Below are 57,671 nucleotides of genomic sequence, written 5' to 3'. Positions count from 1 at the left end.
AACCGTAGGTTTAGCCGCCAGTGGCTGCGGGAGTGCCGCCACTGGTGCACTGGCCTCTACAGCGTGCAGGGCTGGAGCGGGTTGAACTATGCCGCCATTGAGTAAGCGAAGCTGTTGTGACATGATCTCTAACTGCCGTGCAATCAAGCCTTGCAGTGCTTCAGGAGCCGCAACCGATACCGCCCCCCCGAGTTCGCCCGCATGAACCGATGCAGGTACTACCGTGGGTTCTGCACATGGCATAACGGGCATAGCACCGCGATTTTCATTGACCGGAGCAACGGGTTCCGTCACCTGGGCATGCTCCACGACATAGTGGAGCACCGCATCCAACGTATTTAACTCTTCAAACAGTGAGCGCATAGGGATCGCGACCCCGTAATGATCTTTAATGGTATTGATTGCATCCAACAGAACCAACGAATCCGCGCCCATTTCCAGAAAAGGCAGATCGTCATCCAAATCCTCAGGCAGTGCCCCAAGATACCCGGCTATAATCGCTTTTATTTCGCTCCGTAATTGGTGGTGTTGTGACATAACGTCCTCATGTGAAGATGATGGCTGCATTAACTTTTCATCCGCCAACCAGTAGGTTTTTTTACAAAATTGGATGGCTGGCAGCGTCAACGCCTCACGGCCCATTGCGAGGTACAGCTTGTACCACTCGATGTCATGCCCGTGTTGCCACAATGAGCCAAGCAGCGTCAGCAGTGATTGATATTCATGTCGATGGTCAGCCGCGACCAATACGTGTTGCCCACGGTCTGTCACAACAACAAATTTGCCCAGCGAACTGTCTGCACTCAGATCCACAAACGTATATTTCTCTTCTTCAAACAGTGCCCAAATTCCTTGCAAAAAGTGAACCGGTTGCCGAATTTGCTGGGCCCAGTAGTCAGCCGTCGTATATTGGCGTACCTTGCCGTCAAGGTTGCTGTAGAAAGGCAGATTCCCTTTTTTAAAATCAACGTGTTGCGTTAGCCAGAGTTGATACTCTGACAAGATGGGGTCCATCAAGTGAGAATGGAATGCGTTGGCGGTTTTAATGCGCCGGGCATGACCGCCCAGCCCAGAAATGTCTTTCAGACAGGCTTCAATCGCCGCAGTACTCCCTGTAATGGTTGTCAGCGTCGGCGTATTAAACGCAGCAATGGCAACCTCTCCTGCCCATGGGGCAATGTAGCGACGAACCTCATCTTCACCGCTGAACACCACGGCCATCGCGCCATGTTGGGTCAGACTGGCCATCAAGTGGGCGCGTTGGTGAACCATTGCCAGCCCGTGCTCCAACGATATTTGACCGGCAACAACCGCGGCGCAATATTCACCCAGGCTATGACCAATCACGGCCGCTGGGCGTAACCCGAGCTGCATCAAACTCTCTGCTATGGCATAGCTGCACACAAACAGGGACAACTGACAAGTTTTAGCACAGCGCTGCCAGCTGTCGTCTTGGGCATGTAGCGCCTGGCGGATATCGATTTGATAACGTTGTAAAACCGTATCAGCCAGTTGGTCAAAGCACTTGCGGTAATATGGCAGATGCTGATACAAGGCTGCCCCCATGCCAATTTGTTGCGTTCCCTGCCCAGGGAATAACCAGACCTGAGGCTGCGCTTTGCCCGCTTTGCTACCGCTGATTTGCATCAGGTTCTCGGCCAATTGCTGGCGGTTGGCCCCAAAGGCAAACCCACGGTAAAGTGGGTGGTCATAACGGGTATTGACCAGACGGCACCACGCCGAGACGTCAGCATCACGTTGCAACTGCAAGCTGCGGTATACACCGTCACGCTGGGCGTTAAAACCCTGTTCTTCATGCGAGGCCACCAGCAGTAACGTTAACGGTAACGCTTCCTCTTCACCTTTTGCCGCCTGCGGACAGTCACGCAGGATCACGTGACCATTGGTTCCCCCAAAGCCAAAACTACTAACGCCTGCATAGCGTTGGCCCTCAGCCGACTCCCATGTACAACTGCGGTTCCCCGCTACCGAAACTCGGCGGCTAATGGCGGCAATATGAGGATTGATTTGTTTGAAATTTAAATGAGGTACACGCTGTTGGTAGTGCAGCATCAAGGCCACTTTTACAACCCCAAGCACGCCCGCGGCTACTTCCAGATGACCAATGTTCGTCTTGATCGACCCCACCTGCACCGCTGCGGGTTGATGGCGTTGCGCGAACACCGCCTCCAGCGCTTGAAATTCAATCAGGTCGCCCAATGCCGTACCGGTACCGTGTGCTTCCACATAATCGATATGGTTGCTATTGATGCCCGCCTCGGCCTGCGCCCGTGCGATAACCGCCTGTTGTGATAGGCCATTCGGTGCAGTGATCCCATTGCTACGACCATCCTGATTGATGGCACTCGCTACCAGAGTGGCATAAACCCGGTCACCATCGGTCAGTGCTTGTGCCAGTGGTTTTAAAATGACGATGCCACATCCTTCACCGCGCACATATCCGTCGGCCCGTGCGTCGAAGGTTTTACACTGACCATCTGGTGCCAACATATGCGCCTGCGTAAAGACGGTCTGTAAATGCGGTGTCAGAGCCAAGTTCACGCCGCCAGCGATAGCCAGCGTACTACGCCCCGAACGCAGGCTTTGTATCGCCGCGTCAATCGCGACCAGAGAAGAGGAACAGGCCGTATCAATTGCGACACTTGGCCCTTTGAAATCATAAATATAGGAAATGCGGTTAGCCGCAATGCTGTGCGCATTACCCAACCCACTATAGGCAGAAACCCGATCGCCCGAGAGCAAAGCATAATCACTGGCGCTGATACCGATAAACACCCCGGTATCACTTCCCCGCAAGGCGGAAGCCTTTAACCCCGCATCAGTTAATGCCTGCTGCACGGTTTCTAACAACAAGCGATGTTGCGGATCAATATACTCAGCCTCACGCGGCGAAATCCCAAAATAGCCAGCGTCAAACTCACTTACGGTGTCAAAGAAACTGCCTTTACAATTAAAACCGCTTAACGCCGAACCCGCCCAACGGTGAGCGGGAATATCTCCGGTCGTACTTTGTCCTTGTTGTAGCAACGACCATAACGCCTGAACGCCGCTGTGCCCCGGCAATTCAACCCCGATTCCTATCACCGCGATAGCATCGTCAGTGATAGCCACCGTAGCCGCGGCTTTTTGCTCCGCAGGCTGCAACAGTGCCATGGCCAGTTTATTGATGGTCGGATAATCGTAAATCAACGATGGAGAAAGCTCACGGCCCAGATGCTGTTCCAATTCACCTATCACACCAACGGCCTGCAACGAGTTCAGCCCAAATGTCGTGAACGCATCATCCCAATGCTGTTGGTTAACGGTCCTGTTAACCGCAGTACTGATAATACCTGCAATAAATGACGCTAGCGCTGGCACACTGTGAAACATACCACCATCTGTACAGGCCGGTTGTGGTTGAACCGCTCGGCTGCTCCATTGCACAACTAATGCATCCTGTTGGTACATTGCCTTGGCACGAGTTCGTTGCAGTTTGCCACTGGTCGTGCGTGGAATCGCCCGTCGACCAACCCATACCCACTCACCCAGTGTTATGCCATGCCGGTCTGCCACTGCTGCATTCAGGCGGTCGTTTAACGCTGCTGTATCAACAGACTCTTTGGCGCGTTCCGGGATTTCCAGCAAGGCAACGGCCTGCTCTGTCTGCGCAATGTCACTGGCAAAAACACAGACAGTGGCATCGGTCAGCAGAGCATCAGCGTTCTGGATCGTTTCCTCAATATCCGTTGGGTAATGATTCTGACCATTGACAATCAAGAGTTCTTTCACACGCCCAGTAACGTACAGCGATCCTCGCTGTTGGAACCCCAAATCACCACTGCGCAACCAGTGTGCCGATTCATTCTCGATCTGAGCATGGAAAGTAGCTTCTGTCGCAGCAGCATTATTCCAGTAACCGCTCGCAATGCTGGGCCCACGCAACCAGATTTCTCCCGTTTGTCCAGCCTCAAGCGTACGCAGGCTAACGGGGTTGACAATGCGCACCTCGGTATTTGGCAACGCCTGACCACAGCTGACAACACCAGGATCTTTTTCATCTTCATTGGTCACGACCATTCCCTGGCCTTTATCCATGCCGGTAACGATCAACGTGGTTTCCGCCATGCCATAGCAGGGTAAAAATGCCTTAGCGCGAAAGCCAGTATGGGCAAAATGCTCACCAAACTGGCGCAATGTAGCAGGACGAATAGGCTCAGCCCCGCAAAACGCCACATCCCAGAGGGAGAGATCTAAACCTTCAGCCTGTTGCTGGCTAATTTTACGCACGCAAAGATCGTACGCGAAATTGGGACCCCCCGATGTAGTCGCACGATATTCTGAGATCTGTTTTAACCAGTTAAGCGGGTTTTTCATCAGCATCATCGGTGACATCACCCGGCATGGAAACGCCCCATACACGGGCTGTAACAGTCCACCGATAAGCCCCATGTCGTGGAAATGCGGCAGCCATATCATGCCGCGGCTTTCACTGTGATGACCAAAATAGTGGTGAATAGCCTGTGAGTTTGCCCACAGATTGCCGTGGGTAACCATCACTCCCTTTGGCGTACCCGTGGAGCCTGAGGTGTATTGTAAAAATGCCAGATCGGTGTCAGTCATCTGCGCAGGATTAAATACCCCAGCAAAATGGCGTTCAAGACAATGAAGGCGATATCCCGCAGGCAGTGATATCGCTTCCAGTTTATCAAAAGTAAAAATAAGTGGAGGTGACGGTAAAGTCAGTTGTATTAACGTTTCGGTTCCTTTCCCGGTTGTTACAATAAATTCTGTTTTCGCATTGCGTAAAACGCCAATAAAACGCTCCCACGCATTTCCTGAGGATTTCGCTGGCATAGGGACCGGGACAGCAATCATCCCTGCATAAAGGCAGCCAAAAAACGCCCCAATAAAATCTTCACCGTCCGGATAAAGTAAAATAACCCTATCACCGCGCTGACCATATTGCTGAAGTGCACTCGCTAATGATGCTGCGCACTGGTGCAATTGCCCATAGCTTTGATTTTGTATCTCCCTAGAACTTCGTAAAAACTCAAATGCCGTCTTGTCGGTATGTTGAACAGCAAGTTCTGGCAATAGTTGGTTGAAGGAGTTAAATCCCCTGTTAAACAACTGGTGGGACGGCATAATGATTAGCTCTTTATTCTTTATATATGAAAAGTTAAATTAGCCTGAAATTATTTTGCAGCACGACCCGCCAGCAGATCGTTGCAGAAGTCATTCCATACTTTCAGCCACAGGTCTACTCGCTGTTCCATTTCATCAAAGCGATCTTCGGTAATCGCCTGACAGAATAAGATCCAAGCATCCTCAGAATGACCGTCTTCAATTGATTCACCGGTTTCGGTCTCTACGTGAATACTGTGATAACCGGTAGACACATCAATATCTGTCGCTACACCCACGCTTTTCGCCCAAGGAGTAGCAAAGTCGTGGAACACTGTTTCAGCAACGGCTAATAGTGCCACCAACTGAGGGTAGTCACCGTAGGCATTTTCAAATGTCGCGCGGCATGCCACTGAACTGGACATCGGAAACCAGGTTTTCACCTCATTCTCACTCATCCCCAATTGCTCGATGGTGTTGAAGAACTGCACATAGTGAGCCAGTTCTGGTTGCCCGTTATAGCCACTGTCAGAGCCTGTTCCTGGGTGGAAACCTAACTCATCTAACAGGTTAATTTGCAGCAAAAAACGAGCTGCCATTTTTGCCCGCGCACCCAAACGCCCTTCCAGCTGTTTTGCTGAGCTCAACGCTTCGATCACCGCATCGGTAAATACTTGGGCGAAGGCGTGATAAAACTCCAGATGGAATATCCTCATCTGGCTGATGTCGAACTCACCTCTATTCATCTTTAACAAAATTGGGTTTCTCATCAGCGGGTGCGCTTCAATGCGATCGATTAATCGCTTTGCAAACTGATGATTACGCTGATATTGGTTATTTTCGACGGTTGCAACAATAGCATCCCTGCCGAGTTGACGCGCACTCAGTAATTTTTCCATGATTAAAATCTCAATATAAAGACTACGATTAATAGATTACAGGGCTGACACCCTGCCCACAGCCATTACAACTAATGCAAACATCCCACAGCTAAAAGGAATAACCTGAACATACTTGAACGGTAAATAAAAACACGAGGCAATCAATAATACAGGGATCCCGATAGAAAGAATCATCATGCAGATTGTTGCATAATACTTGTAAATATAAGGAACCTGTAAATCGTCAATGTTCATACCGTATAACATAGAAATCAACGGCAACATGATAAAAGCAATATGAGCTAGCCTGAGCATCCTACGATTTAAGTCTGTATAGCTCTCATGACCTTTAGGTGCACGGAATGGCCCTTTAAAAGCATACATTCCTATTAACCCACCCATCATAATCCCGACAACAATACCACCCCAACCAAAGGCAATCAGTATTTCTCTGAGATTAGCCACTGTATTTCTCCTGATTATTATTAATACATAAAGAAGATACTTATGATATAATAAGCACCTTTATAAAAATCCGTCTTGAAAAAATAATTATATAATCTTGGAGATATATAATTAGAAATCTGCAAATTGTTTTAGAATAATGAATCGGTTGTTCGAATCGTGGCATAGTAATACCGTTCATGTCAATCTTAACCTCATTTACATCGTGTTACCCAATAAAGATATACCCTATGGATTTCAAGATGCATCGCGACGGCAAGGGAGTGAATCCCCGGGAGCATAGATAACGATGTGACCGGGGTGAGCGAGTGCAGCCAACAAAGAGGCAGCTTGAAAGATAACGGGGATAGATGACGTTCAATTCCCCGCGTGACGTTGCCGAATCATAGGCTGCGACCTTTCTTTAATTTGTTGGTTGCGCTGCTGGTAATCGGCAACGACTTGATCTCCAGGCCGAAACCCCTGCGGCAATTGCCCCGCAGCCTGCGCTTCCATATGTGACGTGGCGTCAATTTTGCAATCCATTTCCCTTGCACGGTAATACGCACCTGCATCTGCCGCCATCGATAATTTGGCATGGCTGGCCATTGCATCAACATCAAAATAGTCTTGGGTGATTTTTCTGATTAACGAACCTTCCAACACCGCCTCTTTTATCTCTGCGGCGGCCTGCGCGGCCGACAAGGAGTATCTCAGTCAGGAGCTCGCTGACGATTTAGCCAAACCGGTATCGCTTTCATCACGAAAAAGCGCCGAAACATGAAAGCGTGTATGCAAGCTGAGTGGAATAAGATAATGTTATCAAAGCGTTTTATCATCGAAACAATTAATGGACAATTAAAAACCATTTCTCAAATAGAGCATTCGCGCCACCGAAGTATAAAAGGATTTATGTTGACCATTTTAGGCGGTTTGATTGCTTACTGCCTTAAATGGAAGAAACCATCACTGAAAGTTTTCTACTCAGAAGACGATTTTTCAGTGACGGTTTAAACAGAATTCGGGTTATTTACAATGGTACCAATAAAGATACGAAGGTAAAAATTCAATTTTTGTTCAAATTCTCCTAATAATCCATTTGAGCAATAGAATTAATCATTGAGTTAATTTATAAGATAAAAAATATAATCATCTGATAATTGCAAATTTATATTAGTTATATATAGCCAAGCAATGCAGCTTTAGCTATTGCCTGGAATTTATTCTTACAATCCAGTTTTTTAACGATATTCATTAGGTGAAAATCAACTGTACTTTTAGTGACACAAATGGTTGATGCAATTTCAATTGATGTCATCCCATCTGCGGTATACCTTAATACTTCTAATTCTCTATGTGAAAATGAGGTATTATCGATATAGAACGATTGTAAATACTTTGTGTGTGATGTTAAGTATCTTATTATCCTAATATATACTCCTAAAATTTCTCCACTACATTTATACATTGTCTCGTTATCAATAGGCCCATCTTTTCCCGCAACAGAAAATATTCCATAACTTCCTGAAAATGCAGGAAGACCAAAGGTGATCCCAGAACGAAATCCATATTTCTGATTCACATACCAAAGCTCTTGCCCATTAGATTTGGAAAAAAAATCCAAGTCCCATATTTTTGAAAAAGAAGGCGGCACAGGTCGAAAATTTAGAACTGGATCAATCATCCAATACTTTTTTTCTATGTAAACGGCTCTCCAAGATTCATGATAATTATTAAAGAAATACACGTCTCGGTTAGAGATAGGAAAGCGCGCTTTTAATAAAAGGGAGAACAAACTAAACCCCGAAATTTTGTTAATAAGCTCACAAATTTCAGCCACAAAATGTGCATCTACGTCTAATTTATGAAAATTATAGGGTAAGGTATATGGTCGATAAATATTCATTCAACGTCCTCTTAAAAATTAAGAATATTGATAGTGAACCCTAATATTTATTATAGTATCAAAATTTACACTTAATAAAGAAAATAATTATTTACTGTTATACAGAAGCAAGATTTGATAAGCCACAATGTATTTTTCGTAAACAAAAGAAATTATATCAATAAGATTGAAATTTTAATAATCAGGTAAAGTAATATATATAAAAATATATTATAGCCACATTAAGAATTTTAAACTGCTCTCAATAAAATATAAATGATTATTTAATATCTTAATATAAAATTTTTATGTTTTGTTTTTTGACAAAATAAATTAACTAAAATATTGAACTATATGAAGCAATACCTAATAAATATATGAGTAATTTTCCCATATAAACTATGCTTTATACCAGTAGCTGTTTCAACTTTAATAGTTAATTATATAAAAAGAAAGTTATTATAATAATAATGAGCAAGCAAAATAACCTTTCGATTCCCAATAAATAATTTAAATATGTAAGAGGTGTTATGATGAGTGAAGTCATTCAGGGTAAAGATGATATTGCTATAACCAAGAACTCTATTACAGCTGATGTAACCTTTGTTATTGATATTGATTCAATTATTGAATATCTTCGTACTAATAATCTTAAAAGTTCTCTGGACCCTAAAGATCCAACAATTATCCGTCAGCATGTATATATAGCTAATTATACTCCAGAGTTCGGATTGAAAGTGGCGAGTTCATCTGGTGCCCGTGTCACTGTTCCCATTAATGCAAATATTAGATGGAGGGCTACAACGGTATCTAATAATTTCGACTATACGATTATATTGTATAAATTCAAAAAGCTTAGTATAGGAGACGATGTCATCTCTGTCCCATCACAAATATGGTCACAGAACCCTATGGGCAAAAAAGTTCCAATGGTCCCTTCAGGTATTAATGCAAATGAGGATGAACCTAAGATAATTTTTGTTGAATCTCAAGATAGTTATTTCCAAGCAACAGCTCATAAACCAGGTGTAGAACAATATACATGGTTCTTTGCCGCTTATGACGGTAAAAAGCTCCTAGGTTATTATCGATATGATCCATATGTTGAAGTAACTAATAGCTAAGCATTTGTATATTGTCATTTTCTACTGGGAAATTACCAAAATAATTTTCCAGTATTTTTATTTTTCAATTTATTTAAATGTCTGTAACAAACACTAATTTATATTATAATATTATTTCCTTATAAATAAAATCTTATAACACCCAAGTAAACTCTATTCCTCTCCATAAATTCAACAATCTTCCGACAATTATTCTGTCATCAATTCAGAGGATATTCTTTCTATTATCTATTTCTTTAGCTAAAATAACTTACAGGAACTATTACATCTGACATTATCGTCTATCAAGCTAAATAACAGTGAATTAAAATTTAGCTTATTATTACTTACTTAGATTAAGCTTTAATTTCTTTAAAAATCTTCCTAGCACAGCCTTATCTATTATTAAAAAAACACCACCCGTTACTTATTCCACTTAAGTTAATTCATTAATAAGCCGTAAAATAAGTGCTCTTATTAACTAATTATTATCCTAATAACCAACTAATTAAAATTTCTGATAGAAAATCGAGATATAAAAGAAACGTCATCCACTAATCAGAGCAAGATATAACCCGGAGTGTGCTTTAATAACGAATAAATTAGCCAATATGTATGTCATTACTATCAGGCTATCACCCTATATTTATGTTTTATGGAATAAAATATCATCCTTATCGGTGAATTAATGATAAAAAGAATATCTATTCTCATATTAGGTTGTATTTCCTTTCAGATAATCGCCTCACCAGCAGAGATAAATGATGATCTGCCAATGACTGAAGCGAGAAGAACTCTGCAAGATAGTTCTAGGGAAATTAACCAACTGATAGAACAACGCCGCTATCAGCAATTAAAGCAGCAGGCTAATACTGTTCCTGAGTCAACGCCTGCGTCGGTATTGCCGGAATCTAAGCAATGTCTGCCGTTAACCGGCGTTTACCTTAAAGGGATATCTCTGCTCTCAATTCGGGATTTAAGTACGCTCAGCGCTTTGTCCCCGGCGTGTATCAGCAGTCATGATATCAATCGGCTCAGCCACGAACTGACTCAGCTTTATATCAGTAAAGGCTATATCACCGCCCGTATTCAGTTTATTGCGCCTAATACCGATGGAGAGTTAGGGCTAAACGTTATCGAAGGGTTTATTGAAAAAATCGAAGGCGGTAATCGCTGGGTGAATAGTAGGATGCTATTTCCCGGTCTGGAAAAACAACCACTCAATATCACACAACTCGATCAGGGTTTAGATCAGGCTAACCGGCTACAGTCCAATAAAACCACCCTGGATATTTTACCGGGAGCGGTGAATGGCGGTTCGGTGATTAAACTGCATAATCAGCGCAATAAGCCTTGGTTATTGAATATCAAAACTGATAATTATGGGCAAAAGAGTACTGGGAAATGGTTGGTCCGCACCAATGCCAGTTTTGACAGTCCATTTGGTTTATCCGATTTCATCAGTCTGAATGCCAGTAGTACGTTAGATAGCCCATCAAACCGATATAGCCGTGCTTATACTCTGCTTTATTCAGTGCCCTATGGCGCAGCAACATTCAGTGGGTTCGGTAGTTATTCCCAATATGCCAGCCATCCCCATTTACAAATGAGAACGATAAAGATTTATGGTGATACTCAGCAAATCGGCATGCGTTCCGATTTTGCCTTCTATCGTAATCAATCTCAGATTAATAGTGTCAGCGGGCAATTAACTTACAAGAATTACAATAATTACATCAACGATGCCAAGATTGGTGTCAGTAGCCAAACATTGAGTGTCTTTGAACTCGGTGTTAATCATTTACATATCATTCCAACCGGATTAATCACGCTCAATCTGAGTGTTGAACAGGGTTTGTCTTGGTTTGGAGCACAAACCGGAACCGCTTATCTCGATAAGCAGTTCACCAAAGGCAAATTGATGGTCAATCTACATCAGCGTTTTATGCTGTTCAACTCGCCTTATCAGCTCAATAACCTGTTTTATGGGCAATACAACCGCCGCGGTCTGCCCGGCGTCGAATGGCTGAATATCACTGATCGGAATGCAGTCCGGGGATTTAGCAAAAATACGCTATCCGGGGATAACGGCTGGTATCTGCAAAATACACTGTCCCGGACGTTTCCCCTCGCCAACAGCACATTATCAATGCGTATCGGTATTGATATTGGCCGGGTTCAAGGATATCGCAGCCCACAAGGCTGGCAAAGCAGCGCCGGAATCAGTTCTGGCGCCACGCTGAGATACCAGAGCATGGTATTCGATCTAGAAACCAGTCGAGGAAAGTTACTTTCCAATCGCCAAGCATCTGATGAGCCCATTCAGGTGCTAGTCCGTTTTTCTTACACCTTTTGATGGTCTTTAAGCAGTACCTAACGTTGTACACACAATAATATAACTAAATAGATAGAGATTAATGTATGAAAAATAAAAAATTCAGGTTATCCCCTACCGGCAAGCTCGCCGCTTCTATGGCAATCATTCTTGTCTCTTGTTCTACCAGTTTTGCCAGTGAAATCGTTGGCGGCGGCGACCCAGCACACCATCCCGATATTTTCGCTGCCGAAGGTAAAGCAACGGTTGTGAATATCGTGACGCCCTCCTCTTCCGGGCTGTCACATAACCAATATCTGGATTACAACGTTGGCCAGATGGGCGTCGTTCTAAATAATGGGCTAGAGGAAGGGCAATCACAATTGGCGGGGCAGCTTACCGCTAACCCTAATTTGAATGGTCAAGCGGCTAGCCTGATTCTGAATGAAGTTATCAGCAGGAACCCTTCCCTGTTATTAGGTCAGCAGGAGGTGTTTGGTATAGCAGCAGATTATGTACTGGCAAACCCGAACGGCATCACCTGTAATGGATGTGGTTTTATCAATACTAACCGTGCTTCTCTGGTTGTGGGTAATCCATTGGTAGAACAAGGTAATTTGCAAGGTTTCAGTACGTTTAACAATCAGAATAGCCTGAAAATTAAATCGGATGGTTTAATCGCCAATGCGATCCTTGATCTTATCGCCCCGAAAATTGATAACCGGGGCCCAGTCACCGCTCAAAAAGAGATTAATGCAATCAGTGGTGAAAATAAAACCTCAGCCACAGGAGAACTCATTGATTCTCAGCAAGCGTTAACCGGTGTGCTAGACAGCTATTATCTGGGGAGTATGCAAGCCGGGCGTATCCGTCTACTCAATACCGCAAAAGGCAGTGGAGTTAATTTACAAGGTACTCTTACTGCCAGTAATGAGATTATTGTTGATTCCCACGGCAATCTCAATTTAGAAGCAGCACATCTACGAGGTGGGAATGTTGATCTCTTGGGTAATGATATTGAGGTAAAAGGTAAAGTCAGCGAATCATCATATAGCCGTGATGGTAGCAATAATTACCAAAGCTATTTCAGCGGTTCTTATACCAATGATAGTAAAAGCAGTCAGTCACTCACTCGTACTAAGCTTGAAGGCAAAAATATTTCATTAGTCGCCAATAGTAATAACCGGATTACAGCCACGGATATCGTAGGTGATGATGTGAATCTGAGTGGTGCTAATCTCACTTTAGATGGGCAACAATTAAAGCAATCCACTAAAAATATTAATAACCAACAGGGTTATTCCTGGCGCCATGAGGTCACTCAGGAAAGTGAAAAACTGCATCAGGCAGGAAACAATATCCAAACCAAAGGAAATGCGAGCTTAAATGCGACGAAAGGTGACGTTAAGATCCTTGGCAGCAAAATAGATGCTAAAGGTGAGCTAGCGGTTACAGCGAAAAAAGGTATTCAAATTGCCGGTCTGACTGAGACAGAAAAAAGCTCGGAAACAGGTCACAAAAAAAATCACACGGCTAAATTGCAGACCGGAAGTTGGGAAGAGAGTAAACAGACCGAGCGTTTGATCGCCAGTGAATTACAAGCAGGAACTAATCTTAATATTAAGGCAGGAACTCAAGCTGAAATTCTTGGGGCGAAAGTCCATGCAGGTCAAAATCTGACATTAGAAGCCGGTAAACAACTGCAAATCGATGTTCAGAAAACGGCTGATAACCGGGCTGTACGTGATGATAAAAAATACTGGGGAGGTGTCGGCGGCGGCGGGAATAAAGACAACAGTGAGTTGAAAGAAACCAACCATGCATCTGAATTGACAGCCAATGGGCGTTTATTGCTGTCAGGCTATGAGGGTATCGCCATTACCGGCAGCAAAGTGAAGGCGGTCCAAGGGGCTTTTGTAAATGCTAATAGTGGCGAATTAACCATCGATAATGCGGTCAGTCATATCAATCACAAAGTTGATGAGCGAACAGGCACTGTACTCAACATCACTAGCGGTTCAAAAAGAACCAATAGCCAGCAACAGAAATCTCACGGCAGCGAGTTGGTTTCTGAAGCAGATCTCAAATTACTCAGTGATGAAGATATCAATATTATTGGCAGCCAGGTGCAAAGTACCGGCGCACTTAGCCTGAACACATCCGGTAATATCAAGGTACTCTCTTATGGCGAACAAAAACAGGTTGATAGACAAAGCACCTATCTAGAGCCGCAAGTCCACTTCCAACCAAAGGGGGATAAACAGTATCGTGCCGGAATAGGTATTGAGCATACCAGTAACAGTCAAAAAAATCAGACGATAACACAGCAAGCTTCCACGTTGAGTGGAGATAGCATGACTATCGATGCTGATAAAGATGTCACCCTGCGTGGTTCTAATCTGGTGACGACTACAGGTGATACTAAGATCACCGGCGCGAATGTTCATCTGTTAGCTGCGGATAATAAAAAATCCGAAGAGAAATCTCAGAGTAAAACGTACGTTGGGGGTTACCTTACCGGAGGAGTTGATAAATTTGGTTCTGGTATTCATGGTAACTATGAAGGTAACAATAACAATCATACCAGTACGACTGCCGTTGTTTCCGGTTCTCAAATCGCAGGTAATTTGAACATTAAAACCAACGGCGAATTGGTTCAGGAAGGGGCGAACCATAAAGTCAATGGCACTTATACTGCTGAGGCAGGTAAGGTAAGCAATCTGGCCGTATCGAATACGGAATCAAATACCAATCGCAAACTACAGGCTGGCACGGATATTGGCGTCAATGTCGATTATAGCGCTGTTACTCGACCAATTGAGAAAGTGGTTAAAGAACCCGCTAAGTCTGCGCTGGATAGCACTTTAACCAAAAAAGGCACACCTAATTTCGGCGCGGATATTGCCGCCAACGGCAGTAGCATCCAGACCACAGATAAAAAGTCCGAAGCAGTTGTGACCTCTGTTCAGGCCAGCAATATTGTTATCAGAACCAATGGCGAACTGTATGATCAGGGTACTCAATATCGTGCTGATAAAGGTAACGTTACACTGACTGCCGGTAGCCATAACAGTAAAGCAGCACAGAATCACCACGAAAGCAGCCACAGTGAAACCCGCGGCAATGCTGACCTACGTGTTTATACCACCACCGGTGAAGATATCTCCGGTAATGGTAAAGGCAAAGGCGGCACACAAAGCAGCCATACCGCGACAACCGAAGCAGTAACCAGCCGGATTACCGCCGCGGATGACATTAATATCCGTGTCGAAAGGGACGCTGAATATCAAGGCACATCTCTGAATACTGGCGCTGGCAAAGCCAATATAGATGCTAAAGGTGATATCCGTTTTGATAATGCCACCAATAGCACGACGAAAACAGCAACCGGTTATAACGGAGAAGCATCTGCTAAAGGGGGAAACTCGCCAGAGGGCAAGAATGTTCATATCGGTCTTGGCGGCGGTTACAACACAGATAGCAAAAATAGTACCACAGCTCAGGTAAGTGAAATTGGCGGTAAGCGAGGTGTCAACCTGAGTGCGGGCAATAACTTGACGTTGCAAGGTGTTCAAGTGACCGGTAAGCAAATCGACTTGAACGCTAAACAAGGTAATGTTGAACTGGTATCTGCTCAGGACCGCGTTAACAACGATAGCTGGGAATTTAACCTGAAAGGCAATGGGGGGAATACAAGCTCGATCAAGAAAGCGGAAGATGACAGTACAACCACCACCACAAAACAGAGCCTTGGCGGGGAAGTCAAAGTAGGGATTGATCGCCTGCAAGCAACAACCCAACGTAATAGCCATATTAAAGGTGAAAATGTCGTGATCAACAGCGGCGGTGATACGACAGTTGCCGGAACACGAATAGAGGCGGATCAGGTAAAAGGCAGTATTGGTGGTGATCTACGAGTTGAAAGCCGTAAGGATACTGAACATGGGTTAAATGCCGGTGTTGATGCTGGCATTAACTACACGAAAGAATCCAAAGTGAAAAGTGACGATATCCCTAAAGACGAAGCAACTAAGGATGATTCGCCTAAAGACGATGTGTCGAAAGATGAGATATTGAAAGATGATCCATCTAAAAACCCAACCGAAGAGCCACAACCGAAAGGATGGCAGGACAGATTAACCTCTGCATTTAATAGTCTTAATAATATTAAAGGGATTAATGGGGTTACAGGAAAACTCAAAGGTAATGTTGATATTAAAGATCGGGAAAATATCGGCGAACAATCAGTTACTTCCGGTAATCAAGGGGTTAATTTAGATGTAAAAGGAAATACCCATCTGATTGGCGGGCAGATTGGTAGCGAGAAAGGCAATGTCATTCTTAATACCCAAAATGTGGAACAACAATCTGTTACTAGCTATGATAATAGTAAAGGCGGTAACGTTGCATTACCTGATTCTGTGAGCGGAATAGTTAAAGCAGTTCAGGAAGGTGTATTGTCCGGCAAAATACCTTTGGTGAAAACTTATAGTAATGAAACCGAAAGTAGTACGATTAATGGCGAAATAATCAATCGTAAACCTGATTAATTTGTTCTTTTATAAAAGATCCTTCAAATGAGGGATCTTTTTATTTTCATTCATATCGAATATCTTAATAATTTTCATTGACCATATTAATGGTTTTTTATAATGTTAAAAAATCAACAAATGACTTGGGAATATAATGATGTTTAGAATTTACAAGCAAACTTTAGAACATAAGAACTACTATAAATGCCTATTCCAATAGGCGTAATTGTTGCAAGCAGTTTGAACACGGACAGCGCGGAAAAACCGGAGCGTACACGTAGTACGTGAGGATTTTGAGCACTGCCCAGGTTCAAAATGGCAAATAAAATAGCCTTATTGGGATAGGCAGTCAGTCACAGATTAGAATAAAAGGAGCATTTAGGAAAGAAATTATTTGTTCAAATATATTCATTGCATATATTATTTTTATGACCGTATTTAATCTCAATAATCCATTATTTAGATATGTGGATTACGTTATGATAATAATTCTAGTTACTACGTTAATAAGCATATCTGTTAATATTAGCAGAGCATTTAATATATTGATAAGCGAATATAAACCAGAGGATATTAATTACTCTAACGAAAAGATAAAAACCTCACACAAAATATTAATTTCAATTATCTTAATAGCTATTTCAATGTTAATGTGGATATCAATCTCATATTTACCCAGCATTATTATATATAATTTTTCGTTAAAAGTGTTTTTATTTATGATTATCAGCATATCAATATACCTAATCATGAAAATGTTTAATCAGAGAGTACTCACTACGCATGAATAAGGAATAATGACCAAATTAATTATTTGTTGTAAAATAAAAACATAATAATTTCTTATTCAGAAAGAATTATTCCACCCAATATGGATATCAACTCAATACAAGTGCGCCTTATACTTTGAATTGTCAAATAATAAGCCGCCACAATGAAAGCGGCTTTTAAATAAATCCAGCATCAATATTTTTTTATTTCCTTTGAAATTTGATAAATATTTTCTATACCGATAGAACATTCATCATCTGAAGCTAAAGTCGTTGTTATGAAACTGAGTTTATCCCTAGATTTATTGGTAAATATTATATGATACATTTGCCTATAAATCGGCTGAGATAAATAAATATCATCAAACTCATGTTTATCACTCAGTACTTTATCCCTTTCAGCTTTAGCTATTTCACGTTGTAGAATAATAGCTATTTCACTTTTATTTAATTTCTCAGAAAGAATTAATGAAAGATTAAGTTTTATCCGTGACTATCGTCCGGAAAATCTCTCCTCGTTAGGCTGATGGCATATCACTGTGACAAGTGCCCCAGATTTGACAACGGAATAATATCGTAGAAGTATGGCATGATGAGATGGCTCATATTCATACAAGGTAACTATTTGAGGCTATACATGCCAAAGCGTGCAAAAAAACAGGAAACAACCCAACATCAGCAGGAAAGGTTATCCAGAACACCTTTGGAGAAAGGCATTCACCACGGTAAAAAAGCGATTTCTCTGACGGTCAGAGTAGGAAATTATATCCGCAATATTCCTATTATCGCCCACTTTATCCGTGCAACGCTGCGTTTTAATGATCGGATGGGTAATCAGTTTGGCGCCGCAATAACGTATTTTTCCTTTTTATCACTTATTCCAATCCTGATGCTCTCTTTCGCCATTGCCGGTTTTATTCTGGCCTCTAATCCCGATTTGCTGGCAAAACTGATTAATGGTATCGCCAACAGTATTAGTGATCCGACTCTTGCCAATACACTGAAAAATAGTGTCGATACGGCAATTAAACAACGTACTACCGTGGGATTGACCGGTTTGGCAATTGCGCTGTATTCCGGTGTGAATTGGGTCAGTAATTTACGTCAGGCCATTCTTGCCCAATTCCACCCTGTCTGGATGCGAAATCAGGAAGATAACGAGAAGATCTATTTTAAATATCTTCGTGATGCTATTTCTCTAATTGGGCTATTATTAGCACTGGTAATCACGCTATCACTGACCTCTATCGCAGGCTCCGCCCAAGCAACCATTGTTAAGATGTTAGGATTAGATGGCATTGAATGGCTGCGTCCATCCTGGTTCCTGATTGGATTGGCCATTTCTATTTCAGCCAATTATCTGCTTTTCCTATGGCTATTCTGGGTATTGCCTCGCCACCAGCCAGAACGTAAAGCATTATTGAGAGGGACATTAATGGCAGCAATAGGCTTTGAAGTGATCAAATATATTATGACCATGACGTTACCACGTCTCGCCAATTCCCCTTCTGGCGCCGCATTTGGCTCTGTTATCGGCCTGATGACATTTTTTTATCTTTTTGCCCGCCTAACGCTGTTCTGCGCTGCCTGGATAGCCACTGCGGATAATAATTATAAAAATACCGAATAAATGTGCCCTGGCAGAGCGATCTGCTAATAATAACCCAATGAATAAGGAGCTATTTATGCCGTTTGTTAATATCAGAATTACCCGTGAAGGTGCTACAGCAGAACAAAAGAAACAATTAATTGAAGGTGCTACTCAGTTACTGGTCGATGTATTGGGAAAAAATCCGGCGACAACTTTTGTCATTATTGATGAAGTCGATACTGATAATTGGGGAATCGGCGGTAAGAATGTGACTGAAATTAGAGCTGAAGCTAAAAAGTAGTCTCCAATGATGAAGGGCGGTATTACCCGCCCTTTTACCTCTTTAAGACGCTTTTGCATCAGGCTTAGATATCGGTGGTTGTGCCGGAATGTCAACTTTATCCTTATGTGGCGTCAGCGACATAATCTGATTAAAGCTGTTTCTTAACTGGTCGACATCCATCTCCGCTTCCCCTTTCGGTTGAATCAGAATAAATGCAACCTCTTGCGAAAGGATCTGCTTCAACTCACGATTAAGCATTTCAGGAGTCAATGAAGCTAAAAATGCTTGTCTCAAACGCTGATATTGTTCAGGAGCGATATCCACCACATTGCTCTGTTGGGACAAAAGGCGCTGATTAATCAGAATATCCGTGCTGGTATGAGCATACATGGCAAACAACTGGCTGAGTTGTGCTTGTTTTTGCGCATATAGCTCATCAAACTGCCCCTTCGGCAATCCTTTATCGCGTAGTGTGACCAATTCAGCCGCCAGATACTCCATTGCGGGTTTTAAATTACCAGCTGCCGTGTTGAGATTCAGGGCACAACTCGCACGATGATACTGGACTTTACAATCCAGCCCCAATTTCAACGCTTTATCATTTTTTCTTTCCAACCCAAGTTGCAGATAGCGATAAATTGCCTCGCGGGCAATATCACTAATCCAATAGTGATTAAGCACATGTGAATCATTAATCGGCTGCCAATTGAGATCCCAAATCAAGGATAAAGTATCTTCTTTCTTTTTATCGCTGATAATCCCTATGGTCTCCGGTTTCATCGGCGATAACGCTGCAATGGTGGCCGGAGTATGACGTTTACCTTTCAATGATGAAAACGCTTGGCTGATATTCTCCGGCAAAGTACGGCTATCCACATGGCCCGCAACGTATAACGTCATCATGTCAGGGGTATACCATTGCCGGTAAAACTGCTTAAGCTTCTCCAAATCAATAGGCTGAGGCGCGTTTTGCGCCGGATCATGCCCTAACAGCGTTGAACCTTTCAAACGTCTACGCCACACAGGATCTTGTATATCTGGAGGATAGGTTGCAACGGATGTATCAGCCATTTTCATGGCATGTTGTAGAGTCTCAGGTGTAAATACCGCTTTGCCCGCTGCATCAGCCAACCAGTTCAATGCATCTTTTAGTAGTTCAGACCGATTATGTGGCAAGCTCAAGCTATAGAGTGTGAAATCATATGAAACAATAGCTGGAGGCAGCGGGTATTTTGGATCAATAGCACTGTCCCATAACTGCTCTAATTTGGTAGAAGATAAGCTTTTGCTACTAAAGAGCACGACTTTCGGAATCAACCAGGTATAACCCGTTTGTTGGGTTTTCTCCGCCAGTGACCCTGTTTTCACGACCAGGCGCAACTGTATTCTGTCGTTAGGACGTTGTGGCGTCTGCAAAATTTGCCAGTTAAAACCGTTTTCCAATTTACCTTGTTTCCAGGCAGGGTCAGGCTGCAAGGCTTCTGCCTGCGTCTGGCCCGCAACTGCCAGCATTATCCCACCAATAAAATAACGAATTTTCGTACCCTGCATGTGAACCCCTATAAATGTCTATCCTTGGTTTTAGCCTTCGAAGGTTTAACCATTGATGACAGAATATGTTCCCTTCGACCAATAATAACGGTAGAAAAAGCAAAAACCTGAATTTTAGCAGGCGAAATCCTGTCAGGATTATAACTGAGGATTAGACCTCAAACCGCCATGAATGGTTTCATGATGACGGAGGTTTATGTTTATTAAATTGACGATTATATCCCCTGATCAGCATACCCAGTTCATCATCCTGATGGTATTTAGGGCAAGCCATTGGCTCTGATGGTTGATCGTTATTAAGATCCCGCGCAATGTCTCGTAATGGGCGCACAACAATCCGGTTGATACACCAGCTTATCGACACCGTAAGGATAAGGGCCAGTAATAAATAAGTTGTCAGCATCAGCGCCAACGTATTAATGACAAAACGATATACTCGGTTGGAATCCACTTGCAAAATCAGATGCCCTAGCGGTTTAGCATCTGTCGATACTGAACCATAAACATGAAGAGGAATACTCACTTCCACAGGGATCCCAAAAACACGTTTAGCCAGTTCGGGGATCGAGCGATGGGTAGCAAAGCTCAATCGTATCACCCGGATATCCTCCGGTAACACCACATCCGCACGTCCTAAAATACCTACAGTGCGCAGCCCTATCAGCAACTCTTTTGCTTTACTGAGATCGGAATTAAGTAGTGCTTCCGTTAAAGGTGCCTGTACCTGAGCTGCCGCATTATTAAGCTGGCTGACATAATCATCTTTACGTTGCTGTATAAAATGACACAATTGGATCGTAATAAAAATAGCAATGGTCACCAGCGTGACGCCGGTCACTGCGGCCATCTGTTTAATGGTTAACGAACGTTTGACGCGCAATTTCATTTTTACTTAAACCAATGCCTGTGGATATCGCAGTTATAACACGTGATCAATGGAATTGAGTATACTTGATTTTATCGCTAGCGATCCTGTTTCACTTATCCAAGTCGTTATTTTTCTGAAATAATTGCCTTTGGTGGCTATCAGAAATATAAGTAAATATTTAAATGGTGATAATGGCTAACCCATTATCACCAAAGATGTTTTATTGAATAATTGCCAACCAATTATTCCACCGCAACATTTTCATCCTGATCAACCGCAAAACAGGCAATCAGTTGATCACTATATTGATTCAATTTTGGCTGAAACTGAGTACAAATGCTAAGTGCCCGGCGACAACGAGCGGCAAATGCACAACCGGGCGGTGGATTCATTGGGCTTGGTAATTCGCCGGTCAATTTTATCCGTTCACGGCGTAATTCAGGATTCAGCCTTGGCGTTGCTGATAATAATGCCTGTGTATAGGGGTGACGTGGATGACTGAAAATCATCTCCTTACGGCCTTTTTCCACACAACGACCGAGGTACATCACCATCACTTCATCAGCGATATGTTCAACCACAGACAAGTCATGGGAAATAAAGACATAAGAGAGTCCCAACTCTTGTTGTAAGTCCATCATCAGGTTCAACACCTGCGCCCGCACCGAGACATCCAACGCAGAAACCGGTTCATCCGCAATCACCACATCCGGGTCCAACATTAGGCCACGAGCAATCGCAATCCGTTGGCGTTGACCACCGGAGAACATGTGCGGATAACGGCTGTAGTGTTCGGTTTTTAGCCCCACTTTTTCCATCATCTGCAACACTTTCTCTTTACGTTCCTGTGCGTTCAACTTGGTATTGATCCGCAGAGGTTCTTCCAGGATCTGCCCAACTTTCTTACGCGGATTAAGTGAACCATAAGGATTCTGAAACACAATCTGGATTTTCTGACGACGTAGCTTTTCAGAATCTTTATTGGGTACCAGCAGATCTTGCCCCTGATAATAAAGCTCCCCGTCGGTTGGCTTTTCAATCATCGTCAGCAATCGCCCCAGCGTGGATTTACCACACCCCGATTCACCAACAACTGCCAGCGTTTTTCCCTTTTCCAATTCGAAAGAGACCCCATCCAACGCTTTTACCGTTCTAGCAGGTGAAAAGAGCCCCCCTTTAATCGGATAATATTTTTTCAGATCTGTCGCTTTTAATAACGGCACAGTGGATACTTGCTGCGCCGGATAAAGGTACTCACTCATACTGTCGGCCTCCCCGCATCATCCAACGGTATATGGCATTTCACCTGACGTTCTCCCACCGTTCTTAATTCCGGTTCCACCTGACGACAATGGTCATTTGCATATGGACAACGTGGATTCAGTAAACACCCGATAGGCCGGTCATATTTCCCCGGCACAACACCCGGTAAAGAAGCAAGACGGGATTTATCCGTAGCAAATTCAGGTAATGCCCGGAGCAACGCCTGAGTATACGGATGACGTGGTGCCCGGAAGATTTCCGATGCCTTGGCGGATTCCACCACCTGCCCGGCATACATCACGATAATATGATGAGCGGCTTCTGCAACCAATGCCAGGTCATGGGTGATTAATATTAGCGCCATATTTTCCCGTTGTTGCAACTCCAACAACAGTTCAATAACCTGCGCCTGAATGGTGACATCTAAAGCGGTTGTCGGTTCATCAGCAATCAGTAATTTTGGCCGGCAAGCAATCGCCATTGCGATCATGACCCGTTGGCTCATACCACCCGATAATTGGTGCGGATACACATCCAGACGCGATGCAGGATCCGGGATACCGACCAAAGTCAATAGATCAATCGCCCGCTGGCGGCGAGTACGACGATTGCCGCCTTGATGCACTTTCAGCGCTTCCATAATCTGAAACCCAACGGTATAACAGGGATTCAAACTGGTCATCGGATCTTGGAAGATCATTGCCACTTCCGCACCAACCAGTTGGCGACGTTCTTGTTCGGAAATTTTGGTCAGATCACGCTGGTTAAATTCCAGCTTGTCAGCCATCACTCTACCCGGATAATCAATCAATCCCATTACAGCCAATGAACTGACCGATTTACCTGAACCAGATTCTCCAACAATCCCGACAACCTGCCCTTGCTCCACCCGGTAACTGATGCGATCAACAGCGCGGAATGGTGCCTCTTCGTCTCCGAAGTGAACCGATAATTTTTCTACATTTAACAGTGCCATTTCGCCACCTCACTACTGCTTGAGTTTAGGATCAAGTGCATCACGCAAACCGTCGCCCATCAGGTTAAACGCCAACACTGTCAGCAGAATCGCCACCCCCGGGAACGTCACTACCCACCAGGCACTTTGTGCAAACTGCAATACATCAGACAGCATTGTTCCCCATTCCGGCGTGGGTGGCTGCGCCCCCATCCCCAGAAAACCCAAAGCAGCCATATCAAGAATGGCATTAGAAAAACCCAGAGAAGCCTGCACAATCAGCGGCGCCAGACAGTTAGGCAGAATATTGATAAACATCTGGCGCATGGAACCCGCTCCCGCCACCTGTGAAGCCGTCACATAGTCACGGTTAACTTCTACCAACACCGCAGCACGAGTTAAACGGATGTAATGTGGCAGAGACACAAAGGTCAACGCCAGTGAAGCATTGACAATGGATGGCCCAAATATCGCCACCAGCACCAAAGCCAGCAACAGGCTTGGCAATGCCAGCATAATATCAACGATACGCATGATGATGATATCCACCACACCACCGAAATAACCCGCCAGCACTCCCAGAACAACCCCCATCAACAGGGATAGCACCACCACCAGACAACCTACCAGCAATGAAAGCCGAGCGCCGTACATCAGACGTGAAAGTAAATCACGCCCAACATCATCAGTACCCAGAATAAACTGCCAACTTCCCCCTTCCTGCCATGCCGGCGGCGTCAGCAAAGAATCGCGGAACTGTTCAGCCGCACCGTGTGGGGCAAGCACCCCAGCCAACAGAGCAACCAACAACATCAGCACAATATAAACCAGACCGACAACAGCCCCTTTATTGCGCTTAAAGTAATACCAGAACTCCTGCATCGGCGTCATAATCTTCGGCGCACTGTTTGCAGGCTCAATCACTTGAGACATAATGTGCTCCCTATTTCTTATGTCGGATACGCGGGTTAACGATGCCATATAACAAGTCAACTATCAGGTTAACCAAGATGATCATGATCGCCACCAGTAATACGCCTCCCTGAACCACCGGATAATCCCGGCGTTGAAGGGCATCGATCAGCCAGCGTCCAAGCCCCGGCCAAGAGAAAATAGTTTCAGTCAGGATCGCCCCCGCCAGCATAATGCCCACCTGCAAGCCGATAACGGTTACAACCGGCAGCAATGCATTGCGAAGCGCATGGACCACAATCACACGAATACGACTCAAACCTTTAGCGCGTGCAGTACGGATATAATCTTCACCTAGTACTTCCAACATAGAAGATCGGGTCATACGGACAATCACCGCCAGTGGAATCGTCCCCAAGACAACGGCAGGCAAAATGATATGCATCACCGCATCTTTAAAATCACCGGTTTCACCCCAGAATAGTGTGTCGATTAGCATAAAACCTGTTAGTGGATAACTGTCATCAAGGAAAACACTGTCGCTTATCCGACCAGATACTGGTGTCAGATCCAACTGAACAGAAACCAGCATGATCAACATGATCCCCCACCAGAAGATCGGCATAGAGTATCCGGTTAGAGAAAGGCCTACCGAAGTATGATCAAAAACAGAACCCCGCTTTACTGCCGCCAGGACACCAACGGGAATACCGACAGCAATAGCGAACAACATAGCGCATATCCCCAGTTCAAGAGTTGCCTTGAAACGGGGAACAAACTCTTCCCACACAGAGATACGACTTTTCATGGAGATACCAAGATCACCATGTAACACATTACTTACATAATGAAAGTATTGCTGCCAAAGTGGTTTATCCAACCCCATTTCGGCCATTAGCTGGGCATAGCGCTCAGCCGATATTCCACGTTCCCCGGCCATAATGGTCACCGGATCGCCGGGGATCATATGGACAAAAGCAAAAGTCAGTAAAGTAATGCCAATAAACGTTGGGATTACCAACCCCAGACGTCGGAGTATGAACTGCAACATATCCCGAACTCTCTTTTTTAAATGCCGGTTACAGCTCTCAGGCCGTTTGGCTTGATAAGGGGGAGGACTTTCCCCCTTTGGCTCACAATTTAATAAACGCCTTAAGTAAGAACAGGATTATTCGAGAGACACGTTGCTGAAAATATGTCTGCCTAGAGGATCAACGACATAACCTTTAACTTCTTTACGAGTGGGTTCATACACCGTGGAATGAGCCACAATCAGGGCCGGAACCTGTTCGTGCATCACAACTTGAGCCTGTTTATAAAGCTCAACACGTTTAGCATGCTCAGCAACGATTCGGGCTGGCTGAATAACATCTTCAAACGGTTTGTAACACCATTTAGAGTAGTTGGAACCTAGTTCTTTGGCTGCGCAGCTAAACAAAGTTGCGAAGAAGTTATCTGGATCACCATTGTCTCCCGTCCAACCCATCATCACAATTTGATGCTCGCCATCTTTAGCTCGCTTCAAATATTCGCCCCATTCATAGCTGACAATTTTGGCCTTAACACCAATTTTTGCCCAGTCAGCCTGGACCATTTCAGCCATACGACGGGCATTCGGGTTGTATGCACGCTGTACGGGCATTGCCCACAGATCAATGGTGAAACCACTTCCCATCCCTGCTTCTTTTAGGAGCTGTTTCGCTTTTTCTGGATCGTACTGGTAATCTTTAAGATCATTGTAGTAACCCCACATGGTTGGTGGGATCAGATTTTTAGCTTTCTGACCCGCGCCCTGATAAACCGCTTCAACGATAGCGTCTTTATTGACTGCCATCGTCAACGCCTGACGAACTTTAACGTTATCCAATGGCTTTTTAGTGACGTTGAAAGCGACATAACCGACATTCAGACCAGGCTGTTCCAGCAAAACGATATCTTTATCCTGTTTCATGCGGGCAATATCTGCTGGATTTGGATATGGCATGATCTGACATTCGTTTTTCTGTAATTTTGCATAACGAACGGATGCATCAGGAGTAATAGAGAAAACTAGCCGGTCAATTTTGGCTTTATCTCCCCAGTATTGTTTGAAGGCTTTATACAGAATGCGAGAATCTTTCTGATATTGCACCAACTGGAACGGGCCTGTACCAATTGGATTCAGATCGACTTTCTCTGGCGTACCGGCTTTCATCATCTTATCTGCATATTCTGCTGACATAATAGAGGCGAAATCCATACCTAAATCAGCCAGGAATGGTGCTTCCGGGCGGCTCAGTTCAATCCGCACAGTATAATCATCTACTTTTTCAACCTTATTGATTATCTCACTCATACCCATGCCAATGAAATATTCATAGCTGCCGCCTGACACCTTGTGGTATGGATGGCTTGTATCTTTTTGCCGCATGAAAGTGTAGATCACATCATCAGCATTAAAATCACGGGTGGGTTTGAACTCTTTATTTTCATGCCATTTAACGCCTTTACGCAGATGAAAAGTGTAAACTTTACCGTCATCGCTAATATCCCATTTTTCAGCCAAGCTCGGGATAATTTCAGTTGTACCTGTTTTGAACTCAACCAAACGGTTATACAGTGGTCTGGAGCTGGCATCATAAGTTGTGCCAGCAGTGAACAATTGAGGATTAAAGCCTTCCGGTGAGCCTTCGGAACAATAAACCAATGTTTTTGCCTGAACGCTGGCGGTTACTGCCAATGCAACTAAGCTGACCCCTAGCTTCAATAACTTCGCCCCTTTAGAGAAAGTTGTCATTTTCTTGCACTCCATTTGTGGTGGTGTTGTGTACAGTCAGAATCTGCACTTTCTGTCAGAAACTGCGCTGTTTAGGTTTTGTTTATTATTTTCAGCTTATCAATTAAACAACTGTTGTCTCTTGCGTCAATAAGATCTCAACAGATGTCACAAACAACAGGAAAACACAAAGGAAACTAATAATTAACATAGTTAGCACAAAAACATGACAACTCGCACGTTTTATAGACAAAAAGACCATAAAAAGCTCATGGATGCAGGATTAATCACTATTAACCTGTGCGCAAAAATTGTGGTTGTTTGATTAATTAGTAAACGATTATTTCACTAGAAAAGATGATAACTGGTATAAAATGCTGTGTGCCGAATAAAATCGGCACCTGAAAAGTCAATCAAATAAGTATAACATTAATAATATAAATACATACAAAAACCTGTTACTAGTTTATCTACGTTTACATCACCTCTGGTTTCATTAATTACTCCAATTTCATCACATAAAAAACAACTTCATAGAAAGAAGGTAATTTTCTTAATTCCGCTATAAAATTATTATCGGTGAATAAACCAAGACGGTGATTAATTAGACATACATTATAGACGTGCTTAATGAGTTTATAAGCCTCTCTCTTTATAACCTTGTAAAAATTCCCCAGTTCAATAATAGACATAACAGTATCACTAATTTTCCCTAAATCTGTTGTTAACTTAGTTATTATCGGTCGTAATATTCCATCTATTTATACCTCATTATACCCTTTTGTCTTTTCTTATCTTACTTAAACCAAGAATAGTTAACAAAGAAACTATAACCGAGGCTGCAATCAAACTTTCAATAGAAAACGCTATGCGTGAATCAAGATATTGAAAAAGAATCGTAAATACAGGTATTAATAGAAATAACAAAGAGACATGAAGAGGGGTAATGGCATTAATTGCCTTCAGTACGAGATAGATTGGAAGTAAGTGCCCGACAGCAACAAGAATCAACATCGGAAGAATCATATCAATATTCAAACTAAGAGAAACATCGGATAGTGAAATATAACAAAATGAAAGTATCACCATTAAGATACTTCTAACAGACAATATCTCATATGTTTGCCATTTTTCCTTGAATAATTTCTTAGAAAAAATAGTGTATAATACCGTTCCTACAGCACCAATTATCACACTAACAATGCCAATAATCCTATCCTGAGTTGAGGTTGATGATAATCCACTATTTCCTAAAAATGTATTCACTAGCATCACACCTACCCCAATGAGAACTAACCAAGATATGACGACTTCTAATTTTTCTGTTTTTGCCTCGTCTTTATCGATAAAAGATGAAAGGAGGATTGTTATCGCAGGGCCACAAGCCACTGAAGCAACACCCACTATTGCAGGCTCAAGAAAACGTAGCGAAATGATTAATCCCCCCCAATTTAATAGAATTGAGATATTAACAATTAACACCAATAAGGTGTTCTTGCGGACCTTCACAATTAATTGATCAATCCCTTTGAAAATACTTATCATCATAAATAATAAAGTAGATGATATAAAGCAATAAAAGATAACAATAGCTGAATTTATCGATTGCGTTAAATACGCAACAAACACATCAAATGCTGCACTGATGAGGCAAAAAATAACCCCATATATTACGCCATTATATGAAGACATATATCACCTATTATTTTATTATTCCAAAAATTAAATTTCCGATATTGAACTGATTTTATTATTGCAAATTTATCTTTAATCTCCGCACTTCCTGTACTTAACGTATTATCAATAATAGAGACGCAATCACCCAACTTAATGCCATTGAGATCCATTTTTCCTTCAAAATGTTCAGAACTGATCTGTACAACAGTATTATTCATCTCATTCAAACAATAGGGATACCATCCAGCCATTGCTAATAGTATTCCTGTAAAGAGAGAGATAGCTGTTGCCAGTGACATTCACACTTCGAAAATACTCGACTACCGTTTATTCTAAACTTATTAATTTCGAGTAAAAGCGTGTTACCTATATCACTTAATTTCACAGTTATATTCCATTCAATGTTTATAGAAGATAATATTCATACACCATTCTTATCTTTTTTCAAACAAGTCATTCAATGAATGAGATATATTTCTCAGATGGATGAATTAAATGTCATTGATAGTAATTAAATGTTATTTTTTACTATGATATTATTAGTCGAATCCACCTTTTTTTAATTATTTGTTTTTTAAGTATTTAATTTATCTACCAAAGCCTATAAGTTTACGGACGAAAAATAGTTACAGGCTCCTGACATTATTCTAGCCATATAAACAGAATATTTGTTAATATACTCAAATAAATTCGCCACGTGACTAATATGGCGAAGCATATTGACGTAAAGTTAAAAATACAGTATTAGGTGTTGTTATCTGAACAGCCTTCTTATTAGAAATCTCCAAGGATGATGATGCATTTTTATATCCGATTTTCTTCTCACTTTTTCAACAGTAGCCAGAATTGGTCAAGACTCATTTAGCATCAATTCGTTTATCGGCTCGAAATGTAGTTTATCTAACTCTGATTTTCGATAATCTTTGACATTTTTACGAGATTAAATTATATCAAATTTATGTATAAATATTTTAATGGAGATGTAATAAATCTATATAAAAATTAAACAATTTATACCAAGATTATGTGCGATTACATTAAAAAATGGAAAGTCAATGGAAATGTTATCTACTGAAAAAAAATACTTAAAAAAAACGAACAATCAAATATTACCAGTCCATTCAACATTGCTGCACGAGAATTCACCATCATTTACTGTCCAAGGTGAAACCTCTCGTTGTGACAAAATTATTCAAAAAGGTGATCACGCGCTAATAGGGATAAGCCCCTTTAACTCCCGTTTTTCAAAGGACTATGTAGTGGACCTTATTCAGTGGTCAAGTCATTATTTCCGACAAGTTGACATATTGTTACCTTGTGAACGTGAAGCTTCACGCCTTTTAGTCGCTGGTGGAGCTGAGAATGCTAAGGCTATCAAGAAAACACAGCGCGAAATTAGACGTCATTTATGTAACCTTGATTATGCTATTTCCACAGCAATGTTAAAAAGTAAGCAAATCAGAGTTATTCAATTTTGTGACTTTGCACTAAACCATGACTACCAATCTCTTAAAACACAAGTTGAAAACGCGTTTAATGAATCAGAATCTTTTAAAAAAATCTGCCTTAATATGGCCTTTCAAGCCATAAAAGGGAGACTAAAAGGTACCGGACAATACTTTGGTCCAATTGACCTAAAATTAGTATATAAAGCGTTACCATATATTTTCGCTGAAATTCCCTTTTACCTCGATACCCCTCGATTACTTGGGGTAAAGTATTCTACGTTACTTTATCACCGTCCTTGGCCAATCGGAAAAGGGTTGTTTAACTGTAGTTATCCTATACAAGTAGGAGATAGACAAAGTTACGGAATCGTCACTCAACCATAAAATACAAATAATCTGATGAAATAGTAATTGTATTTAAAGTTAATAAGCTCTTAGTACCAAATATCTTTAGAAAGGAAGCAAAATAATGGCTAAATTAAGTTCTTTTAGTATTCACGATCCCAAGTTCATAAAAAATCCTTATGATTTTTACGACATTTTGCATAAACAAGATTTAGTTTATTTTGAACAATCCCAAAACAGCTATTTTATTGGCAAATATGAGGATGTTGACGCTATTTTAAAATCCTCAATTTTCAATACTAAGCCATTAACTGCACTTGCCGAACCGGTTATGGGGGATCGCGTTCTTGCTCAAATGGAAGGTGAAGAGCATGCGTGTAAACGCAAACTCATAATGCAAGGACTTTCAAGAGATTATTTTAATCGCTACTACGAACCCATGATTCGAAAGATTACTGAAGATCTCTTACAACCTTATATGGAAAAAGGAAATATAGATATTGTTAATGACTTTGGCCGCGATTATGCCGTATTAGTAACATTAGGTATTCTCGGACTGCCAAGTGATAACTATCGTGATATAGCTGAATGGCACAAGGGTATCGCTAGTTTTATTACCCAGTTTGACCAAACAGAACCAGAAAAAATGCACAGTCTTGAATGTAGTCAGAAATTAATTCGCTTACTAAAGCCTATAATAGATCAGAGACGGTGTAATCCCAGTGAGGACATTATATCTATATTTTGTCAAGATACAGCGATGTCCATGAGTGAAATTACAGCACTGTGTTTAAACATTCTATTAGCTGCTATAGAACCTGCTGACAAGATATTAGCAATGATGCTTAATCACTTAATATCTAATCCAAGTATGCTTGATACAGTGCTCAAAGATCGCAGTCTGGTTCGAGATGCATTTGAAGAAACTTTACGTCTGACATCACCGGTACAGCTAATTCCAAGAGAAACGGGTGAAGACGTCACTATTTCTGGTATCGATATACCTAAAGGCGCTGTAATATTTTGTATGATTGGCGCAGCTAATCGCGATCCATCGGTTTTTCACAAACCAAATGAATTTGATCTATATCGAAGAAAAAATACAACTTCTCAACAGAAAGCAAATCGAAAAAGGCATTTAGCTTTTGGTGCAGGTACTCATGCCTGTGCTGCGGCTGCATTTTCACTCAATCAGTTGGAAGTTTCATCCAATATTATTTTGGATCGCCTGCACAATTTACGTTTTGCTAGTAATGATCATTATCAAGAAACAGGAGTGTATACACGAGGACCTTCTAAACTCCCTTTGAGTTTTGATCCAATAGCATCGTCTGCTGTCAAGGAATAGTCGCCCTTATCTGAAAATCACTATGGAAGCGATGGAATAGGAACATAAAGTTCATATTGTGGTGTAACGACGCCTATCAGCGGCATAATAGTGAATATGTGGAACTTCTGGAAAAACATCAGGCTTGTGTGAAATCGCTCAGAAGATCCATCTGGAATACTGTTAAGGGATGCCGGAAGTGAGTATCCCTTGAAACAATCAGGAGATACCTACATTTTATTATCAAAAAGAGGTGACTCATGAAGTCAATAATAAAGTAAATTAAACGGGCTACCTGATACATTGACACCTTGATGATCAAGGTATACGATGCCGTTATGAACAAGCCAAAGAAAACACTTAACACTGTTGGACGAACGACAGTGGACTACACTGATAGAATGTATTGGAATGGCATCATTAAGATGAGTTTATCCAAATTTTTCATTCTCAGTGTTCTACAACAACGGCCTATGCACGGTTACGAAATTGCCCGTGAGGTTGAACGTTCTACCCAAGGGTGTTGTTCACCTACCGAAGGTACAATTTATCCGGTGCTGCGTGAATTTGAGCAGGGAGAGTATGTAACGGTACACAATGAAACCGTTGCAGGTCGTGGACGTAAAGTATACACATTAACAGATAAAGGGCGGACAGCTTTTACTGTCGCTGTAGAAGCTTGGATGGAAGTCGCCGCACATATCAATCGTCAGCCATGACGATTTTTTTTGACTTAATACATTGTACATCTATGCATTGATCAGAAATATGAGGAATCTATTGTAAATCTGGCGCCAAATTACCGAAACGTAATATCAGCCTATTAATGATTTAATTTGGAGGAAATAAATATGAACGAACAATCGATTAAACAGCGAATCGAAGACATACAACACTATTATGGCAAAACCCTGTCTAGTAGAGAGGATCTTGTTATAAATGTATGCACTGTGGACAACACCACTTCAGACAGAATCAAAGAAATTCTTAAGCTTATTCATCCTGATGTACAGAAGCGTTTTTATGGTTGTGGTACGCCTTTTCCTCCCTTGCTAGAAGGAACGACAGTATTAGACTTGGGATGTGGGAGTGGGCGTGATTGTTTTATTCTGTCTCACCTTGTAGGTACCGAGGGTAAAGTTATTGGTATTGACGCAACAGCAGAACAAATCGAATTTGCCCAGCGTTTTGTGGATTACCATCGTCAAATCTTTGACTATTCATCCACCAATGTGCATTTTCAGCAAGGCTATATCGAGTCACTAGAACAACTTAATTTACCACCTGAAAGTATAGACGTTATCGTTTCAAACTGTGTCATCAATCTATCTGTATCTAAAGCAAGTGTGTTGGCTGGTATGGCCCGTTTACTCAAATCGGGTGGTGAAATCTATTTTTCTGACATTTTTTTAGATAGAAGACTGGACCAATCACTGAAAAATGACCAACAAATTGTTTGTGAGTGTATCGGTGACGCATTGTACTTTGAAGATTTCATACGGCTAGCAAGAACAGCCGGTTTTAATGATGTTCGTGTCATTAATAGCAGTTTGAAATCCATAAACAATAAGGAGATTGAGGAAAAACTAGGCGGTGCAAAACTGTATTCAATGACGCTGAGGCTGTTCAAATTAGATTTAGAAGACCGTTGTGAGGATTATGGTCAAGTTGCCATTTACAAAGGCAATTTACCAGATGCACCGGATCAGTTTGTGCTTGATCGAGAACATATTTTTGAGACAGGCAGAGTAGTCCCTGTATGCCGCAATACTGCCGATATGATCACCAAAAGCCGTTACCATACGCTTTTTGATTTAATGGGTGACGGGAAGAAACATTACGGTCTTTTCAACGGTGGAAGGCCGCAGCATTTTGATGCTGATGGCAAAGTTATGCAAATTTATGCACCAAGTGGCTGTGGTTGTTAGAGTAAATGCTTCCAAATAGCAAAAAGCCTTGCAGCAAGGACTGTAAGGCTTCTCTATTTCTTTAAGTCTGCGGCTTATTTGACAGCCCCAAACTCTAAATTGGTCGGCGAGAGAGGATTCGAACCTCCGACCCACTGGTCCCAAACCAGTTGCGCTACCAAGCTGCGCTACTCGCCGAAAACGAGGCGAATCTTACTGCGCTCGCTACAGGCCGTCAATACCTTTTTGATAATCATAGGTTAGTTGCTGATAAAAACAACTGAACCTCAGTTATGTCGCACTTTCTCACAGATTTCACATCACGCTTAAATTGACTTGAATATCTTGGCTGACGCATCAGATACCAAGCTGATCGAATAAATCGTCAGCATCCTTTGCTTGATGAATGTCTTCACCACGATCACTCTTAGCCAAAGTTTCGGCAGTCAATTTATTAGAGGTATTAAGTTCCGGCTATCGCATTTCACAACAGCCGGAATTGACTATTTCAGGTCATTATTGCAGTAACGAAATATCCGCAACTCTCAGGAACAGGTCCCGCAATTCACTTAACAAAGTTAAGCGATTCACGCGCACCTGCTGGTCTTCATCCATTACCATTACATTGTCGAAGAAAGCATCGACAACTTCACGCAGAGAAGCCAATTCAATCAGTGCTTCCTGATAGCGCCCTTCGGCAAACAAAGGCGTCAGCTTACCCTGTAAAACTATCAGATGCGTTGCCAGTTTCACCTCTTCTGGCGCTTTCAACGCAGAAACATCTACTTTCTCGTTCAATGTCTCTTCAGACTTAGCCAGAATGTTAGAAACGCGCTTATTCGCCGCGGCCAACGCTGCGGCTTCATCCAATGTACGGAAATGAGTGACCGCTTTAACACGGGCATCGAAATCAGCGGGTTGCGTTGGACGACGCGCCAATACAGCCTGAATGGTATCAATGCTGTAACCCTGCTCCTGATACCATGCACGGAAACGGCCAAGCATAAACTCAACCACGTCATCAGTGACTTTGGCATTCGTCAGCTTGTCGCCATACAGACGAACCGCTTCTTCTGTCAGTGTCTGCAAATCCAACGGCAGTTTTTTCTCAACGATAATACGCAAAGCCCCCAGCGCAGCACGACGCAACGCAAATGGATCTTTATCCCCTTTCGGATACTGGCCAATGCCAAAAATACCCGCCAGAGTATCCATTTTGTCTGCAAGGGCTAATGCACAGGAAACACCCGTAGAAGGCAGCTCATCACCGGCAAAACGCGGCTGATACTGCTCATTCAGCGCCAGAGCGATATCTTCCGCTTCACCGTCATGACGAGCGTAATGCATTCCCATCACACCCTGAGTATCAGTGAACTCGAACACCATATTGGTCATCAGGTCACATTTGGACAACAGACCCGCACGGGTGGCGTAATTAACATCAGCCCCAATCTTCTCTGCAACCCAACCAGCCAAAGCCTGAATACGATCCGTCTTATCGCGCAAAGTACCAAGCTGTTTCTGGAACAGAACGGTTTCCAAACGTGGCAAGTTGTCTTCCAAACGCTGTTTACGATCCGTCTTAAAAAAGAATTCCGCATCAGCCAGACGAGGACGAACCACTTTTTCGTTACCAGAAATGATTTGTTGTGGATCAGAAGATTCAATGTTGGCAACAAAGATAAAGTTCGCCATCAACTTGCCCGCATTGTCGTAAACCGGGAAGTATTTCTGGTCACCTTTCATGGTGTAAACCAATGCTTCGGCTGGTACTTCGAGGAATTTCTCTTCAAATTTCGCCGTCAGCACAACCGGCCATTCAACCAATGAAGCGACTTCTTCCAACAAGCTGTCACTGATATCCGCAATGCCACCCAGTTTAACCGCCGCTTGTTCCACATCCTGTTTAATGAGCGCCTTACGGGTTTCATAATCCGCGATCACTTTACCGCGTTGCTGCAAAATTGCCGGATACTGTTCCGCATTGTCAATCGTGAATTCAGGCTCACCCATAAAACGATGACCACGAATGACACGCGCGGATTTGATACCCAGAATGTCACCTTCAATCAGTTCATCACCAAACAACATGGTAACGGTATGCACCGGGCGAACAAACTGAGTCTCTTTATCGCTCCAACGCATTAATTTAGGTATCGGCAACTTACTCAGCGCGTGATTGACCATACCCGACAATAGCTCTGTTGCACGGCGGCCTTTTACCAGCGCGCGATACAGTAACCATTCGCCTTTATCTGTCACCAAACGTTCAGCCTGAGAAGCCGCAATACCACAGCCACGAGCCCAACCTTCAGCCGCTTTTGTCGGTTTACCCTCCGCATCAAATGCCTGAGCAATCGCCGGGCCACGTTTTTCTACTTCACGGTCAGCCTGCGCTTCATCCAGATTGGCGATTTTCAGTGCCAGACGACGCGGCGTTGCAAACCAGCTCACTTCACCATACGCTAAATTCGCGTTATCCAACTCCACCGCAAAATTAGCAGCAAATGCTTCAGCCAGTGAACGAAGAGCCTTCGGCGGCAACTCTTCTGTGCCGATTTCCACCAGGAAAGTCTGTTGAGTCATGACAGCCTCTTAGTTCTGATTCTTTTTACACATAGGGAAGCCCAGTGCCTCGCGGGAGGCATAATAAGCTTCAGCAACAGCTTTGGTCAGGGTGCGGATACGCAGGATATAGCGCTGACGTTCAGTCACCGAGATAGCTTTACGGGCATCCAATAAGTTGAATGTATGACCCGCTTTGAGAATACGTTCATAAGCTGGCAATGGTAGCGGCGTTTCCAGCGCCAGCAGCTCCTGAGCTTCTTTTTCATATTGCTCGAAGCAGCTAAACAGGAAATCAACATCCGCATACTCAAAGTTATAAGTAGATTGTTCTACTTCATTCTGATGATAAATATCACCATAAGTGGTTTTACCCAACGGACCATCGGACCAAACTAGGTCGTAAACACTGTCCACGCCCTGGATATACATCGCCAGACGCTCAAGACCGTAAGTAATCTCGCCGGTTACTGGCTTACACTCAAGGCCGCCTACCTGTTGGAAGTAAGTAAACTGAGTCACTTCCATCCCGTTAAGCCACACTTCCCAGCCCAATCCCCAAGCACCTAACGTTGGGTTTTCCCAGTTATCTTCAACAAAACGGATATCGTGAACTGTCGGGTCCAACCCCAATTCTTTCAGCGAACCCAGATATAATTCCTGAATATTGTCTGGTGACGGCTTAATAATGACCTGAAACTGATAGTAATGTTGTAAGCGATTCGGGTTTTCACCATAACGGCCATCTGTCGGACGACGGGAAGGTTGCACATAAGCCGCCGCAATTGGCTCCGGGCCAAGTGCACGCAGGCAAGTGATTGGATGAGAAGTGCCCGCGCCGACTTCCATGTCCAGTGGTTGGACAATGGTGCAGCCCTGGCGCGCCCAATAATCCTGTAAGGTCAGGATCAGCCCCTGAAAGGTCTTGGTATCAAACTTTTGCATGTTGGATCCGCACGCGATACATATGAATTTGAAAGGAAGTCGGTCAGTATACCCTTTGACCTTAAGATATACAGCCCTGAATTCGCTCTCAATTCCGCCCTGAAATAAAAAAATCTTAATCTGGCTATTTTGCTTGTATATATATACAGTTAAAGTACAGTCAATTATTAACCATCAACATCGGGAATAATCATCATGGAACTAACACGCTGTAATTGGGTGACCTCTGATCCTGAATATCTGGCTTACCATGACAATGAATGGGGAAAACCACAAGAAAATAGCCAAAAGCTGTTTGAAATGATTTGTCTGGAAGGCCAGCAATCCGGGCTATCATGGCTGACTATCCTGAAAAAACGTGAGGGCTATCGCCAATGTTTTCATCAGTTTGATCCGGTAAAAATTGCCGTCATGGATGAAAATGATGTGGCACGGCTGATGCTTGATCCTGCTATTGTCCGCAATCGCGCCAAAATTAACGCTATTATCAACAATGCGCGGGCATATCTTAAAATGCAACAACAGGGTGAAGAATTCAGCATCTTTATCTGGCGTTTTGTTGATAACAAACCGATTGTTAATCAGTGGAAAACCATCACAGAGGTGCCGGTAAAAACAGATCTTTCAGATGAGTTATCACAAGCACTGAAAAAAAGGGGGTTCAAATTTATCGGCAGTACCACTTGCTATGCATTTATGCAGGCAACAGGCTTGGTCAATGACCATATAACTGACTGTTTATGTAGAAAATAAATTCAGTGAATTACAATAGCCCCAAGATTAACACCAATAATAAAACTGGATATTAACCAAACATTTAGCTCTTTATTTTAAATGTTAAATTAAATGCCATATTAAATAATTAATAGTCATAATTTTCCAGATTGCACCTCGATAATGCGAAGGGTATGGTGTTATTTCTTCTAATTTAAATAACACACCGACAACGAACACGGCTATGATTTTTTCTCAATTCGGTAACAAGTTTACACAAGACGCAGGTATAACCCGCCTGATGAATGACCTTAATCAAGGGTTGCGGACACCTGGTGCAATTATGCTGGGCGGTGGTAATCCTGCACATATCCCGGAAATGGATGACTATTTTCAGCAATTACTGACTGAAATGGTCGCAAGCGGCCAACTCACGGAAACACTATGCAACTATGATGGCCCTCAGGGTAAAGATACGCTAATTCGAGCATTGGCAGAGATGCTACGCGAAAAACTTGGCTGGGAAATTGGTACACAAAATATTGCCCTGACCAATGGCAGCCAGAGCGCATTTTTCTATCTGTTTAACCTGCTGGCCGGGCGCAGTGAAGATGGCTCTACCCGTAAGGTACTATTTCCACTGGCACCGGAATATATTGGTTATTCTGACTCAGGGCTGGATGAAGGCTTATTTGTTGCCAATAAACCCAATATTGAATTATTGCCAGAAGGCCAATTCAAATACCGTGTTGATTTTGACCATCTCAATATTACCGAAGATATTGGCCTGATCTGTGTTTCTCGCCCAACCAACCCAACGGGTAACGTCATCACTGACGAAGAATTGCAACGGCTGGATTATCTGGCTCAACAACACCAGATTCCATTACTCATTGATAATGCTTATGGCGTGCCATTCCCAGGTATTATTTTTAGCGAAGCTACACCATTGTGGAACCCTAATACTATTCTGTGCATGAGTCTATCCAAATTAGGGCTGCCCGGTTCACGCTGCGGAATCATTATCGCTAACGATAAAATCATCAATGCCGTCAGTAATATGAATGGTATCATCAGCCTTGCGCCGGGCGGTGTCGGCCCCGCAATGGCATTGGAAATGATCCGTCGCAATGACCTGCTTCGTTTGTCACAGAACATTATCCGCCCGTTCTATCAACAACGGGTTCAGGACGTGATTCAGATTATCCGTCGTTATCTGCCGGTAGAACTTTGCCTTATCCATAAACCAGAAGGCGCCATTTTTTTGTGGCTGTGGTTTAAAAATCTGCCGATAACCACAGAAACACTTTATCAAAGACTGAAAAAACGTGGTGTGTTAATGGTTCCAGGTCACTATTTCTTCCCCGGACTGGAACAAGACTGGCCGCATGCTCATGAATGCATGCGTATGAATTATGTTCCTGATCCGGAAAGTATTGCAAAAGGGATTGCGATTCTGGCAGAAGAAATTGAGCAGGCACATCAGCAAGCAGCCTGAAATCAATGTAATCAAATCAATAATGTAATTAAATCAATATAGTAAAAAAGCTCCTGCCCGGAAATGCAGGAGCAAAATGATAACGAGGACTTTACATAATTATTTTCAGAATTTGTAGAATGCTTTGTGCATAAAGAAGAGAAAGAAACACTCCTTGTTTGCCCACTCTCCTTAAGCAGCCTCTATTCAATCAGAAATTTCTAAATCCAATGCCTCGAATAGGCGTGTTTTTGTGCGTTTACTGATGGCTAATGCAAGAGTACATTACGCATTAATGAGACTTTCAGCCGATATGCCAAACTGCTTATTCAGTTTCCAAATTATTTATGTCTTTTACTATAAAGCCCAAAAAAGCACCGCCAATAATTGTGGCGACATAATCCTCAAAAACATTGCCAGCGGATAAACCGTCGCATAAGAAAGCGCCGCAGCCCCATTAGTACTGTGAATAGCATTAGCAAAAGCCAACGCGGGGGGATCAGTCATTGACCCGGCAAGTACCCCACATAAGCTAAGATAATTCATTTTAGCGACTATACGGGCCAGAATACCGACTGTGAGTAACGGAATAATCGTAATTAAAACGCCATAACCTACCCAAATCAGACCATCCCCATATATAAGAGTGTTAATAAAATCACCACCAGATTTCAGCCCAACAACAGCAAGAAACATCACAATACCCAATTCACGCAATGCAAGATTAGCACTGGGAGGCATGAACCAATATAGCTTACCAATGGTCCCTATTCGCCCCAAAATCAAAGCGATCACCAATGGTCCACCTGCTAGTCCAAGGCGCAAAGCAACGGGGAAACCCGGAATAAACAACGGAATTGATCCCAGTAATACCCCAAGACCAATCCCGATAAATACAGGCAACATCTGTACTTGCTGGAGTTTATGTTTTGCATTGCCTAACAGAGAAGCTACCGCTTCAATAGATTCAGGGCGACCAACAATATTTAAAATATCACCAAACTGTAAGCTAGCATTATTACTGGCAACCAATTCAACTCCCGCACGGTTTAATCGGGTAACAACCACATCATATTTTTGCTTAAGATTCAGTTCACGTATCCGTTTACTCAACACTGCGTCATTAGTCACAACCACTTTGGCAGATTGCAACGTATTACTTGATGTAGACAGAGAAATATCCACTTCCTCACCCAACACCAATCTAACTTTATCCAAATCTTCCCGATGACCCACCAAATATAGGAGATCCCCACTCTGAATCACTGTGGTGGATGAAGGCACCATAAGCAAATCGTCACGTTTCAAGCGAGAACAAACCACATTATCACGGTTAAGTAGGGGAATATCCTGCATACATAACCCATTCAAGTTTGGGTTACGAACTGCAATATTCATGGTTTGCAAAATTTCGCGACTACAACCATTTTGGCTATCAAATTCTTTAGCTTCACGTTCAATATTCACTTTGAAAAATAGCCGTACCAACCACATCACCAGTAAAATACCGCAAATCCCCATTGGGTACGCCATTGCGTATCCCATGCCCATTTGGCTGACAAGGGCAGAATCTGAACCAAGATCCGTCAGAATTTGTTGACCGGCGCCGAGAGAGGGAGTATTCGTCACCGCACCAGAGAAAATACCCAGAATAATTGGCAAAGGAACATGAAACAGTTTATGAATAATCGCCGTTACCAACCCACCGATAATCACAATGAATACCGCCAGGCCATTCAGTTTCAGTCCCGATCGTCGTAATGAAGAGAAAAAACCCGGCCCTACTTGGATACCAATAGTGTAAACAAACAGAATCAAACCGAATTCCTGAATAAAATGCAGCATATCGCTGCTCAATGTCAGTTCATAAGTTTGAGCAAAATGACCGACGATAATGCCACCAAACAGCACACCACCAATACCTAATCCAACTTCATATATTTTCCAGTTTCCAATCCACAATCCAAATGCAGCAGCTAATGCCAACATACTCACTGTAAGAGCAATATCACTCATAACCCGTTTCCTTTACCAAAAGTTAAAAAACCGGGAGATTAGTTCTGTTTACTCTCTGATTCTGTCAGAAATTAAATAGCCGTTATGTGGTTAATCACACAAATTATAAGGATTTATCACCCCCCAAAGGAGCACAACACTCATTAGAACGTTATTATTAACAGACAAAAGCCAAATCGTTTTAGCCTTAAAATTATTTAAGTTATATACCCTATGGATTTCAAGATGCATCGCGACGGCAAAGGAGCGAATCCCCGGGAGCATAGCGAACGATGTGACCGGGGTGAGTGCAGCCAACAAAGAGGCAACTTGAAAGATAACGGGTATAAGCTATTCAAATCATTATGATGACTTACATTATTTTTTATTAATTAAAAAACAGAAAAAAATCCTGTTACATAAAAAATTCACGACTTTTTGATATCAGTGCTATGGTCAATGTTGCATGACGTGATTATAGTGATTGATGTCAAAGCTCTTCATTAAGAGATTTGGGAAAATAAAAATCACCCAACAAACTTATGCAAGAGCAAACTATTTCAGCGGCTTAGCCATACGAGATCGATAGAACCGATGAAGAGTAATAAATTAATTCTATTTTGCGTCACATTAGGATGGTTGTTAATCAGCGGGTGTACCAGCATCATGACACATTCAGGGCCTAGCCGCGGTTATTATCCCGGAGCTAAAGCTAACATTGAAATGTTAAAAGACAAAGATACGGGTTGGGTAATGAAACCATTACTCGCGATTGATCTGCCTTTTTCTGCGCTATTAGATACTCTCTTATTACCTTATGACTATATAAAATCTGACGAAGATCAATCAACAAGTTCACCAAAAGAGCGAATTGAAAAAATAGAAAAAGCACAACGTCAAACCAAAACCAATTAATTGATAATCCGTTCCGGTTTATTTATTGCCACCAGCGGAGAGTGAGCTGACGGCAAATATATTTATTTCAATCCGGTTTCCACCAGGAAAATTTGCATATAGCCATCGACTTCACGCATAAATGCAATATGATGACTATCCGGTGAAATCACCACCGCTTCCGCAGCAGGCGCTTTTTCTGTACGCTTCGTCAAACGTTGCATCTGACCATTTTGTACATTGCATAGCATCACGCTGTTATCACAAATAAAAGCAACAAACTGACCACTAGCTTCCCAACTAAAAGCAGATTGAATACCACAGTAACTCTGCGTTATTTGACGAGGCTCTCCACCATTTGGCGATATTGTCCACAATTGCACAATACCATTATCATCTTTCATCAGAAAACCAATCTGTTCACCATTCGGTGAAGCACGCAACCAGTGACGCGGGTTATTCACAACTCCCGGCCAACGTTTGTGGCTGGTCAATGTCAAACGACGCTGCATTACACTGGCAGGCGGCGCGGGTAACGTTGTTTCCGTACCTTCCAGCGGTTTTCCCCCTGCTACCGCATAATCAGCGTCCTGTTCAGGTAGATCAACGATATAAACTTCCGGTACTTTTTCCCCTGTTGCAGAAATGGTATCGCCAATAAATGCCAACGCCCAACGCTGCCAATTACCATCCGCTTTACGATATCCTGCTTGACCTACCCAACATTCTTCATAGGCGCGGTTAATATCATCACTGCCCGGCTCCGGCTGAAAAGCAGTAGTACTAACCACAACGGAGAAATAGCTACCATCATATTCACGGGGATGGTGTTTAGGTGGTTCAACTGGTTTCAGGGGCACAGCAACAGCGATATTGCGCAAATCCAGCACTGGATCAAGCTCATGCATAACATGGTCGTTATAAGTAAAGCTCAGGCGGCTACCATCTGGGCTGAATACATGAACGTGACTGCCTCCACGCAGCGCTCCCGGAGTATAAGGGGCAGTAATATCCATTGCATCCAGCGTAACCGCTTTTCCCGGAGAATCCTCACTGACAATTACGCCCCGACGGTGATGAAAGTCATAGTGCCATTGCTCATCTGGGAATTCTGGCCCATGAATAAACGCATATCGGACAGGTTCTGTTGGGCTGACTGTCACTACGCCAACATGAGCGCCCTCCTTTGCCTGATAGATAATGTCTGTTTTTCCACTCTGTACATGAATTTTTTCTATCGTTAAACCAGTAAAAGAAGCACCATGAGGACGCACATCATAAACTAACCACTGACTGTCTGGTGTCCAGACATTAATATTAGTAAGCTGGTAGCTACGGTTATCTAACGTGATTTGCCGTTCCTGAAAGGCCATTTTATTATCCTTGCATCAGGTTTTTTCGGATAAATAATATTAATCCGAAATGGATGGAACTAAAAAATTTCAGTCGAGACTTTACCACTTCGACATTACTCTTACTTTTTTATGCTACGTACATTTCATTTCTATGTTACTAAGTGTTCTTTATATCATTGGTATTACAGCTGAAGCGATGACCGGGGCTTTAGCCGCCGGCCGCCGTAAAATGGATATGTTCGGCGTGATTATTATTGCTTCCGTAACGGCGATTGGCGGTGGCTCCGTTCGAGATATACTACTAGGGCATTATCCCCTCGGTTGGGTTAAGCACCCTGAATATATCGTCACCGTTGCCTGTGCCGCCGTAATCACCACTTGGGTTGCGCCGATGATGAAACATTTACGCCGCCTGTTTCTGATCCTTGATGCCATTGGCTTGATTGTCTTCTCCATTATTGGCGCACAGATTGCGTTGGATATGAACTATGGCCCAATCATTGCTTCCATTGCGGCAGTTATCACCGGTGTTTTCGGTGGCGTGTTACGCGATATGTTGTGTAACACCATTCCGTTGGTTTTCCAGAAAGAGATCTATGCGGGTGTCTCCTTTACCGCCGCCTGGTTATATATTGGCTTACAGCACACACCGTTACCGCAAAACGGCATTGTTCTGATTACCCTGATCGCCGGTCTGACAGCAAGATTGGTTGCTATTCGCTACCGTCTTGGATTACCGGTCTTTAATTACGAACACTCCGATCACTGAGCCATATCAGCGGGGTTAACCACCACCCCGTTTTCCCGGTCAAAACCTGTTATCCTTGCCACTGACAGTTTTTCCGCGATTGCTTTAATCTGCGTGTCATTGACAAAATCAGACAACTTTTTAAATTGCCCGGTAGTAAGTTGCTGTTTTAACTGTGTTCCGGCTAATTTCTGCTCCAGTTGCAGCCAGTGAACAACATCGTCAGGCAACTTATCCATATAAGGCACTCCAATCCCTTTCATCCAATAGGAAAAAGGCTGATTTTTTGCCTTGCTGAATTGTGAATAAATAGCCTGTGCTCGTTTATCTCCAATTCCCGGTAAGGCAGCAATTTGTTGAACTGAAAGTGCTAACCAACCGGTTAAATCAGTGACTAACTTCTGTTCGGTCAACATTGCCCAACTGCCGCTACTGACACCTGTCATTTGCAGATTTTCACCCAGCCATTTCAGTCGTGCATTAAATTGTTGTTCACAACCCACCGTTAACGTCAAACAACTCAGCGCATGATAACGCTGCTTATCCGGTGGCTGAATATCCTGACGCTCTTTGATCCGCCATACCACCTGAGCTAATTTCGGGATACCATGACCTGCCAATGTAAGCGTCACCCGATCCCCCGGTAATACATCCAACTGTCGCCAACGACGAACAGAACCAATATTGACTCTACTTATCTGCCGATCATCCAGTTTCACCTTATCCAGCCCAAGCACCACTGAGATTTTGCCCGTTCTGCCAATAGTAAAATTAACTTCCCTGACTTGTGTGACCTGATGGCGTAAAGGGTGTTTCCATGCCACAGCCCAACTGTTAGATCCAGACCGCCACTGGTTTCCTTTAGGTTCAATTTCCTGTTTCAGCACGATACCGTCTGTAGCAAAAGGCATGGGTTGTTCAAAATAGTGCATCCGCAGTTTCTGCACCTGCTCTGGTTCCTCTATTTTATGACTGTAGCGAAGCGCCAATGGAAACCCCATATCTGCCAGTTTGCGCAATTTACTTTCCATCTCCGCAGGGCCATCCGGCCAACTCCAGATAAATACACCGACTTGCTTTAATTCTGACGAATGGTCCTTACGCATCATCAAACCCGCAACCCGATTACGAGCGCCATCACTCCCCAATAATTGCTGTCTATGCCCCTCTTTATGCAGAAAGAGTTCTCCTTGCAATACCAAATCAGGTGGAGCATTTTCTATATTCTGCGGAATATCGGGAATATGTCGGCTTTTTGCTGTCCAATTTACCCCTTCGGCACCATTGCCCCGGCTGATTAATGAAACGAGTTTCCCGTTCTGATAAACCAATGTTACCGCTACACCATCAATCTTTGGCTGTAACCAGACAGGTAATCTACCGTGCAACCATCGGTTAATTTCCTGCTCGTCTTTCAGTTTACTTAATCCGGTATGAGCAACCGGATGAACAAGCTTATTATCGGGAAAAACTTCCACAGGAAAATCTGAATGGGGTGCTTGTTTCAGACAGAATTGCCAATGAGTCAGCTCCGCCATTAATTGATCATAAACCTCATCATCGATCTCGCTGATCCCTTTCTGACGATAGAGCTGATCCCAGTGAGCCATCTGTTGCATCAAGCTTTTAGTTTCACGTTGTAATTTGTCCTGCGACCATTCGGGGCAATTCTTTTCTGTATTCGAAACAAAAATTTCAGCCGCAACTATCGGTGAACTGAAAACAATGAACAGAATCAATATCAATAAATTAAGCATCCGTGCTCCCTGGCTATCCATGCATAACGGCAAAATAGAGGATAAAGAGATAGTGTCCAAGGCAGAGATAATAACTTTGCGAAGCGGTTCGAAGAATAAATGCCTAAAATCCCCAAATAACGAATTATCTCTATTCAACTACCAGATAACCCTCAGCAATTCGAAATACAATGTTAACCTCTATGATTGCTTGTTATTTATCAATTACGATTTTTTTAATTTCTGTGCAGAGCTGAGGCCGATGCATCATGCTTCCAGAACCTCAACTACCTGCTCTGTACCACTCATAAAACTAACCAGTTCCCTACGGCCACCTGGGTATTCCTTAATAACCATTCCTGCTGGAGTGTCAAACTCTGCATAATAAATTGGTTCACCCGCATTGAGGTGAGCACGCGCCTCTGAACCATCGTCATTTGCCAGTTGAGCATCAAAGATAGCCATAAAAGTGCGCTCTTGCGCCGCTAAAATCCAAAGCATTAGCTAACCCAAATGTAAAAGCTGAGTATGATGCGCTAGAGCCAAAATTCGAGCTAATTAATACTCTATTACGAATACGGCACGCTGCTGGTTTAACGCAAAATCAAGTTGCACAGCGTATGGGAACGAAAGAAGCGAATATCTCCAGGCTTGAAAAAGGAAATGGAAGCCCAACATTTAAAACACTATTGAACTACGCCAAAGCGTGTAATTGTGAACTACGTTTTAGCTTCAAAACAACTTAATCCAAACAGTTAATCAATCTATTAAGTATTGTTTTGTTATTGTAAACCATTAACCAATGGCTGAAACAAAGATAATAACTCAGCCTGTCATGTATTAATTTAAAATACCAACTTACCCGCCCTCGGTTATCACCAAAATCGACTTTCAAATAAAGATTAAAAAACAACAATTTAACCAAGCAGCTTGGGAAATAAATATTAAAAACCACATAGAACGGGTATTACGACAAAAACTTAATAACGCCTTATTTCCTGCCTTCCTATTAATTATTACTAAATTAAGTTATTCGTTCACATAGTAATAGTAATAGTCATAGTCATAAAGATGTATATCCTCACTAAATTTCTCTGCCTAAATCTCATTATTATCACTCTTGTAATTTATCTGTGAAAAACAACCTAAAAACCACTACCAACAATCAGATTTAACATTAACCTGAGGTTATCAGCCGATAACTATTTCCTATTATCTTTTTTTAAAAATAATTGCTAATCTTATTTATGTCTTCGTAGCAATAGAAATTCAGCTTAACCCGCAAGGGATAGATTTTATGGCATAGGTTCCCTGTAGGTAAAGGTAAATCCGATATAACCTTAAGTTAGGAGAGTAATATGAATCAAGACGATTTCTCCTCAAACATGAGTTCCAGCAATACTCTTACATGAACGAAACCGTGTAATAACGACCTGCACGGGTGACCCGATGCAGAGAATAATCATCTGAAAAAGGAGGGCCCTTAAAAGGCCAATACAATCTGGCCGGGACAGGGTTATCACAGAGAATGAAAATTTTTAATATGGCAACCGGGGAACTATCCCCATCAGAGTATTATCAACCTAATCCTGCTACACCCCCTTGGAACCCAACGTGGGCAATCAAAGCTCTCGGGCATCCGGTGATATATGGGAAAGACAACAGGGGTAAGCCAATTCGTTACCCAGAAGTAGGTACCAGTACCTTATTGAATGTCTTTCCGACAGTAATAGATCATAATTTTCCAAAGCCGAGAGTAGACGATATGACGCTGGAACAAGGCAAGTTCTGGATAAATGCACAAAACAGCATCTTCAAGATCCCACGTGTGGTCACAGGTAAGTATATCTGTCAGATGGTTGCCAAACGTAAAGATGGACGTCCAGGGAAAGCCACAGTAATCCTCAAGATGGATGCTACCGTTGTAAATTATATACTCTACAGGTTCAAGGGAGACAAAAACGTTATGGAATCTAGCGTGAACGACCTGATTTACACAGCAAGCTGCCGAGGGACCGGATTTTCATGGGAGCGTAAACCCGAAGAGAAATTTGAGTGGGAAAGTAAGTGGGAAAACGCGGTACTGTCAATTAAAATGCAAGACACTTGCGATTGGATTTATGATGTTGCTTTCTGGACGCCACCAAACAACAATCCAAATGGTCAGTTTAAAGACCCAGCCATCCTGAGGCCTAATAGCTAACCTGGAGAAGCCAGATCCCTGTAATAACTCAGATAACCTATCCGGAATGAGAAGGCAGGTAGCAGCAATAAATAAAAATCTTTAACAGAACAACCGGGGAGTCATCCCCGGTTGAGCACTCAATGAATACGGATAAATATACTGAGCTATCATTTACCCTGTTTCTTATTAATATGAAATATATTAAAATAGATAATCCGTTTCCGTAACGGTCAGTTTTTACATAAATCATTTAAATATCACTATTCGGAAATTAATTCCTCCTGACTTGCCTCATTCACACTTATCCATATTATCGACTTACTTATTCATGCCACTCTTACAATATTTTTATTTCAATTGCTATATATTGCAAAATGGTGGTGTGATCACCTTGGGAAATAATGCTGATTGTCAATCAGTGACTGCTCCCCGCCGTAAAAAACGGTGAGGCTTCTCACTTCTCAGGCCGCCACCGTCTTTATGACGGATTTAGCTGGCCTCCATGGGCAGAAACGACGAGTCCCGCCGCTGCGGCTTTGTATTCCAGTTTCATGAGGAAGCTATTCCAGCCCGCATCCCCGATAACGCGGGCAAGCTGGTGATCCTTCATTATATTAGCCGATTTCAGCGTCTCATTAATTTGAAATATTAGCTTACCTGCCCTCTGTTATTACCAAATTAAGTTACTCGTTCACGTAATAATAGTCATAAAGATGTATATCCCCGCTAAATTCCTCTGCCTAAATCTCATTATTACCACTCTTGTGATCTATCTGTAGAAAATAATCTAAAAACCACTACCAACAATCAGGTGTAGCATTAACCTAAGGTTATCAGCCGATAACTTTTTTCTATTAGATTTTTACTTAAATAATGTCTAATATTATTCATGTCAGTAGAAATTCAGTTTAACCCGCAAGGGATAGGTTTTATGGCATAGGTTCCCCTGTGGGTAAAAGGTAAATCCAATATAACCTTAATTAGGAGAGCAATATGAAGGATATTGTCTGCCTAAACTCAACAAGTTTTGCTTTCACAGCCCTACGAGCAGACCGTAGTGTAGTCGCTTGGGGAGGCAGAAATGACGAGGATACTAAAGCATACGGTGAATACGATTAATTGCCCTATTAAGTATTTTTTAGTATGAACCACTAAAAATATACTAAAGACTGACACAACAGTAGATTTAGCAGCACATCGCTATTCTACACGCTACCCTCTGAGTTTTTGGGATACAAATACCCAAGGTTACATTGGCCGAGATAGTTTTCCATTCCGGCCTCAACTCAATAAACAATAGTCATATTGAATTATCCCATGTGTATCAGCCAGCAATTGCTAATAAATCTAGCGGCGATAGTAATAGCAGAAAATGGTAGGCAAATATACCTATACCCTATGGATTTCAAGATGCATCGCGGCGGCAAGGGAGCGAATCCCCGGGAGCATAGATAACTATGTGACCAGGGTGAGTGAGTGCAGCCAACAAAGAGGCAACTTGAAAGATGACGGGTATAAAGGCTCGGAAAGCAACATAAGGTCATGCGGACAGTCAGTGCAAAGTGGTATTTGACTTGGGTTTCCTCCGATAAACAGGAGGTGAATAAGAGCCGGAGTCCAGAGGCTAATTGAACAAAACCTGTCATTAAGACAGATAACGTGTAGTAACGACCTGCACGGGTACCCGATGCAGAAAATAATAACCGGAAAAAGGGGAATCTCTGAAAGGTCGATGTCATTTGACCGGGACGGGATTACAGCAATAAATGAAAATTTCTCACGTAACAACTGGGGAGCTATCCCCATCTGAATATCCCATGAATGCGGGTAACACATTCATCAACAGAATGAAGCAGGATATTGGCCGGATAACGGCACATTACCGCCAGTGGCCGGTATGGATGATGTGCGTGTCTGTAGGGGCGCTCTTTTCCACCTCGGTATTTGCCGCTGCTACACCCAATTGGAACCCAAGTTGGGCAATCAAAGCTCTCGGGAATCCGGTGATAAATGGGAAAGACAACAACGGTAAGCCAATTCGTTACCCAGAAGTGGGTACCAGTACCTTATTGAATGTCTTTCCGACAGTAATAGATCATAATTTTCCAAAACCGATAGGAAAAGAGATGATGCTAAAAGACGGCATGTTCTGGGTTAGAGCACAATACAGACTCTTCAAGGTGCCACATGTGGTTACAGGTAAGTATACCTGTAAGATGGTTGCCAAACGTAAAGATAGATCTCCAGGGAAAGCCACAGTGACCCTCTATACGGATGCTATCGTTGTCAATCCAGACATCTACTGGTTCAAGGGAGACAAAAATGTTATGGAATCTAACGTGAACGACCTGACTTACACAGTAAACTGCCTAGGGACCGGATTTTCATGGGAGCGTAAACCCGAAGAGAAATTTGAATTGGAAAGTAAGTGGGAAAACGGGGTACCCTCAATTGAAATGCAAGACACCTGCAATTGGATTCATAATGTTGCTTTCTGGACACCACCAGACAACAATCCGAATAATAGGTTTAAAGACCCAGCCATCCAGAGATCTACTAGTACGGATAGTACGGGCAGTGCTAACCTAGCGAAGCCAGATCCCTGTGATAACCCAGATAATCTATCCGGGGTGAGAAGGGCAGATAGCCGCAATAAATAAAAATCGTTAATAGAACAACCGGGGAGTCATCCCCGGTTGAGCACTCGAAGTACATTGGAAATAGATAACCCGTTTCCATTAACGGTCAGTTTTTACGTAAACCATTTAAATATTACCATTCGAACATTAATTCCTCCAGACCTGCCTCATTCACGCTTAACCCTATTATTTATTTACTCGTTCGCGTTACTCTTTCAATACTTTCATTCGTATGACATCTCAATGTATGTGATATTTTCTTTACCGGAATACATCCGCCAGATTATCAACCAATCACTTTTTTCTACTATCTTTCTATGCAAATAACAGGTAATGTTATTCAGCGACAATATAAATCTGGCTTAACTCACAAGAGTAGGTTTTACCTTATCGATAGAAATACCGCCAGTAAAAACTGACGGCAGTAAGAGCTAAAATCCAATGAGGTAACGTGTAATGACAGCTTGCACGGGTACCCGGATACAGAAAATAATAATCGGAAAAAGGAGAATCTCTGAAAGGTCGATATAATTTAACCGGGAGGGGATTACAGCAATAAATGAAAACTTCTAAAGAATATTATGCTCATGAGTATAAACAACCTAGTCGACCTCAAATCACGAGTAATCCTCAAATCATAGACTGGGTTCCTGAAAAAGCCATTTTAGCTCTCGGAAACCCGAAGATATATGGGAAAGAGAATAACGATAAATTGGTTCGTTATCCGGAAAGTGGGACGAGTACCTTAGTCTTTCCTAAAGGTGATCCACATTTCGATTTTCCAGGGACACGTTTACCTGATACCGCAGTGTTAAAAGATATGATGTTCTGGATTAAAACGAAAAACCGAATCTTCATTGTTCCACATGTTGTTACAGGAAAGTACACTTGTAAGATAATAGCCTCCCGCAAAGATGGCCTGCCAGGAGAGGCCACCATAACACTTTATACGGATGCAATCGTTGAAAATAATGAGCCCCAATGGTTCAAAGGGGACAGTAACGTAATGGAGTCTAAGCTACTCGATCTGTGTTACGAAGTATCTTGCGAAGGAACGGGTTTTTCATGGCAGCGAAAACCTGAAGAGCAAGTTCAATTCGAAAATAACTGGGAAAATGGGGTGCCGTTAATTATAATGCAAGACAGCCAAGATAGCCAAAATGTGATCTATAGCCTTGTGCTCTGGTCTGCACCCGTTGATTTAAATCCCAATTTTAAAGATCCTGCCATCCTTTTACCCAATGAATAAAATAATAACCAGCAGAAACTAAGAGTAAAGGTCATTTATCTGGGATGAAGTGATAGCAACACAATGAAAATCTTTAACCCGACAACCGGGGAACAATCCCCGGTTGAATATCCAATGAATACGGATAATATACTGAGTTATCATTCACCTTGTTTTTTATCAATCTGAAATATCACAATATTCAATTCAAGTTATTATACTGATTTTCCAATAAAAATTAAAAAAGCGATAACTTCTCACTTCAAATGAGAAGTAAATAACCAATTACTGTAACTGTTAATATTTACACTAACCATTTAATATCATTACGTCGTGTTTAACTCTTCTGAGTCACATCATTCACGTTCAATCATATTATCCGTTTACCTTTTCATGTTATTCTTTCAATACTTTCATTCGTATAACACCTCAATTTATGTGATATTTTCTTTACTGGAATACATCCACAAAATTATAAACTGATCGTGTTTTTCTATTATCTTTTTATTCAAATAACAGGTAATGTTATCCAGTAGCAATATAAATCTAGCTTAACTCGCGATAAACCGATTTTATCTTATAGGTAAAAGCAAACCCAATATTAACCTTATTTAGGAGAGCCAATATGAACCAAAATGACCATCTCTCATCAAACATGGCTACCGGTGATCGTTTTATCAAGCAAAACCTAAAATCAGGAAGAGAAAGTAACTCTGGTGGCAATACCTCCATCATCTCTATTGAATTGGCAGACGATTCGTTACCGGCAAATAACATTTCTATTAAATTGAAAACCGCCATGTTATTGCAAAATGGCAGAGTGATCACTTGGGGAAAAACCCGGTATGATACACAGGAAGTCCCGCCATCAATTGCCGAATTTGCCGAATCGCAAGGTATCGTCAGCCTAAGCGCAACACACTCTGCATTTGCAGCCTTGCAGGCAGATGGCCGCGTGTCTACCTGGGGTCCATTCATCAATGGCCTACTCCCCTCAGCATCAGTGGATAAGATGAAGAATATTGTCAGCGTGAGTTCAATTCCAATAAGAGATGTTTTCACGGGCCTGCGGGCGGACGGCAGCATAGTCTCTTGGGGAGCAGTGGATTTTTTAAACACGGCTCTGCCAAGAATGTGTGGATTATCGCTACACAATATCATCAGCCTAAGCACAACAGAGCAATCTTTTGCCGCCTTACGGGCAGATGGCAGCGTCGTCTCCTGGGGATTGGATTTTTTGCCAACCCCACCCGAAATTGCCGCATTAAAGGATATTGTCAGCCTACACTCAACAAATAATACTTTCGTGGCCCTACGAGCGAACGGCAGCGTTGTCTCTTGGGGTGTGGAAATTATCCCGCCAGAAATCGCCAAATTACAAGATATCGTTAGCATAACTACCAATTATGATTATGTCGCAGCCCTACGGGCAGACCACAGCGTCGTTTCCTGGGGGGGAATAGTGGTTCCACCCGAAATTGCCGCATTAAAGGATATTGTCAGTTTAAGTGCCACACCGTATGCCTTTGCAGCCTTGCGAGCCGACCGCAGCATCGTTGCCTGGGAAGATGATATGGGCAGTGGTCTAATCCCACCTCCCGAAATTGCCGCATTAAAAGATATCGTCAGCCTACACTCAACAACAGGTTCATTATCGCGATTTACAGGCTCATTTGCAGTCCTACGGGAAAACCGCAGTGTGGTTGCCTGGGGAAATATCGACACGGGTGGAACATTACCACTTAAGATTGCTCAACTGAACGATATCGTCAGCCTGAGTGCAACATGTAGTGCTTTCGCAGCTCTGCGGGCAGATGGCAGCGTCGTTGCCTGGGGACAACCAAGTCGCGGTGGTTATGTGCCACCGGAAATTGCTAAGTTGAAGGATATCGTTAGCCTGAGCGCATCAAACTCTGCATTTGCAGCCTTGCGAGCAGATGGCCGCAGGGCAGGTTGGGGAGGAGGAGATGCCGAAGCACATGGTGAATACGATTAATCAGTAAATGTGTCTTTTAGCAGGAGAGACGCTGGCCTGAAAATTGAGTTAATCCTCATAATCTCTTCACCTGTTATGAACGGGTTAACACACTGCGTTGACCGCCAGCAAATCGAATACCGCAATACAGGTGCTTACATCCTTTAAGCAGAAACCCAGTTTGACGGGGAAGAAATAGGTTTTGCGGCACAGAATTCCTACAAATAAATCCGATACAGCCTTATCAGGAGAGTAATATGAATCAACATAACGAGTTCTCATTCAGCACAGAGACCAAAGACACTTTTATCAAACAACGATCTGGAAGAAAAGCTATCAGCTATGATAGCAATGGCGTCATAGACTCTAATAACTCTGGAACCGCCATATTATTACAAAATGGTCATATCGTTGCCTGGGGGGATACGGACCACGGTGGCGAACTCCCACCTGAGATTGCTCAACTGAGCGATATTGTCAGTTTAAGTTCAACATATGCTGCTTTCGCCGCCCTGCGAGCCGACCGCAGCGTCGTTGCTTGGGGGAATGCGGGCTACGGTGGCAAAATCCCACCTGAAATTGCTCAACTGAACGATATTGTCAGTTTAAGTTCAACATATGATAGTTTCGCCGCCTTGCGAGCCGACCGCAGCGTTGTTTCTTGGACCAGTAGTTATACCAGTTATGTCCCATTAGAAATTGCTCAGCTGAATGATATTGTCAGTTTAAGTACAAATGATAATACTTTCGTTGCCCTACGGGCAAACCGCAGCGTTGTTGCCTGGGGAGAGGGTATCCCATCAAGAATTGCTCAGCTGAATGATATTGTCAGTTTAAGTATAAATGATAATGCTTTCGCTGCCCTACGGGCAAACCGCAGCGTTGTTGCCTGGGGAGAGGGTTATAGCAATTATGTCCCATCAAAAATTGCTCAGCTGAATGATATTGTCAGTTTAAGTGCAAATGATGATGCTTTCGCTGCCCTACGGGCAAACCGCAGCGTTGTTGCCTGGGGAAGGAGTGATAGGAAAAATGTCCCATCAGAAATTGCTCGGCTGAATGATATTGTCAGCCTAAGTTCGACAAATTCTGCTTTCTCGGCCTTACGGGCAAACCGTAGTGTCGTTGCCTGGGGAGATCTAGATAATGGTGGCATACTCCCACTCGATATTGCTCAACTGAACGATATCGTCGGCCTGAGTGCAACAAATTCTGCTTTCGCGGCCCTGCGGGCGGACCGTAGTGTCGTTGCCTGGGGGAAGCCAAGTACCGGTGGGTTTATTCCGCCCGAAATCGCTAAATTGCAGGATATTGTCAGCTTAGACTCATCGGGGCGCGCCTTTACGGCTTTGCGAACAAATGGCAAACGAGTTGGCTGGGGAGGCGGGGATATTAAAGCACATGGTGAATACGATTAATTGCCGATTAAGCCATACTCTTTCATTGTAACCCGGTGACTGCTCCCCGCCGTAAAAAACGGCGAGGCTTCCCACTTCTCAGGCCGCAACCGTCTTTATGACGGATTTACGCTGGCCTCCGTGGGCAGAAACGACGAGTCCCGCCGCCTGTAATGCTGTTATGCCCTTGCGCTGGATGTTGATCGCCGCATTGATATCGCGGTCATGTTCGACTCGACAGAAAGGGCATTGCCAGATCCGCCCGCTCATGGACTGCCGCCAGACGTAATCGGGCCTTGCCGCGGTTAGCGCTGCCCTTTTAAGACAGTAAAAACACTCAAAATAACGCGCTTTTTCATCTCAATGCGTCGGATATTATAGTGCTTCTTAAATTAATGATGTCATGCAGTATGAACTGCTATATCCAGCTTTCTATTTAACTGATGCAAAGCCAGTTCAACTATTTCAACCTTTGATGAATGTTCAACATCAAGAAGCCTATCAATCTGTGGCCCCTTTTGCCCCAACCGACGCGCAAGATCTGCTTTGCGTGTTCCTGTTTCTATCATTGCATTATGCAATGCCACTTTCATTACGACGAGAATAGGAAGACTGACGACGTATTCACCTTCCTCCAACACTGATGCTTCAGGTATAGGCCGACGTTCGCCTATTTCTATAGAAATAGCCGTAATCAACCCATCAATAGATTCGAGAAGCGCTTCATCCACTGAGTCACCTACCGAGTTGAATAAGGGAAGATCTCGACAACTAGCCACATAACTTCCCGTTTCTTCGTCATATTCCAGCTTTATGGGATAATTAAACATAGTACCTCCCTTGAAATTTAAAGCCCCAGATCCTTCATTATTTTCTTTCTCAATGGTTCCGGAATTTCTTTGGAACCATGATCGGGGAAAACCGACGATTTACCGTTTATGGATACCTTGCGGTGGCTTCCTCCACCTCTAGCCTTCTCAATTAAAACTCCTTGAGAAATTAGCCATCGGCGGAACTCACTGTATTTCATCCATGCCTCCTTTTCGACCAAGCGATGATGACACATAAAACAGCAAATACAACATTTTTGTTTCATTCAACAACAGTTGTGATAATACATAGAGCAAAATTTTAACTAAAGAAGTCAACCCCTTGGCGATACAAAATATCCATTGGCAATTTTTCCCTTAAGAAAATTTCGGCGGAAATGCATCGGCAACGCGACATGTGTGAATGGGTACGTGTATACTGTTATAAGAATTTTATTCTGCCTTATTTAATTATTATCCAATCAACCAAGATACCACCATGATCCAAGGCACGTTATATATTGTCTCCGCGCCAAGCGGAGCGGGTAAATCAAGCCTGATTCAGGCTTTGTTAAAGACTCAACCTCTGTATGATACTCAGGTTTCTGTTTCCCATACCACACGTGCAATGCGTCCCGGTGAAAATCAGGGTGAGCACTATTTCTTTGTCACGGAAGAAGTCTTTCGTCAGATGATCAGTAACCATGAATTTCTGGAACACGCCCGTGTTTTCGGTAATTATTACGGCACATCCCGAAAAGTGATTGAAGACACCCTTGCCAGTGGCGTTGATGTTTTTCTTGATATCGATTGGCAAGGAGCGCAGCAGATCCGCAAACAAATGCCCTTTGCCCGCAGCATTTTTATCCTGCCGCCGTCAAAAGAAGAGCTCTGTCGCCGTCTGCGCGGTCGAGGGCAGGATAGTGAAGATATTATTGAAAAACGCATGGATCAAGCCGTTGCAGAAATGGTTCACTATAACGAGTATGATTATTTAATCGTTAATGATGATTTCAATACTGCATTGGCCGATCTGCACACCATCATCCGTTCAGAACGCCTGCATCGGGA

The 57,671-nt window shown here is 42.8% G+C and carries 40 protein-coding genes, 1 tRNA gene and 5 pseudogenes (2 of these 46 cut by a window edge); 21 read left to right on the top strand and 25 right to left on the bottom strand.

What is annotated here, in order from left to right:
- From ACGF5R_RS05745 to ACGF5R_RS05730, 4 genes are all read right to left on the bottom strand, one after another.
- On the bottom strand, window positions 1–5,148 hold the 5' portion of the coding sequence (locus tag ACGF5R_RS05745) for an aminotransferase class III-fold pyridoxal phosphate-dependent enzyme (protein WP_387690053.1). 2,712 nt of this gene lie to the left of the window's left edge; only the first 5,148 of its 7,860 coding nucleotides appear in the window; it begins with the start codon at window positions 5,146–5,148; its stop codon lies off the left edge, out of view.
- 50 nt (window positions 5,149–5,198) lie between these two features.
- Window positions 5,199–6,026, bottom strand: a complete 828-nt coding sequence (locus ACGF5R_RS05740) for a hypothetical protein (RefSeq protein WP_112878586.1) — start codon at window positions 6,024–6,026, stop codon at window positions 5,199–5,201.
- Between the two features lie 36 nt (window positions 6,027–6,062).
- Entirely contained in the window at window positions 6,063–6,473 is a 411-nt protein-coding gene (locus ACGF5R_RS05735; protein WP_112878587.1) for a CorA family divalent cation transporter, read from the bottom strand.
- Between the two features lie 357 nt (window positions 6,474–6,830).
- Entirely contained in the window at window positions 6,831–7,157 is a 327-nt protein-coding gene (locus ACGF5R_RS05730) for a hypothetical protein (protein ID WP_370446065.1), read from the bottom strand.
- On the opposite strand from ACGF5R_RS05730, the pseudogene ACGF5R_RS05725 reads away from it, so the two are divergent.
- Window positions 7,153–7,466, top strand: a pseudogene (locus ACGF5R_RS05725) (transposase); the annotation flags it as partial. The gene ACGF5R_RS05730 and the pseudogene ACGF5R_RS05725 sit on opposite strands and share 5 nt — an antisense overlap.
- 163 nt (window positions 7,467–7,629) lie before the next feature.
- Here ACGF5R_RS05725 and ACGF5R_RS05720 read toward each other — a convergent pair.
- The gene (locus ACGF5R_RS05720) at window positions 7,630–8,358 is read right to left on the bottom strand and encodes a LuxR family transcriptional regulator (protein WP_112878589.1); all 729 of its coding nucleotides are present in this window, start codon (window positions 8,356–8,358) and stop codon (window positions 7,630–7,632) included.
- A 509-nt stretch (window positions 8,359–8,867) separates the two neighbouring features.
- On the opposite strand from ACGF5R_RS05720, the gene ACGF5R_RS05715 reads away from it, so the two are divergent.
- The 5 genes from ACGF5R_RS05715 to ACGF5R_RS05695 all read left to right on the top strand — a co-directional run bounded on the left by ACGF5R_RS05715 (window position 8,868) and on the right by ACGF5R_RS05695 (window position 18,948).
- Window positions 8,868–9,461, top strand: coding sequence for an inclusion body family protein (locus ACGF5R_RS05715; protein WP_240002061.1), 594 nt, complete (start codon window positions 8,868–8,870; stop codon window positions 9,459–9,461).
- A 667-nt stretch (window positions 9,462–10,128) separates the two neighbouring features.
- Window positions 10,129–11,796, top strand: a complete 1,668-nt coding sequence (locus tag ACGF5R_RS05710) for a ShlB/FhaC/HecB family hemolysin secretion/activation protein (RefSeq protein WP_387690050.1) — start codon at window positions 10,129–10,131, stop codon at window positions 11,794–11,796.
- A 65-nt stretch (window positions 11,797–11,861) separates the two neighbouring features.
- Window positions 11,862–16,304: a hemagglutinin repeat-containing protein gene (locus tag ACGF5R_RS05705; RefSeq protein WP_387690048.1), complete on the top strand. Its 4,443-nt coding sequence runs from the start codon at window positions 11,862–11,864 to the stop codon at window positions 16,302–16,304.
- Between the two features lie 1,389 nt (window positions 16,305–17,693).
- Entirely contained in the window at window positions 17,694–18,686 is a 993-nt protein-coding gene (yhjD, locus tag ACGF5R_RS05700) for an inner membrane protein YhjD (protein WP_112878593.1), read from the top strand.
- Between the two features lie 55 nt (window positions 18,687–18,741).
- Complete coding sequence (locus ACGF5R_RS05695) at window positions 18,742–18,948, top strand: 2-hydroxymuconate tautomerase family protein (protein ID WP_049584069.1); 207 nt, start codon at window positions 18,742–18,744, stop codon at window positions 18,946–18,948.
- Between the two features lie 42 nt (window positions 18,949–18,990).
- On the opposite strand, the gene ACGF5R_RS05690 is transcribed toward ACGF5R_RS05695, so the two are convergent.
- The 9 genes and pseudogenes from ACGF5R_RS05690 to ACGF5R_RS05650 all read right to left on the bottom strand — a co-directional run.
- Window positions 18,991–20,481, bottom strand: coding sequence for an insulinase family protein (locus tag ACGF5R_RS05690; RefSeq protein ID WP_112878594.1), 1,491 nt, complete (start codon window positions 20,479–20,481; stop codon window positions 18,991–18,993).
- A 178-nt stretch (window positions 20,482–20,659) separates the two neighbouring features.
- Window positions 20,660–21,367 (bottom strand): HAMP domain-containing protein, encoded by a 708-nt coding sequence (locus ACGF5R_RS05685; protein WP_112878595.1) that lies wholly within the window; start codon window positions 21,365–21,367, stop codon window positions 20,660–20,662.
- Window positions 21,368–21,591: 224 nt separating this feature from the next.
- Window positions 21,592–22,611, bottom strand: a complete 1,020-nt coding sequence (dppF, locus tag ACGF5R_RS05680) for a dipeptide ABC transporter ATP-binding subunit DppF (protein WP_112878596.1) — start codon at window positions 22,609–22,611, stop codon at window positions 21,592–21,594.
- Entirely contained in the window at window positions 22,608–23,588 is a 981-nt protein-coding gene (gene dppD, locus ACGF5R_RS05675) for a dipeptide ABC transporter ATP-binding protein (RefSeq protein WP_011144700.1), read from the bottom strand. Before dppD ends, dppF begins: the two co-directional genes overlap by 4 nt.
- A 12-nt stretch (window positions 23,589–23,600) precedes the next feature.
- Complete coding sequence (gene dppC / locus ACGF5R_RS05670) at window positions 23,601–24,500, bottom strand: dipeptide ABC transporter permease DppC (RefSeq protein WP_112878597.1); 900 nt, start codon at window positions 24,498–24,500, stop codon at window positions 23,601–23,603.
- A 10-nt stretch (window positions 24,501–24,510) separates the two neighbouring features.
- Window positions 24,511–25,530, bottom strand: a complete 1,020-nt coding sequence (gene dppB, locus ACGF5R_RS05665) for a dipeptide ABC transporter permease DppB (RefSeq protein WP_112878598.1) — start codon at window positions 25,528–25,530, stop codon at window positions 24,511–24,513.
- A gap of 117 nt (window positions 25,531–25,647) precedes the next feature.
- Window positions 25,648–27,255: a dipeptide ABC transporter periplasmic-binding protein DppA gene (gene dppA, locus ACGF5R_RS05660; protein WP_112878599.1), complete on the bottom strand. Its 1,608-nt coding sequence runs from the start codon at window positions 27,253–27,255 to the stop codon at window positions 25,648–25,650.
- Between the two features lie 750 nt (window positions 27,256–28,005).
- Window positions 28,006–28,926, bottom strand: a complete 921-nt coding sequence (locus tag ACGF5R_RS05655) for an EamA family transporter (protein ID WP_112878601.1) — start codon at window positions 28,924–28,926, stop codon at window positions 28,006–28,008.
- Window positions 28,927–28,970: 44 nt separating this feature from the next.
- A pseudogene (locus tag ACGF5R_RS05650) lies at window positions 28,971–29,204 on the bottom strand (adenine phosphoribosyltransferase); the annotation flags it as partial.
- A 762-nt stretch (window positions 29,205–29,966) separates the two neighbouring features.
- Here ACGF5R_RS05650 and ACGF5R_RS05645 point away from each other — a divergent pair.
- From ACGF5R_RS05645 to ACGF5R_RS05630, 4 genes are all read left to right on the top strand, one after another.
- Window positions 29,967–30,743 (top strand): tRNA-dependent cyclodipeptide synthase, encoded by a 777-nt coding sequence (locus tag ACGF5R_RS05645; protein WP_240000750.1) that lies wholly within the window; start codon window positions 29,967–29,969, stop codon window positions 30,741–30,743.
- An 85-nt stretch (window positions 30,744–30,828) separates the two neighbouring features.
- Entirely contained in the window at window positions 30,829–32,052 is a 1,224-nt protein-coding gene (locus ACGF5R_RS05640; RefSeq protein ID WP_112878603.1) for a cytochrome P450, cyclodipeptide synthase-associated, read from the top strand.
- A gap of 317 nt (window positions 32,053–32,369) precedes the next feature.
- The gene (locus ACGF5R_RS05635; RefSeq protein WP_205068649.1) at window positions 32,370–32,750 is read left to right on the top strand and encodes a PadR family transcriptional regulator; all 381 of its coding nucleotides are present in this window, start codon (window positions 32,370–32,372) and stop codon (window positions 32,748–32,750) included.
- 132 nt (window positions 32,751–32,882) lie between these two features.
- Complete coding sequence (locus tag ACGF5R_RS05630; protein WP_387690046.1) at window positions 32,883–33,959, top strand: methyltransferase domain-containing protein; 1,077 nt, start codon at window positions 32,883–32,885, stop codon at window positions 33,957–33,959.
- A 100-nt stretch (window positions 33,960–34,059) separates the two neighbouring features.
- On the opposite strand, the gene ACGF5R_RS05625 is transcribed toward ACGF5R_RS05630, so the two are convergent.
- From ACGF5R_RS05625 to glyQ, 3 genes are all read right to left on the bottom strand, one after another.
- Window positions 34,060–34,136 (bottom strand) — tRNA-Pro (locus tag ACGF5R_RS05625).
- A gap of 318 nt (window positions 34,137–34,454) precedes the next feature.
- On the bottom strand, window positions 34,455–36,524 hold the full coding sequence (glyS, locus tag ACGF5R_RS05620; protein ID WP_387690044.1) for a glycine--tRNA ligase subunit beta: 2,070 nt from the start codon (window positions 36,522–36,524) through the stop codon (window positions 34,455–34,457).
- Window positions 36,525–36,533: 9 nt separating this feature from the next.
- Window positions 36,534–37,448, bottom strand: a complete 915-nt coding sequence (glyQ, locus tag ACGF5R_RS05615) for a glycine--tRNA ligase subunit alpha (protein WP_112878606.1) — start codon at window positions 37,446–37,448, stop codon at window positions 36,534–36,536.
- 195 nt (window positions 37,449–37,643) lie between these two features.
- Here glyQ and ACGF5R_RS05610 point away from each other — a divergent pair, with 195 nt between their 5' ends.
- Window positions 37,644–38,201, top strand: a complete 558-nt coding sequence (locus ACGF5R_RS05610; protein WP_387690042.1) for a DNA-3-methyladenine glycosylase I — start codon at window positions 37,644–37,646, stop codon at window positions 38,199–38,201.
- A 205-nt stretch (window positions 38,202–38,406) separates the two neighbouring features.
- Window positions 38,407–39,660, top strand: coding sequence for a valine--pyruvate transaminase (locus tag ACGF5R_RS05605; RefSeq protein ID WP_387690040.1), 1,254 nt, complete (start codon window positions 38,407–38,409; stop codon window positions 39,658–39,660).
- Between the two features lie 336 nt (window positions 39,661–39,996).
- Here the strand turns inward: ACGF5R_RS05605 and ACGF5R_RS05600 are convergent, their stop codons facing one another.
- On the bottom strand, window positions 39,997–41,655 hold the full coding sequence (locus ACGF5R_RS05600) for a putative transporter (RefSeq protein ID WP_387690038.1): 1,659 nt from the start codon (window positions 41,653–41,655) through the stop codon (window positions 39,997–39,999).
- Between the two features lie 573 nt (window positions 41,656–42,228).
- Here ACGF5R_RS05600 and ACGF5R_RS05595 point away from each other — a divergent pair.
- Complete coding sequence (locus ACGF5R_RS05595) at window positions 42,229–42,549, top strand: YceK/YidQ family lipoprotein (RefSeq protein ID WP_112878610.1); 321 nt, start codon at window positions 42,229–42,231, stop codon at window positions 42,547–42,549.
- Between the two features lie 62 nt (window positions 42,550–42,611).
- Here ACGF5R_RS05595 and ACGF5R_RS05590 read toward each other — a convergent pair whose 3' ends face one another.
- Entirely contained in the window at window positions 42,612–43,901 is a 1,290-nt protein-coding gene (locus ACGF5R_RS05590; protein WP_387690036.1) for a DUF3748 domain-containing protein, read from the bottom strand.
- Between the two features lie 133 nt (window positions 43,902–44,034).
- Here ACGF5R_RS05590 and ACGF5R_RS05585 point away from each other — a divergent pair, with 133 nt between their 5' ends.
- Window positions 44,035–44,652: a trimeric intracellular cation channel family protein gene (locus ACGF5R_RS05585; protein ID WP_112878612.1), complete on the top strand. Its 618-nt coding sequence runs from the start codon at window positions 44,035–44,037 to the stop codon at window positions 44,650–44,652.
- Here ACGF5R_RS05585 and ligB read toward each other — a convergent pair.
- Both ligB and ACGF5R_RS05575 read right to left on the bottom strand, forming a co-directional pair.
- On the bottom strand, window positions 44,646–46,388 hold the full coding sequence (gene ligB / locus ACGF5R_RS05580) for an NAD-dependent DNA ligase LigB (RefSeq protein WP_036846157.1): 1,743 nt from the start codon (window positions 46,386–46,388) through the stop codon (window positions 44,646–44,648). The genes ACGF5R_RS05585 and ligB overlap by 7 nt on opposite strands.
- 246 nt (window positions 46,389–46,634) lie before the next feature.
- The gene (locus ACGF5R_RS05575; protein WP_387690033.1) at window positions 46,635–46,868 is read right to left on the bottom strand and encodes a hypothetical protein; all 234 of its coding nucleotides are present in this window, start codon (window positions 46,866–46,868) and stop codon (window positions 46,635–46,637) included.
- A 35-nt stretch (window positions 46,869–46,903) separates the two neighbouring features.
- Between ACGF5R_RS05575 and ACGF5R_RS05570 the strand changes: the two are divergent.
- Together ACGF5R_RS05570 and ACGF5R_RS05565 are read left to right on the top strand one after the other, a co-directional pair.
- Window positions 46,904–47,113: pseudogene (locus tag ACGF5R_RS05570) on the top strand (helix-turn-helix domain-containing protein); the annotation flags it as partial.
- A gap of 797 nt (window positions 47,114–47,910) precedes the next feature.
- Window positions 47,911–48,570: a hypothetical protein gene (locus tag ACGF5R_RS05565; protein ID WP_387690031.1), complete on the top strand. Its 660-nt coding sequence runs from the start codon at window positions 47,911–47,913 to the stop codon at window positions 48,568–48,570.
- A gap of 499 nt (window positions 48,571–49,069) precedes the next feature.
- On the opposite strand, the pseudogene ACGF5R_RS05560 reads toward ACGF5R_RS05565, so the two are convergent.
- Window positions 49,070–49,192: pseudogene (locus ACGF5R_RS05560) on the bottom strand (RNA-guided endonuclease TnpB family protein); the annotation flags it as partial.
- 1,126 nt (window positions 49,193–50,318) lie between these two features.
- Between ACGF5R_RS05560 and ACGF5R_RS05555 the strand changes: the two are divergent.
- From ACGF5R_RS05555 to ACGF5R_RS05540, 4 genes are all read left to right on the top strand, one after another.
- Complete coding sequence (locus tag ACGF5R_RS05555; protein ID WP_240000842.1) at window positions 50,319–51,212, top strand: hypothetical protein; 894 nt, start codon at window positions 50,319–50,321, stop codon at window positions 51,210–51,212.
- A 538-nt stretch (window positions 51,213–51,750) separates the two neighbouring features.
- The gene (locus ACGF5R_RS05550) at window positions 51,751–52,440 is read left to right on the top strand and encodes a hypothetical protein (protein ID WP_112878895.1); all 690 of its coding nucleotides are present in this window, start codon (window positions 51,751–51,753) and stop codon (window positions 52,438–52,440) included.
- A 604-nt stretch (window positions 52,441–53,044) separates the two neighbouring features.
- Entirely contained in the window at window positions 53,045–54,415 is a 1,371-nt protein-coding gene (locus tag ACGF5R_RS05545) for a hypothetical protein (protein ID WP_387690029.1), read from the top strand.
- Between the two features lie 236 nt (window positions 54,416–54,651).
- The gene (locus ACGF5R_RS05540) at window positions 54,652–55,812 is read left to right on the top strand and encodes an RCC1 domain-containing protein (protein ID WP_387690027.1); all 1,161 of its coding nucleotides are present in this window, start codon (window positions 54,652–54,654) and stop codon (window positions 55,810–55,812) included.
- Between the two features lie 78 nt (window positions 55,813–55,890).
- On the opposite strand, the pseudogene ACGF5R_RS05535 reads toward ACGF5R_RS05540, so the two are convergent.
- From ACGF5R_RS05535 to ACGF5R_RS05525, 3 genes and pseudogenes are all read right to left on the bottom strand, one after another.
- Window positions 55,891–56,052, bottom strand: a pseudogene (locus tag ACGF5R_RS05535) (zinc ribbon domain-containing protein); the annotation flags it as partial.
- A gap of 140 nt (window positions 56,053–56,192) precedes the next feature.
- The gene (locus ACGF5R_RS05530; RefSeq protein ID WP_112878898.1) at window positions 56,193–56,621 is read right to left on the bottom strand and encodes a hypothetical protein; all 429 of its coding nucleotides are present in this window, start codon (window positions 56,619–56,621) and stop codon (window positions 56,193–56,195) included.
- A gap of 17 nt (window positions 56,622–56,638) precedes the next feature.
- Window positions 56,639–56,821 (bottom strand): type II toxin-antitoxin system HicA family toxin, encoded by a 183-nt coding sequence (locus ACGF5R_RS05525; RefSeq protein ID WP_036778383.1) that lies wholly within the window; start codon window positions 56,819–56,821, stop codon window positions 56,639–56,641.
- A 278-nt stretch (window positions 56,822–57,099) separates the two neighbouring features.
- On the opposite strand from ACGF5R_RS05525, the gene gmk reads away from it, so the two are divergent.
- Window positions 57,100–57,671, top strand: the 5' portion of a protein-coding gene (gmk, locus tag ACGF5R_RS05520) for a guanylate kinase (RefSeq protein ID WP_112878899.1). 52 nt of this gene lie beyond the right edge of the window; the window shows 572 of its 624 coding nt (coding positions 1–572); its start codon is at window positions 57,100–57,102; its stop codon lies off the right edge, out of view.

Origin of the sequence: Photorhabdus sp. RM71S, assembly GCF_042879355.1 — a bacterium.
Taxonomy (GTDB): domain Bacteria; phylum Pseudomonadota; class Gammaproteobacteria; order Enterobacterales; family Enterobacteriaceae; genus Photorhabdus; species Photorhabdus kayaii.
The sequence above is the reverse complement of the archived record's forward strand: the minus strand, read 5'-3'. Positions and strand labels throughout refer to the sequence as shown.

Coding starts and splice junctions, on each gene's coding strand:
- ACGF5R_RS05740 (WP_112878586.1), bottom strand. CDS start 6,026: ATGGAAAAATTACTGAGTGCGCGTCAACTCGGCAGGGATGCTATTGTT.
- ACGF5R_RS05720 (WP_112878589.1), bottom strand. CDS start 8,358: ATGAATATTTATCGACCATATACCTTACCCTATAATTTTCATAAATTA.
- ACGF5R_RS05715 (WP_240002061.1), top strand. CDS start 8,868: ATGATGAGTGAAGTCATTCAGGGTAAAGATGATATTGCTATAACCAAG.
- ACGF5R_RS05710 (WP_387690050.1), top strand. CDS start 10,129: ATGATAAAAAGAATATCTATTCTCATATTAGGTTGTATTTCCTTTCAG.
- ACGF5R_RS05705 (WP_387690048.1), top strand. CDS start 11,862: ATGAAAAATAAAAAATTCAGGTTATCCCCTACCGGCAAGCTCGCCGCT.
- yhjD (WP_112878593.1), top strand. CDS start 17,694: ATGCCAAAGCGTGCAAAAAAACAGGAAACAACCCAACATCAGCAGGAA.
- ACGF5R_RS05695 (WP_049584069.1), top strand. CDS start 18,742: ATGCCGTTTGTTAATATCAGAATTACCCGTGAAGGTGCTACAGCAGAA.
- ACGF5R_RS05690 (WP_112878594.1), bottom strand. CDS start 20,481: ATGCAGGGTACGAAAATTCGTTATTTTATTGGTGGGATAATGCTGGCA.
- ACGF5R_RS05685 (WP_112878595.1), bottom strand. CDS start 21,367: ATGAAATTGCGCGTCAAACGTTCGTTAACCATTAAACAGATGGCCGCA.
- dppF (WP_112878596.1), bottom strand. CDS start 22,611: ATGAGTGAGTACCTTTATCCGGCGCAGCAAGTATCCACTGTGCCGTTA.
- dppD (WP_011144700.1), bottom strand. CDS start 23,588: ATGGCACTGTTAAATGTAGAAAAATTATCGGTTCACTTCGGAGACGAA.
- dppC (WP_112878597.1), bottom strand. CDS start 24,500: ATGTCTCAAGTGATTGAGCCTGCAAACAGTGCGCCGAAGATTATGACG.
- dppB (WP_112878598.1), bottom strand. CDS start 25,530: ATGTTGCAGTTCATACTCCGACGTCTGGGGTTGGTAATCCCAACGTTT.
- dppA (WP_112878599.1), bottom strand. CDS start 27,255: ATGACAACTTTCTCTAAAGGGGCGAAGTTATTGAAGCTAGGGGTCAGC.
- ACGF5R_RS05655 (WP_112878601.1), bottom strand. CDS start 28,926: ATGTCTTCATATAATGGCGTAATATATGGGGTTATTTTTTGCCTCATC.
- ACGF5R_RS05645 (WP_240000750.1), top strand. CDS start 29,967: ATGGAAATGTTATCTACTGAAAAAAAATACTTAAAAAAAACGAACAAT.
- ACGF5R_RS05640 (WP_112878603.1), top strand. CDS start 30,829: ATGGCTAAATTAAGTTCTTTTAGTATTCACGATCCCAAGTTCATAAAA.
- ACGF5R_RS05635 (WP_205068649.1), top strand. CDS start 32,370: ATGAACAAGCCAAAGAAAACACTTAACACTGTTGGACGAACGACAGTG.
- ACGF5R_RS05630 (WP_387690046.1), top strand. CDS start 32,883: ATGAACGAACAATCGATTAAACAGCGAATCGAAGACATACAACACTAT.
- glyS (WP_387690044.1), bottom strand. CDS start 36,524: ATGACTCAACAGACTTTCCTGGTGGAAATCGGCACAGAAGAGTTGCCG.
- glyQ (WP_112878606.1), bottom strand. CDS start 37,448: ATGCAAAAGTTTGATACCAAGACCTTTCAGGGGCTGATCCTGACCTTA.
- ACGF5R_RS05610 (WP_387690042.1), top strand. CDS start 37,644: ATGGAACTAACACGCTGTAATTGGGTGACCTCTGATCCTGAATATCTG.
- ACGF5R_RS05605 (WP_387690040.1), top strand. CDS start 38,407: ATGATTTTTTCTCAATTCGGTAACAAGTTTACACAAGACGCAGGTATA.
- ACGF5R_RS05600 (WP_387690038.1), bottom strand. CDS start 41,655: ATGAGTGATATTGCTCTTACAGTGAGTATGTTGGCATTAGCTGCTGCA.
- ACGF5R_RS05595 (WP_112878610.1), top strand. CDS start 42,229: ATGAAGAGTAATAAATTAATTCTATTTTGCGTCACATTAGGATGGTTG.
- ACGF5R_RS05590 (WP_387690036.1), bottom strand. CDS start 43,901: ATGGCCTTTCAGGAACGGCAAATCACGTTAGATAACCGTAGCTACCAG.
- ACGF5R_RS05585 (WP_112878612.1), top strand. CDS start 44,035: ATGTTACTAAGTGTTCTTTATATCATTGGTATTACAGCTGAAGCGATG.
- ligB (WP_036846157.1), bottom strand. CDS start 46,388: ATGCTTAATTTATTGATATTGATTCTGTTCATTGTTTTCAGTTCACCG.
- ACGF5R_RS05575 (WP_387690033.1), bottom strand. CDS start 46,868: ATGCTTTGGATTTTAGCGGCGCAAGAGCGCACTTTTATGGCTATCTTT.
- ACGF5R_RS05565 (WP_387690031.1), top strand. CDS start 47,911: ATGGCAACCGGGGAACTATCCCCATCAGAGTATTATCAACCTAATCCT.
- ACGF5R_RS05555 (WP_240000842.1), top strand. CDS start 50,319: ATGAAAATTTCTCACGTAACAACTGGGGAGCTATCCCCATCTGAATAT.
- ACGF5R_RS05550 (WP_112878895.1), top strand. CDS start 51,751: ATGAAAACTTCTAAAGAATATTATGCTCATGAGTATAAACAACCTAGT.
- ACGF5R_RS05545 (WP_387690029.1), top strand. CDS start 53,045: ATGAACCAAAATGACCATCTCTCATCAAACATGGCTACCGGTGATCGT.
- ACGF5R_RS05540 (WP_387690027.1), top strand. CDS start 54,652: ATGAATCAACATAACGAGTTCTCATTCAGCACAGAGACCAAAGACACT.
- ACGF5R_RS05530 (WP_112878898.1), bottom strand. CDS start 56,621: ATGTTTAATTATCCCATAAAGCTGGAATATGACGAAGAAACGGGAAGT.
- ACGF5R_RS05525 (WP_036778383.1), bottom strand. CDS start 56,821: ATGAAATACAGTGAGTTCCGCCGATGGCTAATTTCTCAAGGAGTTTTA.